This is a genomic window from Halomonas maura (genome assembly GCF_030409305.1).
GTDB classification, from domain to species: domain Bacteria; phylum Pseudomonadota; class Gammaproteobacteria; order Pseudomonadales; family Halomonadaceae; genus Halomonas; species Halomonas maura.
Window position 1 is genome coordinate 1 of the sequence record NZ_JAUFPQ010000031.1, and the last position, 57,671, is coordinate 57,671.

The 57,671-nt window shown below is 69.6% G+C and carries 46 protein-coding genes and 1 riboswitch (1 of these 47 running past the window's edge); of the genes, 24 read left to right on the forward strand and 22 right to left on the reverse strand.

Annotation, left to right across the window (positions count from 1 at the left end):
* Positions 1-312: alcohol dehydrogenase catalytic domain-containing protein (locus QWY76_RS18950; protein WP_290313084.1), on the reverse strand; the 312-nt coding region annotated here is incomplete at its 3' end.
* Positions 313-604: 292 nt separating this feature from the next.
* Positions 605-2,044 carry an APC family permease gene (locus QWY76_RS18955; protein ID WP_290313085.1) on the reverse strand — a complete coding sequence of 480 codons (1,440 nt, stop codon included), beginning with the start codon at positions 2,042-2,044 and terminating at the stop codon, positions 605-607.
* Between the two features lie 284 nt (positions 2,045-2,328).
* Here QWY76_RS18955 and QWY76_RS18960 point away from each other — a divergent pair, with 284 nt between their 5' ends.
* Positions 2,329-2,607, forward strand: a complete 279-nt coding sequence (locus tag QWY76_RS18960; RefSeq protein ID WP_183383867.1) for an XRE family transcriptional regulator — start codon at positions 2,329-2,331, stop codon at positions 2,605-2,607.
* Positions 2,608-2,718: 111 nt separating this feature from the next.
* Positions 2,719-3,390, forward strand: coding sequence for a hypothetical protein (locus QWY76_RS18965; protein WP_290313087.1), 672 nt, complete (start codon positions 2,719-2,721; stop codon positions 3,388-3,390).
* Between the two features lie 57 nt (positions 3,391-3,447).
* Here the strand turns inward: QWY76_RS18965 and QWY76_RS18970 are convergent, their stop codons facing one another.
* The 5 genes from QWY76_RS18970 to QWY76_RS18990 all read right to left on the reverse strand — a co-directional run bounded on the left by QWY76_RS18970 (position 3,448) and on the right by QWY76_RS18990 (position 10,292).
* Positions 3,448-5,004: a hypothetical protein gene (locus QWY76_RS18970; RefSeq protein ID WP_290313089.1), complete on the reverse strand. Its 1,557-nt coding sequence runs from the start codon at positions 5,002-5,004 to the stop codon at positions 3,448-3,450.
* A gap of 4 nt (positions 5,005-5,008) precedes the next feature.
* Positions 5,009-6,697, reverse strand: coding sequence for a dihydroxy-acid dehydratase (gene ilvD / locus QWY76_RS18975; protein ID WP_290313090.1), 1,689 nt, complete (start codon positions 6,695-6,697; stop codon positions 5,009-5,011).
* A 68-nt stretch (positions 6,698-6,765) separates the two neighbouring features.
* Positions 6,766-8,154 (reverse strand): SLC5/6 family protein, encoded by a 1,389-nt coding sequence (locus QWY76_RS18980; protein ID WP_290313091.1) that lies wholly within the window; start codon positions 8,152-8,154, stop codon positions 6,766-6,768.
* Positions 8,144-8,269, reverse strand: a riboswitch (TPP riboswitch). Its footprint overlaps the gene before it by 11 nt.
* A 258-nt stretch (positions 8,270-8,527) precedes the next feature.
* Positions 8,528-9,658 carry a zinc-dependent alcohol dehydrogenase family protein gene (locus QWY76_RS18985; RefSeq protein WP_290313092.1) on the reverse strand — a complete coding sequence of 377 codons (1,131 nt, stop codon included), beginning with the start codon at positions 9,656-9,658 and terminating at the stop codon, positions 8,528-8,530.
* A gap of 46 nt (positions 9,659-9,704) precedes the next feature.
* On the reverse strand, positions 9,705-10,292 hold the full coding sequence (locus tag QWY76_RS18990; RefSeq protein ID WP_290313093.1) for a peroxidase-related enzyme: 588 nt from the start codon (positions 10,290-10,292) through the stop codon (positions 9,705-9,707).
* A 413-nt stretch (positions 10,293-10,705) separates the two neighbouring features.
* On the opposite strand from QWY76_RS18990, the gene QWY76_RS18995 reads away from it, so the two are divergent.
* The 3 genes from QWY76_RS18995 (at position 10,706) to QWY76_RS19005 (ending at position 14,121) form a co-directional block, all read left to right on the forward strand.
* A complete protein-coding gene (locus QWY76_RS18995) occupies positions 10,706-11,266 on the forward strand; it encodes an FAD-binding oxidoreductase (protein WP_290313094.1) in 561 nt (186 codons plus the stop codon).
* Positions 11,263-12,135, forward strand: a complete 873-nt coding sequence (locus tag QWY76_RS19000; protein WP_290313095.1) for an FAD-binding oxidoreductase — start codon at positions 11,263-11,265, stop codon at positions 12,133-12,135. The genes QWY76_RS18995 and QWY76_RS19000 overlap by 4 nt, the downstream gene beginning before the upstream one ends.
* Positions 12,136-12,411: 276 nt before the next feature.
* Positions 12,412-14,121 (forward strand): DEAD/DEAH box helicase family protein, encoded by a 1,710-nt coding sequence (locus QWY76_RS19005; protein WP_290313097.1) that lies wholly within the window; start codon positions 12,412-12,414, stop codon positions 14,119-14,121.
* A 184-nt stretch (positions 14,122-14,305) separates the two neighbouring features.
* On the opposite strand, the gene QWY76_RS19010 is transcribed toward QWY76_RS19005, so the two are convergent.
* Positions 14,306-15,607, reverse strand: coding sequence for an SGNH/GDSL hydrolase family protein (locus tag QWY76_RS19010; protein WP_290313098.1), 1,302 nt, complete (start codon positions 15,605-15,607; stop codon positions 14,306-14,308).
* Between the two features lie 29 nt (positions 15,608-15,636).
* On the reverse strand, positions 15,637-16,857 hold the full coding sequence (locus tag QWY76_RS19015) for an MFS transporter (protein WP_290313099.1): 1,221 nt from the start codon (positions 16,855-16,857) through the stop codon (positions 15,637-15,639).
* A gap of 174 nt (positions 16,858-17,031) precedes the next feature.
* Between QWY76_RS19015 and QWY76_RS19020 the strand changes: the two genes are divergently transcribed.
* Complete coding sequence (locus QWY76_RS19020; protein ID WP_290313100.1) at positions 17,032-17,994, forward strand: LysR family transcriptional regulator; 963 nt, start codon at positions 17,032-17,034, stop codon at positions 17,992-17,994.
* Positions 17,995-18,233: 239 nt separating this feature from the next.
* Here QWY76_RS19020 and QWY76_RS19025 read toward each other — a convergent pair whose 3' ends face one another.
* A complete protein-coding gene (locus QWY76_RS19025; protein WP_290313101.1) occupies positions 18,234-19,733 on the reverse strand; it encodes a CoA-acylating methylmalonate-semialdehyde dehydrogenase in 1,500 nt (499 codons plus the stop codon).
* A gap of 175 nt (positions 19,734-19,908) precedes the next feature.
* Here QWY76_RS19025 and QWY76_RS19030 point away from each other — a divergent pair, with 175 nt between their 5' ends.
* From QWY76_RS19030 to QWY76_RS19060, 7 genes are all read left to right on the forward strand, one after another.
* Positions 19,909-20,862, forward strand: a complete 954-nt coding sequence (locus QWY76_RS19030; protein ID WP_290313102.1) for a LysR family transcriptional regulator — start codon at positions 19,909-19,911, stop codon at positions 20,860-20,862.
* A 296-nt stretch (positions 20,863-21,158) separates the two neighbouring features.
* Positions 21,159-23,333 carry a catalase/peroxidase HPI gene (gene katG, locus QWY76_RS19035; protein WP_290313103.1) on the forward strand — a complete coding sequence of 725 codons (2,175 nt, stop codon included), beginning with the start codon at positions 21,159-21,161 and terminating at the stop codon, positions 23,331-23,333.
* 298 nt (positions 23,334-23,631) lie between these two features.
* The gene (locus tag QWY76_RS19040) at positions 23,632-25,158 is read left to right on the forward strand and encodes an ABC transporter substrate-binding protein (protein ID WP_290313105.1); all 1,527 of its coding nucleotides are present in this window, start codon (positions 23,632-23,634) and stop codon (positions 25,156-25,158) included.
* Positions 25,155-26,099 (forward strand): ABC transporter permease, encoded by a 945-nt coding sequence (locus tag QWY76_RS19045; protein ID WP_353960416.1) that lies wholly within the window; start codon positions 25,155-25,157, stop codon positions 26,097-26,099. Before QWY76_RS19040 ends, QWY76_RS19045 begins: the two co-directional genes overlap by 4 nt.
* Positions 26,096-26,917 carry an ABC transporter permease gene (locus QWY76_RS19050; protein ID WP_290313106.1) on the forward strand — a complete coding sequence of 274 codons (822 nt, stop codon included), beginning with the start codon at positions 26,096-26,098 and terminating at the stop codon, positions 26,915-26,917. The genes QWY76_RS19045 and QWY76_RS19050 overlap by 4 nt, the downstream gene beginning before the upstream one ends.
* Positions 26,914-28,368 (forward strand): ABC transporter ATP-binding protein, encoded by a 1,455-nt coding sequence (locus QWY76_RS19055; RefSeq protein ID WP_290313108.1) that lies wholly within the window; start codon positions 26,914-26,916, stop codon positions 28,366-28,368. Before QWY76_RS19050 ends, QWY76_RS19055 begins: the two co-directional genes overlap by 4 nt.
* Before the next feature lie 227 nt (positions 28,369-28,595).
* Positions 28,596-28,928 carry a cupin domain-containing protein gene (locus QWY76_RS19060; RefSeq protein ID WP_290313109.1) on the forward strand — a complete coding sequence of 111 codons (333 nt, stop codon included), beginning with the start codon at positions 28,596-28,598 and terminating at the stop codon, positions 28,926-28,928.
* An 81-nt stretch (positions 28,929-29,009) separates the two neighbouring features.
* On the opposite strand, the gene QWY76_RS19065 is transcribed toward QWY76_RS19060, so the two are convergent.
* The 6 genes from QWY76_RS19065 to QWY76_RS19090 all read right to left on the reverse strand — a co-directional run bounded on the left by QWY76_RS19065 (position 29,010) and on the right by QWY76_RS19090 (position 40,083).
* Positions 29,010-30,503, reverse strand: coding sequence for a protein adenylyltransferase SelO (locus QWY76_RS19065; RefSeq protein WP_290313110.1), 1,494 nt, complete (start codon positions 30,501-30,503; stop codon positions 29,010-29,012).
* A 346-nt stretch (positions 30,504-30,849) separates the two neighbouring features.
* Positions 30,850-31,875 carry a M14 family metallopeptidase gene (locus QWY76_RS19070; protein WP_290313111.1) on the reverse strand — a complete coding sequence of 342 codons (1,026 nt, stop codon included), beginning with the start codon at positions 31,873-31,875 and terminating at the stop codon, positions 30,850-30,852.
* Positions 31,876-33,366 (reverse strand): glutamate-cysteine ligase family protein, encoded by a 1,491-nt coding sequence (locus QWY76_RS19075; protein WP_290313112.1) that lies wholly within the window; start codon positions 33,364-33,366, stop codon positions 31,876-31,878.
* 349 nt (positions 33,367-33,715) lie between these two features.
* Entirely contained in the window at positions 33,716-37,561 is a 3,846-nt protein-coding gene (locus tag QWY76_RS19080) for a response regulator (RefSeq protein ID WP_290313113.1), read from the reverse strand.
* Between the two features lie 19 nt (positions 37,562-37,580).
* A complete protein-coding gene (locus QWY76_RS19085; RefSeq protein ID WP_290313114.1) occupies positions 37,581-39,230 on the reverse strand; it encodes a Glu/Leu/Phe/Val dehydrogenase dimerization domain-containing protein in 1,650 nt (549 codons plus the stop codon).
* A gap of 166 nt (positions 39,231-39,396) precedes the next feature.
* Complete coding sequence (locus QWY76_RS19090) at positions 39,397-40,083, reverse strand: GntR family transcriptional regulator (RefSeq protein ID WP_290313115.1); 687 nt, start codon at positions 40,081-40,083, stop codon at positions 39,397-39,399.
* A gap of 157 nt (positions 40,084-40,240) precedes the next feature.
* Here QWY76_RS19090 and dctP point away from each other — a divergent pair, with 157 nt between their 5' ends.
* The 6 genes from dctP (at position 40,241) to QWY76_RS19120 (ending at position 46,843) form a co-directional block, all read left to right on the forward strand.
* Positions 40,241-41,239 carry a TRAP transporter substrate-binding protein DctP gene (dctP, locus tag QWY76_RS19095; RefSeq protein WP_290313116.1) on the forward strand — a complete coding sequence of 333 codons (999 nt, stop codon included), beginning with the start codon at positions 40,241-40,243 and terminating at the stop codon, positions 41,237-41,239.
* 67 nt (positions 41,240-41,306) lie between these two features.
* A complete protein-coding gene (locus QWY76_RS19100) occupies positions 41,307-41,828 on the forward strand; it encodes a TRAP transporter small permease (RefSeq protein WP_290313117.1) in 522 nt (173 codons plus the stop codon).
* Between the two features lie 2 nt (positions 41,829-41,830).
* Positions 41,831-43,165, forward strand: a complete 1,335-nt coding sequence (locus QWY76_RS19105) for a TRAP transporter large permease (RefSeq protein ID WP_290313118.1) — start codon at positions 41,831-41,833, stop codon at positions 43,163-43,165.
* Between the two features lie 13 nt (positions 43,166-43,178).
* Positions 43,179-44,540 carry a malonyl-CoA decarboxylase gene (locus QWY76_RS19110; protein WP_290313120.1) on the forward strand — a complete coding sequence of 454 codons (1,362 nt, stop codon included), beginning with the start codon at positions 43,179-43,181 and terminating at the stop codon, positions 44,538-44,540.
* On the forward strand, positions 44,537-46,060 hold the full coding sequence (locus QWY76_RS19115) for a malonate--CoA ligase (RefSeq protein WP_290313121.1): 1,524 nt from the start codon (positions 44,537-44,539) through the stop codon (positions 46,058-46,060). The genes QWY76_RS19110 and QWY76_RS19115 overlap by 4 nt, the downstream gene beginning before the upstream one ends.
* 24 nt (positions 46,061-46,084) lie before the next feature.
* Complete coding sequence (locus QWY76_RS19120) at positions 46,085-46,843, forward strand: maleate cis-trans isomerase family protein (RefSeq protein WP_290313123.1); 759 nt, start codon at positions 46,085-46,087, stop codon at positions 46,841-46,843.
* On the opposite strand, the gene QWY76_RS19125 is transcribed toward QWY76_RS19120, so the two are convergent.
* The 4 genes from QWY76_RS19125 to kynU form a co-directional block, all read right to left on the reverse strand.
* On the reverse strand, positions 46,840-48,177 hold the full coding sequence (locus QWY76_RS19125; protein WP_290313124.1) for a DUF2252 domain-containing protein: 1,338 nt from the start codon (positions 48,175-48,177) through the stop codon (positions 46,840-46,842). The two genes, QWY76_RS19120 and QWY76_RS19125, sit on opposite strands and share 4 nt — an antisense overlap.
* A 79-nt stretch (positions 48,178-48,256) precedes the next feature.
* Positions 48,257-49,600, reverse strand: a complete 1,344-nt coding sequence (locus QWY76_RS19130; RefSeq protein WP_290313130.1) for a sodium-dependent transporter — start codon at positions 49,598-49,600, stop codon at positions 48,257-48,259.
* 69 nt (positions 49,601-49,669) lie between these two features.
* Positions 49,670-50,431: an alpha/beta hydrolase gene (locus QWY76_RS19135; RefSeq protein ID WP_290313131.1), complete on the reverse strand. Its 762-nt coding sequence runs from the start codon at positions 50,429-50,431 to the stop codon at positions 49,670-49,672.
* Between the two features lie 29 nt (positions 50,432-50,460).
* Positions 50,461-51,690: a kynureninase gene (gene kynU / locus QWY76_RS19140; protein ID WP_290313132.1), complete on the reverse strand. Its 1,230-nt coding sequence runs from the start codon at positions 51,688-51,690 to the stop codon at positions 50,461-50,463.
* A gap of 134 nt (positions 51,691-51,824) precedes the next feature.
* Between kynU and QWY76_RS19145 the strand changes: the two genes are divergently transcribed.
* Together QWY76_RS19145 and QWY76_RS19150 are read left to right on the forward strand one after the other, a co-directional pair.
* A complete protein-coding gene (locus tag QWY76_RS19145) occupies positions 51,825-52,295 on the forward strand; it encodes an Lrp/AsnC family transcriptional regulator (protein ID WP_290313133.1) in 471 nt (156 codons plus the stop codon).
* 100 nt (positions 52,296-52,395) lie between these two features.
* Complete coding sequence (locus tag QWY76_RS19150; RefSeq protein WP_290313134.1) at positions 52,396-52,629, forward strand: metallothionein; 234 nt, start codon at positions 52,396-52,398, stop codon at positions 52,627-52,629.
* A 212-nt stretch (positions 52,630-52,841) separates the two neighbouring features.
* Here the strand turns inward: QWY76_RS19150 and QWY76_RS19155 are convergent, their stop codons facing one another.
* Entirely contained in the window at positions 52,842-53,216 is a 375-nt protein-coding gene (locus tag QWY76_RS19155; protein WP_290313135.1) for a DnaJ family domain-containing protein, read from the reverse strand.
* Between the two features lie 94 nt (positions 53,217-53,310).
* Positions 53,311-53,979, reverse strand: a complete 669-nt coding sequence (locus QWY76_RS19160) for a DUF1028 domain-containing protein (RefSeq protein ID WP_290313136.1) — start codon at positions 53,977-53,979, stop codon at positions 53,311-53,313.
* 203 nt (positions 53,980-54,182) lie between these two features.
* Between QWY76_RS19160 and QWY76_RS19165 the strand changes: the two genes are divergently transcribed.
* From QWY76_RS19165 to QWY76_RS19175, 3 genes are all read left to right on the forward strand, one after another.
* Positions 54,183-55,028, forward strand: a complete 846-nt coding sequence (locus QWY76_RS19165) for a FadR/GntR family transcriptional regulator (protein ID WP_290313137.1) — start codon at positions 54,183-54,185, stop codon at positions 55,026-55,028.
* A gap of 345 nt (positions 55,029-55,373) precedes the next feature.
* A complete protein-coding gene (locus tag QWY76_RS19170; RefSeq protein ID WP_290313138.1) occupies positions 55,374-56,636 on the forward strand; it encodes an allantoate amidohydrolase in 1,263 nt (420 codons plus the stop codon).
* 70 nt (positions 56,637-56,706) lie between these two features.
* Positions 56,707-57,671: the 5' portion of a YfcC family protein gene (locus QWY76_RS19175; RefSeq protein WP_290313139.1), read on the forward strand. It continues 454 nt past the right edge of the window; 965 of the gene's 1,419 nt are visible here — the first part of the coding sequence; its start codon is at positions 56,707-56,709; the stop codon falls past the right edge of the window.

The following is a 57,671-nucleotide window of genomic DNA, read 5'->3' on the forward strand; positions in this document are numbered from 1 at the left end:
GCAGTTGCGGCAGCGGCCGCAGGCGATGTTGAACGGCACCGAGACCAGGTCGCCCGGGCGGATGTATTCGACGTCGCGGCCGGCTTCGATGACCACGCCGGTGATCTCGTGGCCCAGCACCAGGCCGGGGGGCGCGGTGGTGCGGCCGCGCACCATGTGCTGGTCACTGCCGCAGATGTTGGTGGTGACCACCTTGAGGATCACGCCGTGCTCGCACTTGCGATTGCCGAGGGCGAGTTCCGGATAGGCGATGGATTCGACGGCGACCTCTCCCGGGCCCTTGTAGACGACGCCGCGGTTGGCTGTGCTCATGATTGACTCCTGTTGTCTGGCCGGGACATCGAGGCGTACGACGCCGGAAGCCCCAGGAGGCTTGGCCGGGTGACATTGCCGATCGCCAAGGATGTCATTGCGCCAATTATTTATTGTAGGCAATGGTCGAGTCTAAGCGGGTCAATCAGCGAGACATATCGACTTTTCTTCCGGGCTGTTGATGACGTGAAGTCATGAACCCGAGCGGCTGATGCCGGAGGGGGCGCCACGCCGGCAACAGCCCCGGCCCTGACGGGCCGGGGCTCGGAGCTGGCGGAGCCGATAGCGACGCTCAGCGTCCCGCGCCGGACTCGGCGCCGGCCAGCTCGCGCTGCATCATGGTGTCGCTGTAGGCCACGCCATAGCGGGCTCGCGACCAGCCGTACAGCGCCAGGCCGAGCAGCATCCAGCCGGCGAACATGGCCCACTCGATGGTGGAGAGCGCCGAGGGGCTGCCGGGCAGGTACATGCCGACCAGCGCCAGCGACAGGATCACCGACAGCGCGCCGACGGTCTTGCCGCGACGCACCCGGAAGGGGCGCGGCATGTCCGGCTCACGCCGGCGCAGCATCACGAAGGACAGCGACACGAAGAGGTAGGCGATGACGATGCCCAGGCCGCCGGCGACCACCAGCCAGACCAGCGCCGGCCGACCGAAGAAGGGAGCGATGCTGGAGAGCAGGCCCATCAGCAGGATGGCGTTGGTGGGCGTGCGGTGCCTGGGATGCAGCTTGGCGAGGAAGGCCGGCAGCATGCCGGAGTGCGCCAGCGCGTAGATGGCCCGAGAGCCGCCGATGTAGAAGGCGTTCCAGCTGGTGATGATGCCCGCGATGCCGGCCAGGATCATCAGGTTACCGGCCCAGGGCGCCTGGAAGGCCGCCTGCATGGCGTCCGGGACCGCCAGGGAGCTCTCGGCCAGGGCCGCGGGGTCGAGCATCAGGGCGGTGCCGAGGATGATGAAGGCATACCAGAATACCGCCAGGATCACCGAGATCATCAGCACCCGGCCGATCTCCTTGAACGGCAGGTTGATCTCCTCGGCGGCCTGGGGAATGACGTCGAAGCCCACGAACATGAACGGCACCATGATGATCACCGTCATGATGCCGCCGATCACGCCCTGCTCGACGTTGAACAGCGGATCCAGGGTGGTGGTGCTGCCCTCGAACAGCGCTCCGGTGATGAACATGACGCCCACCGCCAGGATCAGCAGGGTGACCACCTTCTGGACCAGGGCGGCGGTGCGCACGCCGAGGTAGTTGATCGCCATCATCACCACGGAGCCGGCCACGCCGACCGCCACCCAGGTGGCCTTGACGTCCCATCCGGCGATGCTCCACAGCTGACCGACCGCATAGTCCGGGAAGAGGTGCTCCACCACGGTGGGCAAGGCCACGGCCTCGAAGGCCACCACGCTGACATAGCCCAGGGTGATGGCCCAGGTGCACAGGAAGGAGGCGAAGTGCCCCATGGCGCGATAGCTGTAGACATGCTCGCCACCCACCTGGGGCATCGCCGAGGCCAGCTCGGCATAGGTCAGGCCCACCAGCACGATGACCACCCCGCCGAGCAGGAAGGCGGTGATGGCGCCGAGGCTGCCGGCGGACTGGATCCAGCTGCCGGTCAGCACGATCCAGCCCCAGCCGATCATCGCGCCGAAGGCCAGGGCCAGCACATCCTTGCGCGCCAGCACCCGCGTCAGGTGCGTCTCCGTGGACGTCGTCTCGTTCATGTCACTCCCCCTCATCGGTGAGATTGATTTTTTGTAGGAATTAATTCATTTATCGAGAGTATCGACAAAAAATAGACCACCGCCGCGCCCTCGACAAGACGACTTCTCGGGCAGGAGACCTCCACTTTGGTCTCATCAATCACCGTATCTTGATATTCAAAGCCCGTCACGCAGCGCCTTGCGGTGCCCCGGCTCCGCCACCGGCCAATCCTCCCGTCACGACACTGGCGAAACCGGCCAAAAGGCTGCATGCTGTAACCGTCGATTCTGTCCCTTGGAGCATCATGAGCACGGCAAGCCCCTCGACCGCCGCGGAACTCCTCGACCCTCCGCGAAGGTGCCCTGACCTCGATGTCAGGGATCTGGAACAACGCACTCGCCTAATGCGCATCATTACCCGGTTGATCGCCGTATCGGATCTGGGCAATCGCGACATCGCTCGCCGCGCCGGTATCCCGATGCAGAAGATCAGCGACCTCCTCTCCGGTCGTCTCGAGCAGCTCACCCTCGACGAGCTCCAGACGCTGCGCCGGACCATCGACCCCCAGCTCACTCCACCCTGAGCCCTCGGCCGCCCCGTCCGAACGGGCCAGGACCCAGGCCGGCATTCATGCGACTGCCGGCCTTCATGGATTCGAGACCTTCATGGATTCGAGACAGAGGGAGATCCCCACATGCGACACCTCGTGACCGGCCTGTTGCTGGCCGCCTCGCTGCCCGTCCTCGCCGATGGTCAGGCCACCCTGGAGACCCGCTCCGACCAGGGCAGTGCCACCATGGAGGTCAGCTGGGCAGGCGACGACCTGCGCATGGACTTTCCCCAGCAGGCCCAGGCGGGCTTCATGCTGCTCAAGGATGGCAAGGGCTACATGGTCAGCCAGATGCAGGGCCAGACGATGGTCATGGACATGGCCAGGCTCCGCGAGATGGCGGAGAGCATGGGCGGCGACCAGGCCAGCGCCGGCATCGCCAGCCAGCAGGCCAGCGCCGTCGATGCCCTGGAGGCCACCGGCGAGACGGAGACCATCGCCGGCCTCGAGGGCGAGGTCTACCGCCTGCAGTGGACCGACAAGGCCGGGACCGCCCATGACGACGACCTGGTTCTCAGCGAGAACCCCCAGGTTCGGGAGCTGATGGCTGCCTTCCACGCCTACCAGCAGTCCATGACCGGCGAGCCCGACCCCATCGCCTCCACCCTCGAGGAGCGCGGCCTCGGCATGCTGCGCTTCGGTGAGCGTTTCCGCATCGCCGAGCTGTCCGACGAGTCGCCAGAGGCATCCACCTTCACCCTGCCCGAGGACGCCATGAACCTCGAGGACATGATGCGCTCCGCTCCCTCGCAGTAGACCGTCACGCCGCCCGGCCCTGGACGCCGCGCCCCTGCCGGGGCGCGGCGTCGTCGTTCAGGGGACCGGCGTCGGCAGCACGAACGCCTCCTCGAACAGCAAGGGGTCATCGAAGTGGCGCCGGCCGACGAACACCGTGGCGTGGGTGCCCCACTGGCGCATCGCCCCGGGGCTGCGGATCCCCGCCGGCCACAGCAGGAAGCGCTCGAGGCGCTCGGTGCCCGCCACGAGGCCCTCGGGGCCGAACAGGCTGCGCCGCCCGCCATCCGGCAGCGCCAGGGAACGACGCCCGTAGTGCGGCGGTGAGCGGGTCAAGCGCAGCGCGTAGGGGACGTCGGCACTGGCGGCGTCATCGACCGTTGCCAGGCCGACCAGGTAGTGGCTGACCGCAGCCAGTTGCAGCGCCAGCCGTTCCCCCGGGGGGTGTGGCGGCGTGTACGCCGGCGTCAGCGGCGCCTCGCGCAGGTCGTGATCCGCCGGCACCACGACCCGGCGCAGCGGGGGGACCGGGAAGAACAGATGGTAGCAGCCACAGGCATGAATGCTGTCATGGATCAATGGCCGGCCGTCCGCGCCCAGGGTCACCCGCCACACCACCCCGTCCAGGCGACCGCCGAGGATGTCGAGGGCCCCCAAACGGGTGCGCGCCGGGAACCACACCGTATAGACGAGCTGCGGCAAGACCCGCCCGTCAAAGCGGGTATGGGCGAGGCGCACGTCGGCCACTGCCCGATTGGTGTCCACCGCCGGCAGTGGCCCCGCCGGCCCCCGCCGCCAGTAGGGGGCGCCGAGGCGGTCGTCGTGACCCCGGGTCTCGATGGCGAACACCGGCGCGTGGTGCGCCGCCAGGCGCCGCAGGGTCTCGTCGTCGAGGTCGACCAGGCCCAGGGGGCTGCGGGGAGCCCTGCGCACCAGCCGGGCGGCGGCCTCGGCGTCCAGCGGCGGGCCCGCGGGCGGGGCAGGCGCATAGCGCCGCACCTCGCCCCGGGTCGGGAAGGGGCCGTCGAAGCCGGCCAGGTAGGCGTCCCGCCAGCGACCATAGCCCAGCGACAGCCCCACCCGTGCCAGGGGATAGAGCCCCAGCACCCGCCAGGTGTCCACGTAGTGGTCGGGGGCCGCCACGGCCTCGCGCAGCGCCACCCGGGCCGGGCCGTCCTCCGGCCCCAGCAGTTCCGCGGCCAGCAGCCGCTCGCCGCGGGCCTTGGCCGCCGCGGCCGGCGCCTCGCCGCCGCTGCGCCGAGCCAGGCGCTGGCGTGCCGGGGTCGGCAGGTTGGCGGCCTCGATCCGCCGCGCCTCGGCATCGCCCTGCCGCATCCGCCCCAGCCAGTCGGCATAGCGCGGGGCGTCGGGATGATGGCGCAGCGTCGGCGCGAAGCTCGCCAGCAGGCGGTCGGTGCGCAGGTACGGGAAGCCGGCGACCCGGGCCCTGCCGGCATCGCCGACGCCCGCCTCGGCCACGGCCATGTCGAAGGCCGAGAGCAAGTCCCGACACTGCCGCTGGCCGGGGGGCGGCGTCTCGCGCCAGCTCGGGGTGCCGGCACAGCCCGCGAACAGCAGCAGCGCCAGCAGTAGCACCGCCCAGGTCGCCCCGCGGGCGGCGCTCGCCACGGCCATCGGACTATACCGGCCGGTCGGTCACCGCCCCCGTCGAGGCGGAGCTGACCGTCCGGGCGTACTTGGCCAGCACCCCGCGGGTATAGCGTGGCGCCGGCGGCTGCCAGGCGGCCCGGCGACGCGCGAGTTCGGCGTCGTCGAGGGCCACCTCGAGGGTATCGGCCTCGGCATCGATGGTGATGGTGTCACCGTCCTCGACCAGTGCCAGGGGGCCACCGTCGAAGGCCTCGGGGGTGACATGGCCGACCACGAAGCCATGGCTGCCGCCGGAGAAGCGACCATCGGTGATCAGGGCCACCTCGCTGCCGAGCCCGCGGCCCATGATCGCCGAGGTCGGGGTGAGCATCTCGCGCATGCCGGGCCCGCCGCGGGGCCCCTCGTAGCGGATCACCACCACCTCACCGGCCACCACGCTGCCGTCGTTGATGCGCGCCTGGGCCTCCTCCTCGGAACCGAACACCCGGGCCGTGCCGGAGAAGCGGACGCCCTCCTTGCCGGTGATCTTGGCCACCGCCCCCTGCGGGGCCAGGTTGCCATGCAGGATGCGCAGGTGGCTCTCGGCCTTCAGCGGCGCCTCGAGGGGGGCGATGATCGTCTGGCCCTCGGGATAGGGCGCGACGTCCGCCAGGTTCTCGGCAAGCGTCCGGCCGGTCACGGTCAGGCAGTCGCCGTGCAGCAGCCCCGCCTCGAGCAGGGTCTTCATCAGTGGCTGGATGCCGCCGATCTCGACCAGCTCGCTCATCATGTACTGGCCGCTGGGCCGCAGGTCGGCGAGCACCGGCACCCGCCGGCCGATCTCGGTGAAGTCGCCGAGGGCGAGCGGCACGCCCACCGCATCGGCCATGGCGATCAGGTGCAGCACCGCGTTGGTGGAACCGCCCAGGGCGATGACCACGGTGATGGCGTTCTCGAAGGCCTGGCGGGTCATGATGTCCGAGGGCTTGATGTCCCGCTCGAGCAGCGTCAGCACCGCCTCCCCCGCCGCCCGGCTGTCATCGTGCTTGGCTTGGGACACGGCATTCTGCGCCGAGCTGCCGGGCAGGCTCATGCCCAGGGCCTCGATGGCCGAGGCCATGGTGTTGGCGGTGTACATGCCGCCGCAGGCACCGGGGCCGGGGATCGCCGTCTCCTCGATCTGCTTGACCTCGATCAGGTCGAGATCGCCGCGACTGTGGGCGCCCATGGCCTCGAACACCGAGACGATGTCGGTGTGCCCCTCGCCGGGCAGGATGGTGCCGCCATAGACGAAGACGCTGGGCCGGTCGAGCCGCGCCAGGCCGATCAGGCAGCCGGGCATGTTCTTGTCGCAGCCGCCGATGGCCACCAGGCCGTCGAAGCCCTCGCAGCCGGCCACCGTCTCGATGGAATCGGCGATCACCTCCCGGGACACCAGCGAGTACTTCATGCCCTCGGTGCCGTTGGCGATGCCGTCGGAGATGGTGATGGTATTGAAGATCACGCCCTTGCCGCCGGCCGCATCGGCCCCGGTGCTGGCCTGCTCCGCCAGTTCATGGATATGGCTGTTGCAGGGGGTGACGCGGCTCCAGGTGGAGGCGATGCCCACCTGGGGCTTAGCGAAGTCGGCATCGTTGAAGCCCACCGCGCGCAGCATGGCGCGGCTGGCCGACTTGCCGACGCCATCCACCACCGGGGCGGAATGGCGGCGGCGCGGATCCTGGGGCGTATCGCTCATGGCGCGGTTCCTCTGTTCGATCGGGGTGACCTTCAGAGGGTGGCCGTCATCCCCCGGCCTGGCAACCGTCAGGCGACATGCGGCGCCCTGGCCGGTCGCCACCAGGCCACCAGCAGGCCCACCAGGGTGGAGGCGAGCAGCGCCCCGAGGAAGGGGGCGAGCGTCGGCACGCCGGATGGGAAGCTCGCCGCGAGCAGGCCCGCCACGAGGCTGCCGCTGGCCAGCCAGCCCGGCAACACGGCTCCCGCGAGGCCGGCCACGCCGCCGGCCAGCGCCGCGGCGGCACTCATCCGCGGCCACAGGCCCAGCAGCACCGGCACCACGATGGCGGCGCACAGCAGGTCGGCGATCAGGAACAGCCGCAGCACCGAGAGCCCCTGCAGGGCGATGACCACCACCGGCAGCATCAGCGCCACCGTGACCCAGCGTGCCACCGGCAGGGACAGGCCCCGCCGCCCGCTGCCGGCCACCACCAGCGAGGCGATACCGTTCTGCAGGGTATCCACGCTGGAGGCGACCAGGGTCACCGCCAGCACCAGCGCCGGCAGCGCCAGCCAGTCCGGCGCCCCGGCCAGCAGCGCGAAGAAGGGAATCGGCGGCTCGCCCAGCGCGAGCCCGCTCATGGCGGCGAGGATGCCGAGGCCGCCGACCACCGCCACCACCAGCACGGTCACGGCGCCGCCCAGCCAGGCGCCCCGCCCGAGCGCCCGGGCGTCCCGGGCCGCCCAGACGCGTTGCCAGTAGCCCTGGTGGAAGAGGTTGGCCGCGGTGACGGCGATCACCAGGGTCAGCGCCACGGACAGCGCATCGCCGACGGGGATCGCCGGCATCGCGGCCCCCGGCGGCAGCGCCGGGAGGCGGACCAGGGCCACGCCCCCGACCACGGCCAGCAGCGCCAGCAATAGCCAGGCCTGCCAGCGGTCGGTGGCGAGGCTCGCCCGCAGGCCGCCCAGTGCCGTGTAGAGCAACGTGGCCAGGGCCACCCCGACTATCACCAGCGCGGGCGGCACCGCCGAGAGCAGCCCGGTGATGGCGCCGATGGCGGTGAGCTCGGCGGCCAGGAAGCAGGCCATGTAGAGGATCGAGACCAGCGATACCCAGCGCCGTACGCCGGCGCCGAAACAGGCCTCGGCATATTCACCGATGCTGCGGCCCTCGGGGAGGCGACGGCGGATGGCCGGCCCGAACAGGCCCAGCACGATGAACGGCAGTGCCGAGCCGATGGCATAGCCGGCCAGGGCCACGGGGCCCACGAAGGCGCCGATCTCCGGCGGGGCGAAGAGGATCCAGGCGCCCATGCCGGAGGCCAGGAAGGACAGGCCCAGGGTCGAGGCCGTCTGGGAGTTGCGAGCGGTGACGTAGTCGTCGAGGGGCCCGTCGGCGCGCCGTGCCCGCAGGCCCAGCACGGTGAAACACAGCAGCGCCGCGCCAAGCACGGCTGACGTCAGGTAAGGCATGTCGCGCTTCCTCCGCCGGCATGAACCGGATCAGGTTCCAGGGTCAGCGCCGAGCGCCCTCTCAGCCCCCGCCGGATGCAATATCCGGGCGAGCGGGACTCCCCTGGCGACAGTGAATGAATGGTGTTGGATGAACCTCAAGGACCGGCCGACGCGGCCGATATCGCAGTCACGCATCAGCATGACACAACGGCGTCCGATGTCGAACGCTCGCTCGCCGGGCGCCCGCCATGCCCTCCTCCACAGCCAAGACGCACGCACCTCGGGCGCCTGCCTCGGCGCTGCGCCGAGCCCTACTCCGCCTTCGGCGCCATCGCCACCGCCGAGGCCCGGGCCAGCCGCGGGACGCAGAGACCCGCGAAAGCTCGGCCCACTAGTCGAACGTCACTACCTGGCGGATGGCCCGGCCGGCGGCCAACGCCTCGAAGCCGTCGTTGATCTCGTCGAGGGTCAGCACCCGGGAGAGCAGACGGTCCACGGGCAGCTTGCCCTGCTGGAACAGGGCGACATAGCGGCCCACGTCGCGTACCGGCACGCAACTGCCCACATAGCTGCCACGCAGGGTGCGCTCCTCGGCCACCAGGCTGACCTGCTGGATGGCGACCCTGCGCTCGGGATGGGCGAGCCCCCCGGTCACCGTCAGCCCGCCGCGGCGGGTGATCCGGTAGGCGAACTCCAGGGCCTGCTCCGAGCCGGCCATCTCGATGGCGCAGTCCACGCCGCCGCCGGTGGCCTCGCGCACCCGCTCCACGGCATCCGGGGCGGCGCTGTTGATGGCGCGGGTCGCGCCCAGCGACTCGGCCAGCGCCAGCTTGTCGTCGTCCAGGTCGAGCGCGACGACCTCGCCGGCCCCGGCCACCAGGGCGCCGAGCACCGCGTTGAGCCCTACCCCGCCCAGCCCCACCACGGCCACCGACTGGCCGGCGCGAATGCCGGCCGAGTTTATGGCGGCCCCCACGCCGGTGAGCACGGCACAGCCGAACAGCGCCGCATGCTCGAAGGGCAGGCGCGGATCGATGCGGACCAGCGAGTGCCGCGACACCACCGCATGGTCGGCGAAGGCGGAGACCCCCAGATGGTGGTTCACGGGGGTGCCGTCGGCACGCTGCAGCCGATGCTCGCCGCTGACCAGGGTGCCGACGTTGTTGGCGGCGTTGCCCGGCTCGCAGAGCGCCGGGCGCCCCTCGGCACAGGGCGGGCAATGGCCGCAGCTGGGCACGAAGACGGCCACCACATGATCGCCCTCGGCCAGGTCGGTCACGCCGCGGCCCACCGCCCTGACCACCCCGGCGGCCTCGTGGCCCAGCGCCATGGGCACCGGGCGGGGCCGGTTGCCGTCGATGACCGAGAGGTCCGAGTGGCAGAGCCCCGCGGCCTTGATCTGCACCAGCACCTCGTTGTCGCCGGGCGGGGCCAGCTCCAGTTCCTCGATCTCCAGGGGCCGGCTCTGCGTGTAGGGCCTCTCCAGCCCGATGGCCTGCAGGACGGCGGCGCGGATCTTCATGGGGATGACTCCTTTCTCGAGAACCGGGGAAGAACGAAATGGTGGCTCAGCCCTCGCGGGGCACCCGGCCCATCAGGTAGAACTCGGGATTGGGTGGGGTCGCGGTGAGGGTGACCAGGCGGTTGGACAGGGCGAAGAAGGCGGCGATGGCGCCGATGTCCCAGATGTCCTCCCGAGTGAAGCCGACGGCCTGGAGCCTGGCCTCCCAGGCCTCGGTCAGCTCGCCCACCTCCAGCCCGCAGTACAGCGCGAAATCGAGCATCACCCGGTGCCGTTCGCTTAGCGGCGCGGTATGGTGATTGACCGCCACCTGATCGGCGAGCAGCGGGTCCTTGCTGTAGATGCGCACCAGGGCCCCGTGGGCCACCACGCAGTATAGGCAGCGATTGCGGGCGCTGGTGGCGACCACGATCATTTCCTTCTCGGCCTTGGTGAGGGTGTCGGAGTCGCGCTCCATCAGCGCATCGTGGTAGGCGAAGAAGGCCCGGAACTCGTCGGGCCGATGGGCCAGCATCAGGAAGACATTGGGCACGAAGCCGGCCTTCTCCTGCACCGCCAGGATGGCGTCGCGGATGTCGGCGGGCAGGTCCTCGAGGCGTTCGGGGACGGGAAAGCGGCTGATGGGCTGGGTCATGGGGGCGCTCCTGAGGGGTGATGACGAGCCAGTCATGACAGTTAACGTCAACGTCAACATGTTGTCCATGCGCCTTGTGGCGGACGCTGGCGCCCTCGTTGCGCCTGCGCTCTCCTGAAAGGCGCCATCGCCCGCTTCCGGGCTTTCCCGGCGCTATACTGAACTCAGCCCCTCCCCCGAGACTGGACCAGGTCCATCGAAATACCGTCATGAGCGCTGGGGTGCCCTGAGGCTCGACAGCGCACTGCCACGATACCTGCCTTAGCTGCCTGGCCCTGATCACATCGGGATGGCCGGTACCGATTGCCTGACGCCGGAACGACCATCAGGGCGAGGGGATATGGCGTCAGGCAGGGCAAGGCAAAGCACAGGATCGCGAGTCCCCTGTGCCTCGCCCTCCCGAGGAGGGTGTCATGACGACCCATATCGACAACGCGGCACTCCAGGAGTTACGCCAGGGCTTCTCCGGGGAGATCCTGCTCCCCGAAGCAGCCGGCTATGACGAGGCCCGCAAGCTATTCAACGCGATGATCGATCGCCGGCCGGCGATCATTGCTCAATGCGATGACGTGGAGGATGTGCTCGCTGCCGTGACATACGGCCGTCGGCTCGAACTGGAGATCGCCGTGCGTGGCGGTGGCCATGGAGTCGCCGGCAAGGCACTGACGGAAGGCGGCCTGGTGATCGACCTGCGACGGATGAATGGCGTGTCGGTCGATCCCGACGCCCGCACCGCCACCGTCGCCGGCGGTGCGACCATGAGCCATCTCGATCGCGCCACCCAGCCCCATGACCTGGCAACGACGGGCGGCCGCGTCTCGACCACCGGCGTCGGTGGCTTTACGCTGGGCGGTGGCGACGGCTGGCTGGCCCGCAAGTTCGGGCTGGCCTGCGACAACCTGCTGGCCGCCAAGCTGGTGACCGCCGACAGTTCGGGCTGGCCTGCGACAACCTGCTGGCCGCCGAGCTGGTGACCGCCGACGGCAGCATCGTGCACGCCAGCGAGCGGGAAAACCCCGAGCTGTTCTGGGCGCTGCACGGCGGCGGCGGCAACTTCGGGGTGGCCACCTCGCTGACCTTTCGGCTGCATGAACTGAAGCAGGTCACCGCCCTGCTGCTGCTGTGGTCGCCCGAGAGGGCGCCGGAGGTCCTGCGTGTCTACCGTGATTTCCTGGAGACGGCACCCGACGAGGTAGGCGGTGGCGCCCTCTATATCACGGCCCCTCCGGAAGCCTTCGTTCCCGAGCATCTGATCGACAAGCTCACCTTCGCCATGCTGGTTGTCTACGCCGGGCCGGAAGCCGAGGCACGGGAGGTCGCGGCTCCGCTGCTGGCACTCGGGCACGAGGGCGAGATGATCGACGAGATGCCCTACGCCGACCTGCAGTGCATGCTCGACGACCCGCCCGGCTATCGTAACTACTGGTCGGCCGAATACCTGACGTCCTTTCCCGACGAGGCGCTCGCGCTGTTCTGTGAACGGGCGGGCGACATGATCGTGCCCTCACCCTCCCAGCACGTGCTGTTTCCCCAGGGAGGTGCCGTGGCGAGAGGCGCCGACTTGCCGATTTCCTGGCGCCATGCCCCCTGGGTCGTGCACCCCTTCGGTCTATGGGATGACCCGGCCGACGACGAGCGCGGCCGGCAGTGGACACACCGCCTGCGCCAGGACCTGCGCCCCTGGGCCAGCGGTAATGTCTATCTGAACTTCATCGGCGACGAGGGCAAGGAGCGCATCATCGCCGGTTACGGCCGGGAGAATTACCAACGGCTGGCCAGGATCAAGGCGCAGTACGACCCGCAGAACCTCTTCCATCTGAACCAGAATATCGCCCCGGCCTGACCCGCTGACGATCGAGGCCATCAGCGACCGGCGCCAAGAGGCGGCCCCGTCTCTCTCGAGACGGGGATGCCTCGGCTCCCCACGGGGATTGCCCCACGAGGCCGGCTCGGTCATTATTTTTCCACAGGGGCGGCCCGCCTTCCCGACCGGAGTGACGGGGCCCTCCTGACGGACCTTGCGCATTTCCCGCATCCCCGTGGGTCGCCAGGATCACCAAGCGGTGCCGTCGAGTCCCTCATCGAGCCCCGCCACACTGCTGCCTGCAGGACTTTCAGTATGCCCGAGCAAGCCGGTCTCGAGTTTTCAGCGTGGAACCCCGGCCTGGAAGCCGACCTGCCCAGCCGTTACCAGGCCCTGGAGACGATTCATCACCCGGCCAATGTCGACTCCCGCCTCGCCGACATCCCCGAGCTGAGTGCCCTCACCGGGCTCACGGAGGAGCAACTGGTCGCGTTCAAGGCGGAGCGCCTGGTGCTGCACGAGGTGATCGTGCAGGTGACCGCCGATATCGTGGTCCTGGAGGGTGAAGAAGAAGAGCTGCTGGGACAGCACTTCCGCGACATCGCCATCAAGATCCTGTCCGACTACCTGGCCCCCCATCTGCCGGCGCTTCGCCAGGAACATGCCCGGCTGTATGACGAGATCCACGGCCGGGTCGGCGACATCCTCGCCGCGGCCTTCGCTCCCGAACCGACGGCGGTCGAGCCCGAGCCTGTCTCCTGGCTATCCCGCTGGCTGGGCAAACGCCCCGCCCCGCGGCAGCAGACGGACCACCGCTCCATCGAGGAACGCCACCATGAGGTGATCCGGGGCATCAAGGACACGGGGCTGGCCGCCCGTGGCGAACTGGAGCGGGCCATCTACAAGAGCACCTACCGTGTCCTGAACTCGATCGCCAGCCGCCAGGGCCATATCGGCGTGGACCGGGAGCTGTTGGCGCGGTTGATCACCCAGCAGGTGTGCAACGACTTCGGCAGCCGCCACCTCGGCGAGAAGATCGCCCCTTATGTCGCGCGCGCCATGGAGGTCGAGGGCTACAGCCGGCTGCCCTGTGCCAGCGAGCCGATCCTGATCAGCCTCAAGGGGGCCTCGGCGGCCGGCAAGAGCTCCCTGCGCCCGCTGCTGAAGGACACCCTGCGCGACCTGGGCATCCAGGCGGACCACTACGGCACCGTCTCCCCCGACATCTGGCGCCGCCTGCTGCTCGACTACGACGCCCTGGGCGAGGCCTACAAGTATGCCGGCCGCCTGTCCGGCAAGGAGGTCAAGCTCATCGATGCCAAGCTCGACCGCTACATCCGCGACAAGGCCCAGCGGGACCGCTCCATCCCGAACCTGCTGATCGACCGCTTCCGTTTCGACAGTTTCTCCCAGGAACGGGTACCGCGGCTGCTGGATGCCACCTATGCGAAACATGTCGCCACCATGTACTTCTATTTCATCGTCACCCCACCGGAGGCGACGGTGGAGCGGGGCTGGGAGCGCGGCCTGACCCGGGGACGCTACAAGGCGGTGGAGGACTTCCTGGGGCATTGCGTGGAGGCCTACGACGGCATGCCCAGGCTGCTCTTCAAGTGGCTGGACAGCCGCTATCCCCGGCTCGAGTACTTCTTCCTGGACAACAGTGTCCCCAAGCACACCCCGCCGACGACCATCGCCTATGGCAATCGCGAGGTCCTGCACATCCTGGCGCCCCTGGGCCTGGTCAACATCGACCGCTACAAGCGGATCAACACCCGGGCGACCTGCCCGGCGGAGGTCTATCCCGACGATGACAGCCTGGCGATCGGCAGGAACTGTACCTTCCTCAAGCAGTGCCTCGCCAAGGTGCCGGAGGTCCGCTTCGTCGACGAAACGACCGGCGAGGAGTACCTGCGAGCCTCGGCAGGCCGTTTCGCGGTCGTGGATCCCGCCATCCTGCAGGCGCGGCGAGAGACCCCGGAACTCGCGGAGCTGTTCGCCACCCTCGGGGTGCCCGAGCGTTAGCGGCAATCTCTCGGTAGATCGCGCATCCTGAAGGGCCTGCTGGTGGGCTGCCCAAGCCATGAGGGCAGTTCGGCAGGAGGGCACTCCAATGACTCCCGTCCGGCGTGGCACAGGAGTCATTTCGGTCCAGAGATGGGCGTTCACGCACGGCGGGCACTTGTCCCTGCCCCGCCATCGGACGGGATCATCGTTGCTGAGCGTCGAGCCGGGCGTCGATAGCGATGGCGTCGGCCATGGCTTCATAGCCCCGGTCACTGGGATGGAGATGGTCCCCCGAGTCGAAAGCGGGGAGCATGCGCGTCGGTCGAGCGGGATCCCGGAGCACGGCATCGAAGTCGATGACGGCATCGAACTCGCCACTGTTGCGAATCCACTCATTGACCCGCTGGCGAAGCCGCTCCTTGTCCGCACTGTAATAGTCCCCCATCGGTGTCCCCTCCAGGGCGCCCGCGAAGGGCGTCAGGGTCGCGCCTATGATGCGGACACCACGGACATGCGCCCGTGCGATCAGTTGCCGGTAGGCGGCGATCAGGTCATCCACGCTCGGCAAGGCAGCATCACCGGGCTGCAGGGGGGTCCGCGGCCAGCCGATGTCGTTGATGCCCATCAACAGGATCACATCGGTGACCCCGGGCTGGCCCAGCACGTCCCGCCCGAAACGCGCCAGGGCATTCTCCCCCATCTGGCTGCGCAACAGGCGAGCGCCGGAGATCCCCGCATTGAGCACGGCGACATTGTCGGCGGCCAGACGCCGAGCGAGAAAGTCCGGCCAGCGATGGTTGGCGTCCGGCGTGGAGGCATTGCCGTCGGTGATCGAGTCGCCGAAGGCCACCAGGACGCGGCTGTCGTCGCCTGTCTCGACCAGAACGCCGCTCAGCAGCACACGGATGTCGTGGGTCATCTCCGTGTCCAGTGTCGTGGCCGCGACCTGATTGCCCGCGCCGACATAGGCGGTCTGCCGGCCATCCCAGTGGAAGGTGGCGGGCGGTGTCGGCTCGGGCAGGTACAGGCTGATGGCGACCTCGTCCAGTGCGGCAACGGCGAGGTCCACCGGGTCGCTGAGCACCTGGGCCCCCGGGGGAATCGCGATCCGGCGTTGGCCGGAGAAGGTGAGAGCTGCCGCCGACTCCGCCTCGATGGCCGAGTCGACACCGGCAGTGGCCAGATGCGCGTCGCCGATGACCACCGGCCGGTTACCGTAGGCATTGGACAGGACCACACGGACTCGCTCGCCACCGATACTCAGACGCGCCACCTGACGGATGGTCTGATCCCAGAGCTGGAAGGGGGTATGCGTCGGTAGCGGGAAGTCCCCTTCCCAGCGCGGCTGCGGGCTCGCGCTCCAGCTGGCGAGCCATTGGTCATCGCCGCCGCTGCCGGCCTTGGCCATCGACATGGTGAGCAATGTCGACATGGCGAGTGCGGCGAGGCGCCAAGTCACCGATCGATGGAAGGGGCGCCGCCCCGGGTGGGTGTTATCAGGCATGATGCGGGTCTCCCTGCAAGTATCCGGACTCAGCACTCGGACGGGTGAGCGACGGTAGCGAGCGCTGTGGTGGTGGGCGCGTGCCGGCGTGCCAGGCGCAGGCCCAGCAGTGCCGTGAGCGTGGCGGCCAAGGGCACCAGGGCCGCGATCCAGGGCAGGTCGCCCAACCGCAGGCCATGCTCGAGCGCAAGGCCGCCCAGCCAGGCACCCATGGCGTTACCCAGGTTGAAGGCGCCGATGTTGAAGCTGGCCGCCAGGCTCTGGCCAGCGCCCTCGGCCCTCGCCAGCACCCACATCTGCAAGGGGGGCACGGTAGCGAAAGCGGCAGCGCCGAACAGGCCGATGAAGACGATGGCGAGGATGCGGTCGTGAATGGCGAAGGCCATCAGTCCCAACACGGCGGCGAGCAACAGCAGGCTACCCAGCAACGCTCGCGTCAGGTGCCGGTCGGCAAGGCGACCACCGACCAGGTTGCCAACCACCAGGCCGCCACCGAAGACCAGCAGGATGGGCGACACCGCGGTCTCGGCGAAGCCACTGACCCGGGTCAGGAGGGGGGCAATATAGGTGAAGACGGTGAAGGTGCCACCGAAGCCGAGCACCGTGGTCAAGAGCCCGATCAGCACCGGGCCACGCGCCAGTACACGCAGGTCGCGGCGCCAGTCGCTGGCCTCGGGCGGCGCCGAATCGCGCGGAACATAGCGGCCCAGGATGACCAGTGCCAGTACGCCGACGAGCGTCACCGCCCAGAAGGTGGCGCGCCACCCCATCGCCTGACCGAGCCAGGTGCCGAATGGTACACCGAGGATGTTGGCCACGGTCAGGCCGGTGAACATGATGGCGATGGCCGAGGCCTTCCTGTCGGGCACGACCAGGCCGGTGGCGACGATCGAGCCGACGCCGAAGAAGGTACCATGGGCGAAGGCGGTGATGATGCGTGCCACCATCAGGGATTCATAGGTCGGCGCCAGGGCGCAGGCGGCGTTGCCGAGGGTGAAGATCACCATCAGGGCGAGCAGCGCCGTCTTGCGTGGCCAGCGCCCGGTCAGCACCGTCATGAGCGGTGCGCCGACGACCACGCCCAGCGCATAGCCCGAGATCAGCAGCCCGGCCGTCGGGATCGTGACGCCGAGGTCCAGGCTCAGCTCGAGCAGAATGCCCATGATGACGAACTCGGTGACGCCGATGCCGAAGGCGCCGGCGGTCAGGGCATACAGGCCGGCCGGTATCGAAGTGAAGGATCCTTTCATGGCTTCGCCTCGCTTGGCTCGTGAGCCCTGGCCAGTGGGAGGTGCGCGCCGGTGTCGATGCTTGCGGTCATTGGAAGGCTCCTGTTCCCGTACCTGAATGGCCGCATTGTGGCGTCTGGCAACGCCATGGATAATGCCCTTATGCTGTAAATCTCTTTCAATGAAAATTTGAAAATGACCAGCCTCAACGACCTGCATGTCTTTGTCGAAGCCGCGCGTCTCGGCTCCCTGAGCGCCGCGGCGCGTCGTCTCGGGCGCACACCGGCGGCGGCCAGCGCCAGTCTGAAACGGCTGGAGGCGGAGCTGGGCATCCGCCTGGTCGAACGCAATACCCGCACCCTGCGCCTGACGCCGGAAGGCATGTTGTATCGTGACCAGGTGGAGCCCGGTCTGGCGCTGCTGGACGAGGCGCGACATGCCATCCACGGTGAGTGCGACGATGTCGGCGGAGAAATCCGCCTGACCGCCCCCATCGACTTCGCGCGGCAGGTGCTGCGCCCGGTGCTCAATGACTTTCAGCGCCAGCATCCACAGGTTCGGTTCACCCTGCTGGCCGGCGACGAGGTGCGTGACCTGGTCTCGGAGCCGCTGGACCTGGCGATCCGCTTTGGCGAGCTCCCCGATTCGGCCCTGGTCGCCCGCAAGCTGCTCGACAACCGTCGCGTGGTGGTGGGAACGCCGGACTATTTCGAACGGCACGGTCGGCCCCGGCGCCCGGAGGACCTGCTGACCCACAACTGCCTGATTTACATGAGTGGTGGCATGGCCTATCGACGCTGGCCCTTCCAGCGGGGCCGGCAGACCGTGGTGGTAGAGGTCCATGGCGACCGCATCAGCAACGACGGCAGCCTGGTGCGCGAATGGGCCCTGGATGGCGCCGGTCTTGCCTTCAAGAGCGAGCTCGATGTCCGTGCCGACCTGGCTGCGGGGCGCCTCGCGGAGGCCTGCAAGGAATGGCGGGGCCTGTCCCTGCCATTGCATGTGGTGTTTCCGGGCGGCGGCCCGCGACCGGTGCGGGTGCGACGCTTCGTCGAATTCCTGCGCGCCCGGTTGCAGCAGGGGGAGGCGGCTAGCCGCTGTCTGCCAGGCCCCTCACCCGGCCAACGCCAGGCCGAGTCGGGCCCCGGTCCTGGCTGACCGGCAACGGGGCGCAGTCGCGCTTCCGGCAACGTCCATCATCACCGCCAGGGGCTCGCCCAGGGCCATCGGGTCCTCCCGATGGCGGCACACTCGCCTGTGCCGCCCTGGAGGGCGCACTTCACCGCTGGCCAGCGGCTGGGGGCCTGCCGTGAACCACCCGGTGCGTCCATGCCCCGTGCCCCGTAAAACGGCCCCGCCTCTGTCGAGACGGGGCCGTCTTCGTCGCGCGCCAGGGATCAGTGCAGCGAGATGGTGCTGTTGATGCCGCTGGAGACGTTCTCCGGCTCGAACCAGCGCGCGGTGACGGTCTTGGTCTGGGTCCAGAAGGCGATCGCCTGCTTGCCGTTGGGCCCCAGGTCGCCGAGCTTGGAGCCGCGCGAGCCGGTGAAGCTGAAGTAGGCCACCGGCACCGGGATCGGCACGTTGATGCCCACCTGGCCGACGTCGATGTCGGTCTCGAAGCGGCGCGCCACCCAGCCGGAGTTGGTGAAGATGGCGGTGCCGTTGCCGTTGGGGTTGGCGTTGATCAACTCGATGGCCTCGTCCAGGGTCTCGACGCTGACCACGCAGAGCACCGGGCCGAAGATCTCCTCCCGGTAGATGGTCATCTCGGCGCTGACGTCGGCGAACACGGTGGGCCCGACGAAGTTGCCGTGGGGATAGCCCTCCACCTCGCAGCCGCGGCCATCGACCAGCAGGCTGGCACCCTCCTGCTCGCCGGCATCGATCAGGCGGATGACGCGATCACGGGCCGCCGGGGAGACCAGCGGGCCCAGGTCGGCATCCTTCTGGATACCGGGTCCCACCTTCATCTTGCGGGCGCCGTCGACGATGTCGTCGAGCCAGGCCCGGGCCTCACCCACCAGCACCACCACCGAGTTGGCCATGCAGCGCTGGCCGGCGGCGCCGAAGGCCGAGCCCAGCAGGTTGTTGATCGCCTGGCTGCGGTTGGCGTCGGGCATGATCACGCAGTGGTTCTTGGCGCCCATCATCGACTGCATGCGCTTGCCGGCCTCGCTGGCGCGACGGTAGAGCTGGGTGCCCACATGGGTGGAACCGATGAAGGACAGCGCCTTGATGTCCGGGTGGTCGGCGATCTGGTTGGCCACGTCGGGGCCGCCGTGCACCACGTTGAGCACGCCGGCCGGCACGCCGGCCTCATGGGCCAGTTCCACCAGGCGCATGGTCGAGCTCGGGTCCTGCTCGGAGGGCTTGAGCACGAAGGTGTTGCCGGTGGCGATGGCCAGCGGGAACATGAAGCAGGGCAGCATGATCGGGAAGTTGAAGGCGGTGATGCCGGCGCCCACGCCCAGCGGCTGGTTGAGGGTGTAGACGTCCACCTCGCTGGCGGCGTTCTCGGCCAGCTCGCCGAGCTGCAGCGAGGTGATCGAGCAGGCATGCTCCACCACCTCCAGGCCCCGGCCCACCTCGCCGGCGGCGTCCGGCAGGGTCTTGCCGTGTTCCTCGGTGATCAGTGCGGCCAGCTCCTCGGTGTGCTCGCGGATCAGCGCCTGCAGCTTGAGCATGATGCGCATGCGCTTGGCCAGCGGGACCTTGCGCCAGGTCGTGAAGGCCGCCTGGGCGCTGGCCACGGCCCGGTCGACTTCTTCGGCGCTGCAGAACGGCACCCGGGCGACCACTTCCTGGGTGGCCGGGTTGACCACGTCACGCCACTCCTGGCTCTGGGACGGGACCGCCTGACCATCGATGTAGAGGGGAATCTCGCGAACGGACATGGGCATGCTCCTGAAGAGGATGTGGTTGTAGGATCGCCGTGCTCGACGTTATGTGCATACCGGCACGAAACCTGATGCTTTCGAGTCTATACAGTCGGTGGATGACACGACAACGGGCACTCAGGCACATTGTTTGTGCATGTATACACAACCGATGCGACGGCGAGGGGAAGCGATGCTCGACTGGCAGGATATCCAGATCTTTCTCGAGGTGGCCCGCAGCGAGCGCCTCACCGACGCCGCACGACGGCTGGGGGTCGACCACTCCACCCTGTCGCGGCGCACCCGGCGCTTCGAGCAGGCGCTGAATACCCAGCTCTTCGAGCGTAGCACCCACGGCTACCAGCTCACCGAGGCCGGCCAGCGGCTGCTCGCCCATGCCGAGGAGATGGCCCGCCATGCCTTCGAGGCCGGCGAGAGCCTCGCCGACCAGGACCACCAGATCGGTGGCCAGATCCGCCTGGGGGTCACCGAGGGCTTCGGCACCTGGGTCATCGCGCCGCTGCTCTCGGCCTTCTGTGCCCGTCATCCCGGCGTCACCCTGGACCTGCTGGCCCTGCCCCGGGTGGTCAACCTGAGCCGCCACGAGGCGGATCTCGCCATCACCATCGAGCGCCCGGTCAGCCCGGGCCTGGTGATCTCGCGGCTCTGCGACTACCGGCTGCGCCTCTACGCCAGCCGCGACTACCTGGACCGGCACGGCACGCCACGCCGGCTCGCCGAGCTCGGCCGGCATCGGCTGATCGGCTATGTGGACGACCTGATCTTCAGCGAGCAGCTCAGCTACCTGGACCCGCTGCTGGACCCGGCGGTGGTGGGCCAGCCCGGCCCGCACTTCGCCATGCGCAGCACCAGCGTGACCACCCAGCATGCCGCCGCCCTCGCCGGCGCCGGTCTGGCGGTGCTGCCCAGCTTCATGGCGAGCACCTCGGAGGCCTTGATCAACGTTCTGGAAGACGAGGTGGAGGTGGTGCGCCAGTTCTGGATCACCGCCCGCCAGGAGCAGCGACGCCTGGCCCGGGTGCGGCTGCTGTGGGATTTCCTGCGCGAGGCGCTGGAGGCCAACCGCGACTTCCTGATGGGCGAGTCACGCCAGCTGGTGATCCCCGAGGCCGGCCCCCGGGCCTGACCGACGGCCCGCCCTCTCGACCGCGGCCCGCACCGGCCATGCCGCTCTTCCGCCTACGGACAGCGACGCCTGGTGTATGCACGATTGATGATAAAGATTGGCTATCGAGGCCTTCGACAAAGAAAAATGGAAGCCGTGGGGCCCGGCACTAAGCTTGGGGGAGAGGGATGAGTGACGCCCCCTATCACTGACGCCGTGAGCCCCCGGGTTCGGTCAGTGCATCGCCCTGGCAGGGAGCCTTGCGCTGTTGCTGGGGGATCCGCACCACCCGACATCGTGACGACTGGAGAGTAGAGATGGGCAACGAACAACACAGCACCGCCGGCAAGTGTCCAGTGATGCACGGAGGCCAGACCGCCAGCGGTCACTCCAACACCGACTGGTGGCCGGAATCGCTGAACCTGGACATCCTTCATCAGCACGACCGCAAGACCGATCCGATGGGCGAGGACTTCGACTATCGCGAGGAGGTCAAGAAGCTCGACTTCGACGCGCTCAAGAAGGACATGCACGCCCTGATGACCGAGAGCCAGGCGTGGTGGCCGGCCGACTGGGGCCACTACGGCGGCCTGATGATCCGCATGGCCTGGCACGCTGCCGGCACCTATCGCATCGCCGACGGACGTGGCGGCGGCGGAACCGGCAACCAGCGCTTCGCTCCCATCAATTCCTGGCCGGACAACGGCAACCTCGACAAGGCGCGGCGCCTGCTGTGGCCGATCAAGAAGAAGTACGGCAACAAGCTCAGCTGGGCCGACCTGTTCATCCTGGCCGGCAACGTGGCCTACGAGTCCATGGGCTTCAAGACCTTCGGCTTCTCCTTCGGCCGCGAGGACATCTGGCATCCCGAGAAGGACATCTACTGGGGCGCCGAGAAGGAGTGGCTGGCCCCCTCCGACACTCGCTACGGCGACGTCGACCAGCCCGACACCATGGAAAACCCGCTGGCCGCGGTGCAGATGGGCCTGATCTACGTCAACCCGGAAGGCGTGAACGGCCAGCCCGACCCGCTCAAGAGCGCCGAGCAGGTCCGCGAGACCTTCGCGCGCATGGCCATGAACGACGAGGAAACCGCCGCCCTGACCGCCGGCGGCCACACGGTCGGCAAGACCCACGGCAACGGCGACGCCGAGGCCCTGGGGCCGGAGCCGGAAGGCGCCGACGTCGAGGCGCAAGGCTTCGGCTGGCTCAACCCCCACATGCAGGGCAAGGCCGCCAACGCCGTCACCTCCGGCCTGGAAGGGGCCTGGACCCAGAATCCCACCCAGTTCGACATGGGCTACTTCGACATGCTGTTCGGCCATGAGTGGGAGCTCAGGAAGAGCCCCGCCGGCGCCAACCAGTGGGAGCCCGTCGACATCCGGGAGGAGGACAAGCCGGTCGACCCCAGCGACCCGTCCATTCGCCATAACCCGATGATGACCGATGCGGACATGGCGATGAAGATGGACCCGTCGTACCGGGCCTACTGCGAGAAGTTCATGAAGGATCCGGACTACTTCAAGGACTGCTTCGCCCGCGCCTGGTTCAAGCTGACCCACCGCGACATGGGGCCGAAGTCGCGCTATATCGGCCCGGAAGTGCCGGACGAGGACCTGATCTGGCAGGACCCGGTGCCGGCCGGCAACACCGACTACTCGGTCGAGGCGGCCAAGCAGCGCATCGCCGAGAGCGGGCTCTCCGTCGCCGAGCTGGTCGCCACCGCCTGGGACAGCGCCCGCACCTTCCGCGGCTCCGACATGCGCGGCGGCGCCAACGGCGCGCATATCCGCCTGGCCCCGCAGAAGGACTGGCAGGGCAACGAGCCCGAGCGCCTGCACCGGGTGCTGAAGGTCTACGAGGGGATCGCCGCCGACACCGGCGCCAGCCTGGCTGACCTCATCGTGCTGGGCGGCAGCGTGGGCATCGAGCAGGCGGCCCGGGCCGCCGGCCACGACATCCTGGTGCCCTTCTCGCCGGGCCGCGGCGACGCCAGCGACGAGATGACCGACGCCGATTCCTTCGAACCGCTGGAACCGCTGGCCGATGGCTTCCGCAACTGGCTGAAGAAGGATTACCTGGTCAAGCCCGAGGAGCTGCTGCTCGACCGCGCCCAGCTGTTGGGCCTCACCGCCCCCGAGATGACCGTGCTGGTCGGCGGCATGCGGGCGCTGGGCACCAACCACGGCGGCAACAAGCACGGCGTGCTCACCAGCCGTGAAGGGCAGTTGACCAACGACTTCTTCGTCAACCTGACCGACATGGCCAACACCTGGAAGCCCACCGGCAGCGGTCTCTACGAGATTCGCGACCGCAAGAGCGACCAGGTGAAGTGGACCGCCACCCGCCTCGACCTGGTGTTCGGCTCCAACTCCATCCTGCGCTCCTACGCGGAGGTGTACGCCCAGGACGACAACCAGGAGAAGTTCGTGAAGGACTTCGTGACGGCCTGGACCAAGGTGATGAACGCCGACCGCTTCGATCTGGCCTGATGCCGTGCGGCGTCGCCGGCCACGGCGGCGCACCACGGTTCCCTTCGCGCCGCGCCGGCCTGCGGGTCGGCGCGGCCCCGTCATGGCCCCGGGTCTGCCCCTGGCACCGCCGCCGCGCCCTTGGCGTCTCTCACCCGCCAGGCCTCACCCGCCAGGCCTCATCCGCCGGACCAAGGTGACCCCGTGACGTCGGCAGGCCTCGAAGCGGTGTCCTCCCGGGGCTGGACTTGTTACGTTATATCATTTAAAAAGCGACTCCTTGAAATGTTATCTCATAACGAGAAAGGAGTCTCCATCCATGTCCCCCTGGCTACTCGCCGCGGCACTGACCGCCGGGCTGATCACCGGCCCCGTCCAGGCAGCGAACGTCGATGATCGCCTGGACGTCGTCGCCCCCTGGGAGATCAACAGCCCCGATCCCGCTCGCGCCGGCCATGTCTTCCTGCGCATGCAGGTCGCCGAGACCCTGGTCGACACCGACCACGACGGCCGCCTGGTTCCCGGCCTGGCCGAGCACTGGGAGACCTCGCAAGACGGCCTCGAGTGGCGCTTCACGCTGCGCGACGGGGTGCGCTTCCACGACGGCTCGCTGCTCACCGCCGACAGCGTCGTGGCGGCCCTCGAGCGTGCCGCCGCCCGCCCCGGCATGCTCGCCCAGGCGCCGATCGAGGCGATCGAGGCCGAGGGGCCCGCGGTGGTGCTGCGCCTCGCGCGCCCCTACGCCCTGCTGCCGGCCCTGCTGGCCCACAGCTCGACCCAGATCCTCGCCCCGGGCTCCTTCGATGACGATGGCCGGGCCGTCGAGGTCATCGGCACCGGCCCCTATGCCGTCACCTCCCTGCAGACGCCCCAGCGACTGAGGGTGGCGCGCTTCGACGACTACTGGGGGGAGCCGGCGAGCATCGCGGCGGCCAGCTACCTGGCCGCGCCTCGCGGCGAGACCCGCGCGCTGATGGCGCAGAGCGGCGATGCCGACATCGTCTTCACCCTCGACCCGGCCAGCCGCCTGCGCCTGGCGCGCCAGCCGAACCTGGCACTGGCCTCCACGCCGCTGCCGCGCACCGTGGTGGTGAAACTTAACGCCGCCCACCCGGCCCTGGCGGAGGCGCCGACGCGCCGCGCGCTGAGCCTGGCCGTGAACCGCCAGGGCATCGCCCGGGGCGTGATGCGCACCCCGCAGGCCGCCGCCAACCAGCTCTTCCCCCCCGCCCTGGCGGGCTGGCATCGCGACGACCTCGGTGCGCCCGAGCGCGACCTCGACACCGCCCGGACGCTGCTCGACGACCAGGGCTGGACCCTCGGCGATGACGGCATCCGCACCCGCGACGGCCGGCGCCTGGCACTGACCCTGACCACCTTCGCCGACCGCCCGGAGCTGCCGATCATCGCCACCGCCCTGCAGGACCAGTGGCGCGAACTGGGCGTCGATGTCGCGGTCAACGTCGGCAACGCCAGCGAGATTCCCGCCGGCCACCACGACGGCTCCCTGGAGATGGGCCTGATGGCGCGCAACTACGGCCTGGTACCGGATCCGCTGGCCACCCTGCGCGAGGACTTCTCCCCCGACGGTGGCGACTGGGGCGCCATGAACTGGTCCGACCCGCGGCTGACCGACCTGCTCGCCTCGCTGACCGAGACCCCGCCGGGCGAGGCGCGTCGCGAGCAGGCCGGCGCCGCCGCCGATCTGCTCAACGCGGCGCTGCCGGTCATTCCCGTGGCCTGGTACCAGCAGAGCGCGGCGGTGAATGCGCGGCTCGACGGCTTCAGCCTCGATCCCCTGGAGCGCAGCTACCGCCTCACCGACCTCAGCTGGAGCGAGACATGAGCCGCCTGACCTCGCTGTTGCTCGGCCGGCTGCTGCAGGCGGGGCTGGTGGCCTGGGGCGTCGGCACCCTGACCTTCCTGCTGACCCGGGCGCTGCCCGGCGACATGGCCTATCGCATCGCCGCCGGCCGCTACGGCTACGAGAACGTCGACCGCGACGCCGCCGAGGCCGTATCCCGGGAACTCGCCCTGGGCGGCTCGCCGCTCGGCGACTACCTGCACTGGCTGGGCGACCTGGCGCGCCTCGACCTCGGCCACTCGCTGGTCAGCGGCGAGGCGGTCTGGAGCGAGGTGCGCCACCAGCTCGGCCACTCCCTGGACCTGGCGATCGTCGCCGTGCTGCTGGCGCTGCTGATCGGCCCGCCGCTGGGCATGCTCGCCGGGCTGCGCCGCGACGGCTGGCTCGATCGCGCCAACCTGCTCGGCGCGGTGCTGCTGCGCTCGCTGCCCTCCTTCGTGATCGGGCTGCTGTTGATCATGGCCTTCTCGGTCGGCCTCGGCTGGTTCCCCGCCGCCGGTCACGGCGGCGCGAGCCACGCCTGGCTGCCGGCGCTGGCGCTGGCCCTGGGGCTCGCCGCCGTCTCGACCCGGGTGGCGCGCAACGCCATGGCCGGGGTCGCCGGTTCGCCTTTCCATGCCTTCGCCCTGACCAAGGGCCTGTCACCGTCGCGCGTCTTCTGGCGCCACGGCCTGCGCAACGCCGGTGTCCCCGTGGTGGCCTACCTCGGCGTGCAGCTGGTCTATCTCATCGAGGGTGTGGTGGTGGTGGAGTCGCTGTTCGCCTGGCCCGGCATCGGCCATGCCCTGGTGCACGCCCTGGTCGCCCGCGACGTGCCCATGGTCCAGGGCACCGCGCTGGCCATGGGGCTGCTGTTCGTGGCCCTCAACACCCTGGTCGACCTGACCTGCCTGCTCATCGATCCCCGGAGGCGCCAGGCATGATCGCGACACTTTCCCTGCTTCCCTCCCGCTGGCTGTCCCTGCCCCGCGCGCGGCGCTGGGGCGCCGGCCTGTTGCTCGCGTTGCTGGCCGTGGCCTGGCTGCTGCCGCTGGTCACGGCGCTGGACCCGGCGCGCCAGGACCTGATGAACACCCTGGCCGCCCCCAGCCTGGCCGAGCCCCTGGGTACCGACCACCTGGGGCGCAGCCAGCTCGCCCGCATGGCCGCGGCCATCCGCCTCTCCACCGGCATGGCGCTGGTGAGCGTGCTGAGCGCCGCGCTGCCCGGCGTGCTGCTGGGCGTGCTCGCCGGCTGGCGCGGCGGCTGGACGGACCGCGCCCTGGGGCTGGTCGCCGACTGCGTGCTGGCCCTGCCCGGCCTGCTGCTGGTGCTGCTGCTGGCCGCCATCGCCCCGGGTCAGTTCTGGGCGCTGTACCTCGGCATTGCCCTGGTGCTGTGGGTCGAATACTTCCGCGTGGTGCGCGCCACCACCCGTAGCCTGGCCGCCTCGCCTCAGCTCCAGGCCTCACGGCTGCTGGGCTTCGGCCCCGGCTACCTGCTGCGACGCCACCTGTGGCCGGCGCTGGCGCCGGCGATCTCGACGCTGGCCGCCTTCGGCGCCGCCAACGCCATCCTGGCGATCGCCGCCCTGGGCTTCGTCAGCATCGGCCTGAAACCGCCCACCGCGGAGCTGGGGCTGATGATGACCGACCTGCTGCCCTACTACCGCGAGGCGCCGTGGATCATCCTGCAACCCATCGCCGTGCTCTTCCTGCTGGTGCTGGGCTGCCAACTGCTGGCCGGGAGGGAGCCCCAATGACACTTCACGCCATCGACCTCGGCGTCTGGGCCGGCGACGACTGCCTGGTCGCCCCCTGCAGCTTCCGCCTGTCCGCCGGCGAGAACCTGACCCTGCTCGGCGAGACCGGCGCGGGCAAGAGCCTGCTGGCCCAGGCGATCATGGGCACCCTGCCTGCCGGCCTCGAGGCGCGCGGTGAGGTCCGCCTCGATGGCCGGCAGCTGCTCGACCTGCGACGGGGCGAACGCCGCCGGCTGTGGGGCCGCGAGCTGGTGCTGCTGCCCCAGGAGCCCTGGCATGCCCTGGACCCGCTGATGCGCGCCGGCGAGCAGGTCCGCGAGACCTACCGTTTCGTCGCCGGCGACGACGCCGGCCGGGCCCGCGAGCGCACGCGGCGGGCGCTGGCCCGGCTGGGCCTCGGCCAGGCCGCACGCCGCCTGCCGAGCGAGCTGTCCGGGGGCATGGCGCAGCGGCTGGCCTTCGCCGCCGCCACCGCGGCGGGCGGGCGGCTGGTGATCGCCGACGAGCCCACCAAGGGCCTGGACAGCGACCGCCGCGACGAGGTGGTCGCGCTGCTGCAGGAGGCCCAGCGCGACGGCGGCATGCTGCTCACCATCACCCACGATATCCAGGTCGCCCGGCGACTGGGCGGCCGGGTGATGATCCTGCGCGACGGGCGCTGTCTGGAGGAAGGCGAGGCCGCCGAGCTGCTGCGCCGGCCGCGGAGCGACTTCGGCCGCCGGTTGCTGGCCGCCGATCCGGCCGAATGGACGGCCCGCGCCACGCCGCCGCGTGCGGCCGGCGAGCCGGTGCTGCGGGCCCATGGGCTCGGCAAGACGCTGGGCGGCCGGCGGCTCTTCGAGGCGCTGTCGCTCTCGCTGTCGCCCGGCGAGGTGGTCGGCCTTGCCGGGCCCTCGGGCTGCGGCAAGAGCACCCTGGGCAACCTGCTACTCGGCCTGGGCACCCCGGATCGCGGTCGGGTGGAGCGCGCCACCGGCCTCGCGCCGCATCGCTTCCAGAAGCTCTACCAGGACCCACCGGCGGCCTTCGCGCCGCACTGGACGCTCGGCACCCTGCTCGACGACCTGCTCCGGCGCCACCGCCTGGACCGCGACCGGGTGCCGCCGCTGCTGGAACGCCTCCGGCTGTCGTCGGCGCTGCTCGCGCGCCGGCCCGGCGAGGTCTCGGGCGGCGAGCTGCAACGCTTCTCGCTGCTGCGGGTGCTGCTGCTCGACCCGGTGCTGCTGTTCGCCGACGAGCCCACCTCGCGGCTGGACCCGCTCACCCAGCGCGAGATCCTGCCGCTGATGACCGAGCTCGCCCGCGAGCGCGGCTGCGCCCTGCTGCTGGTCAGTCACGACCGTGACCTGGTGCGCCACAGCTGCGACCGCACCCTCGAGCTCGGCACGCCGCTCAACCAGGGGAGCGCCTTGACCGCCCGGGAGGAGCGGGCTATGCCAGAAAGTGGGTGACAGACGGCTGTCACCCCGGCATACCGGCCTGGCCCATGGTCCGGGCGTCCGTCGCTCGGATGGGTTCCATCTGCCCTTCGGCTGCGCTGAGGTCATGGCGCAGGCCGGTGGTCCGCACTCCCACTTCACCCGACCGCCCGCGTGGCGGCGGGGAGGTCATCATGAATCGATGCATGCCAAGCGCAGTTACTGCCGGGGCATTCGCCGTCGCTCTGGGTGGAATTCCCATGTCGGCATCCGGCGACCCGACAACCTTGCTGACGACGGAGCTGCAAGGCATTGAGGGCATGGAGGTGAACATCGTGCTGTTCGAGGAGGAGCCGGGTAAGGTCTTCGGGCGACACATCCACCCGGGAAATCTTTTCGTCTATGTGCTCGATGGCAGCCTCCGAGTAGAGATCGAAGGCCAGGAGCCCCGAGAGGCCAAGGCCGGCGAGGTGATTCATGAAGTCCCCGACAAGCCGATGGTCGCAAGCGTGACGGGTGAGGAAGGCGTCAGGTTCGTCGTCTTCCAGATCGGTCCCATCGGCGAGCCCATCATGGTCTCCCAGCCCGAGTGACATCGCGTCCGCGTGCGTCGCTCGCGAGGCGCGACGGCCGACCCTGTCGGCCGTCGTTTCGTGTCAGCGCGCGGTGATGGCTCAGGTACCGCAGAAGGTCCGCAGCACCTTCTCGCTGTCATGGGGCGGGCGGGTGTAGTCGACCTCGCCGTGCGGTGGTGCCTCGAAGGGCCGGGTGATCACCGCCAGCAGCGCCTCGAAGGGCGCGAAGTCGTCCTCCTCGGCCGCCGCGGCCAGAGCCTGCTCCACCCGGTGGTTGCGCGGTATCACCGCGGGGTTGGTGCCACGCAGCCGACGGGCGATCTGCGCCTCGTCGACGTCCTCACGGGCGAGGCGCTCCCGCCAGCGCGGCAGCCAGTCCGCCAGCGCCTCGCGGTCGTCGAACAGCTCGGCCAGGTGGGCCTCGCCCTCCGGGCCGTCGAGGGCATCGGCCAGCCGGCGAAAGGCCAGGGTGAAGTCGGCCTTGCCCGCCTGCATGGCGTCCAGCAGCTCCTGGGCCAGGGCGCCATCGCCCTCCTCCTGCACCACCAGTCCCAGCTTGGCGCGCAGCACCGCCTGCCAGCAGGCATCAAAGCGCTCGGTGAAGGCCTCGATGACCGATGTCGCCCGGGCGATGGCGCGATCGCTGTCGTCATCGATCAGCGGCAGCAGCGTCTCGGCGAAGCGCGCCAGGTTCCACTGGGCGATGACCGGCTGGTTGAGGTAGGCGTAGCGGCCGCGCTCGTCGATGGAGCTGAACACGGTGCGCGGGTCGTAGCTGTCCATGAAGGCGCAGGGGCCGTAGTCGATGGTCTCGCCGGAGATCGAGGTGTTGTCGGTGTTCATCACGCCATGGATGAAGCCGATGCCCATCCAGCGGGCCACCAGCTCGGCCTGGCGTCCCACCATGGCCTCGAGCAGCGCCAGGTAGCGCTCGCCCGCCGGCCCGTCGGCCAGCTCTCCCGGCAGGTCGGGATAGTGGCGGTCGATCGCCTCGTCGGCGAGCAGTTGCACCGCCTCGGTGTCGCGCCGCGCCGCGAAGTACTGGAAGGTGCCCACCCGCAGGTGGCTGGCGGCGACCCGGGTCAGCACCGCTCCGGGCTCGGGGATGCGCCGGAAGACCCGTTCGCCGGTGGTCACGGCGGCCAGCGCCCGGGTGGTGGGAAGGCCCAGGGCGTGCATGGCCTCGCTGACCAGGTACTCGCGCAGCACCGGTCCCAGGGGGGCGCGACCGTCGCCGCCCCGGGAGAAGGGGGTGCGGCCCGCGCCCTTGAGCTGCAGGTCCCGCAGGCGTCCGCGACGGTCGACCACCTCGCCCAGCAGCAGCGCCCGACCGTCGCCGAGCTGGGGCACGAAGTTGCCGAACTGGTGGCCGGCGTAGGCCATGGCCAGTGGCTCGGCCCCCTCGGGGACGGCATTGCCGGCGAACACCTCGGCGGCGCGCTGGGCGTCGAAGGCCGCGAGGTCGAAGCCGAGCTCGTCGGCCAGCTCGCGGTTGAAGGCCACCAGGCGAGGCTCGGCCACCGGCGTCGGCAGGCAATCGGCGCGCAGCCGCGCCGGCAGCCGGGCATAGCGAAGGGAGAAACTCGGGAACATGACGCCTCCTCGGTTGAGCGCTCGCCTACCCTACAGGGACAGGCGATGGCGGCCAACATTCCCCGGTCGATGACCAGGGCCATCTCAGTTGGGGCTGATGAGGGGCTCCGGGGACAAGCCGAAGAGGAGGTCCTACGCCAGGGGTGAGGAGCACGGCTCCGAACGGGCTGGCCATGGATGGCCAGCACCGGACCTGCAAGCGGAGCGGGACGCGAGAGCGCCGCAGGGCGTCGGTAGCGTACAGGGAGGTATTCACAGCGCCTCCTCGATGGTCCGGCACCCCGGGGCTTGTCGACGGTTCAGCCCCGCGCGATACCGCTGAGGTAATGCCACGGCGGGCCGCGGCTTACAGCGGCACGATATAGAACAGGCAGTCGCTGCGGGCGATCTCGACGTTGGTGGTGGCCATGAACAGGCGCATCGGGCCACGGGGATAGAGCCGTCCCTGGCGCTCGCAGAGCAGCTCCGGCAGGCGGTCCCGCCCCCGGGCATCGCAGGCCTGCAGCCCGGCCAGCCCGCCTGCCCCCAGCCAGCCCAGGAAGGTGTCCGGCAGCGTCAGGCCATGATTGTGCTCGTCGATGCGCGCCCACAGCGTCACGTCCACCCCGGGCTGGGGCTCGCGGGCATAGGCGATGCTCACCCCGGGACGGAGCTCCACGCGCAGGGGGTGCACCAGGATATCGAGGTCGGGGTTGGCGCCCAGCTCGCTCAGCTCCGCCCACTCGGCCAGGCGGCGATAGACGCGGCCGGCCACCGCCAGCGCCTCCGGCTGCAGGGCGCCCCCGCACTCCAGGGTGAGCATCGGGCAGCGAGCGAGCCCCGGCACCAGGAGGGGCAGCTCCATCAGGCTGCCCAGCCGGAAGTCGGTGACGATCAGCCGCTCGCAGAACTGTCCCGCCAGCCGCTCGAGACGCGGGTCGCGCTGGGTGGCCACGGCGAAGGAGGGACCATTGCCCGAGGTGTTGTGCAGGTCGATGACACACTCCGGAGCCCAGGCCTGGAGATCCTCGACGATGGCCCGGGCCAGCGCCCCGCCGGTACCCTCGTGGGGGGGCCGGAAGCAGCGATTGAGGTCGTGCCCGCCGGGCACGCTGCGGTGGGTGAAGTGCGGCGGTGTCAGGGCCGCCTCGACGTTGGCCACCAGCACCGCCAGCCGCGTTCGCGGCCGGGGGCGCTCGACCAGCCAGCGGTGCAGGGCCAGGACCCCGGAGGGCTCGTTGCCGTGCAGCAGGGTGGTGATCACCCGGCAGCGCCGGTCGTCGGCCCCGGACAGGACGATCCAGGTGGCCTCGCCCAGGGCCTCCACCCAGGCACCCACGTCGGCGTGGTCGACGGGCGGGTCGCGAAGGATGGGCAGGCGCAGCGCGACCATTCACGCCTCCCTCGACCAGCTGGCCACCGGCCGGTTGGCCTGCGACGCCTCGCCATAGCGCGCCAGCATCCGGTGGCAGGCGTCGAGGCGCTCGAGGCCCTGCCGCTCGAGGCCCTGCATCACCTCGCGCTGCCAGACGGCGCCGTTGAGGCGCGCGGCCAGGCGATGCTCGATCGTCGACAGGTAGGGCGCGCTGTCGGCCGTCGCCACGCCGAGCGAGCGCAGGCCCCGGCTGGCATGGGGCAGCAGGCGCTCGAGCAGGGTGACGACCGCCACTTCCTCGAGCCGGTGGTGGCGGCGGTGGGGCCACAGCAGCCGCGCCGCCAGGCCGTGCTGGGCGACGCGATAGAAGTTGTACTCGGCAAAGCGGAACGGCATGGCACTCAGCCAGTCGTCGATATCCTCGCGCAGCCCGGCCACCAGCCCGAGCATCAGGGCGGTGTTGGCCACCATGTCCACGGCACTGGGGCCCGACGGCAGGGCGCGCATCTCCACCCGCAGGTGGCCACCGTAGGCGGGATCGTAGACGGCCCGGTTCCAGGGCCAGACGGTGCCCATGTGCAGGCGCAGCTCCGGCAGGGCCGGAGCCCCGGTGCCGGGCTGCCAGCCCTCCAGCGGCCCCTCGCCGTTGACGGGCATGATCGGCCGGTGCAGGGCGACCGTCTCGGCGAACAGCTCCCAGGCGCCGCGGCGTACCCAGCCCTGGCCGAAGGCCACCCGGGACGGCTGGCGCCAGCGCCCGCTGCCGCGCATGCGACAGTCCACCGCCTGCTTGAACAGGGCAATGCGGGTTTCCTCCCACAGGCAGTGCTGCAGGAACAGCGGCGAGTTGGCGCCCAGCGCCAGCACCAGCGGGGTCACCAGCTGGATGGTGTTGAAGGTGTCGGCATAGTCCTCGGGCGCCACGCGCAGGTGCAGCTGGTAGGAGGTGTTGGCCCCCTCCAGCACCACATGGGAACTGCTGACGCGGATGGTGTCGTCGCCATGGATCTCGACGCTGAAGTCCTCGCCGCGCAGGCGCTTGAGCTCCCGCTCGAGGGCCCGATAGCGCGGCAGGTCGGTCATGGCGTGCTCACCGAGGTCCTCGGCGCGCAGGGTGGGCAGGATGCCGATGGGGACGATGCGCCCCTGGTGGACCGCGGCGGCCGACTGCAGCCGGGCCAGCACCTGCAGCAGCTGTTGTTCCAGGGCATGCAGGGGCCAGTCCTGGAGCTCCAGGGGGGCCAGGTTGTACTCGATGTTGTAGCGATTCAGTTCGAGCTGCAGCTGGGGATCCTTGAGCTCGTCGACGAGGGTCTGGTTGATGTTCAGCACCCGGCCGTCGACATCGGTGATGTAGGCCTCCAGCTCCGCGCCGATCGTCGCGGGCCCGACGCCGAACCCGGGCTGGGCCAGCACGTCGCGCAGGATGCCGAGGCTGGCCCTCAGGCGCCTGCCGAACAGCCGGAAATCGGCTGCCGTGAAGGCATCGCGCTCGATGATCGAACCCATATACCGCCCCCGTGGACAACGGCCGATGACAGCTTCAGTTTAGGCAATGTCCGAAAAGGCCTGCGCTCGGCGATACGGCGTTAACAATCGGCTCGTGCGCGAGCCCGGTCAAAGTGCTCATTTACTAGCTGTAAACTGCGCCTTCTGACTCGCGACATCCATGTCGCTCGCTCTGAGAGCAGCGAAGCTGCCCAAATCGGCAGTCCTTGCCGATTTGTCACCGATGTTTGCCTTGTGACCCACATGGATGTGGGAAATGCGTTGGCCCGCCGGGAGCGGGCCTAGCCCTAGCCTTCGCTCGTCGACTTTTCCGACAAAGCCTTGGAGACAACCCGGTGGGTTTACACAACTAGCCGCGCCGTGCCGCCTCGAGCAGCGGGGTCAGCGCCGCCACGGCCTGGCGCAGCGCCTCGAGGGCCGGCCCGGCGCGCTCCAACTCGCCGGCCTTGGCCAGGGTCTCGAGACGCAGCGCGGCCTGCCCCGCGGCCTGCCCGCCCAACACCCGGGCCGAGCCCTTGAGGGTATGGGCATGGCGGCGCAGCGTCCGGGCATCGCCCTCGCCCAGGGCGGTCTCCATCGCCTGCAGCAACTGGGGGCACTCCTCGAGGAAGATCTCGACCATCTCGGCCAGCAGCGCCCGATTGCCGTCGAGGTTGTCCAGGGCCGTCTGCCAGTCCAGGCAGGCCGACGAGTCCGATTCAGGCGTCGGCGGGGGGCTGGCGGGCGCCGTCCCCCGGCTCGCGACGTCCTCCACGGCGGCGTAGAGCTCGGCGGCGCGGAAGGGCTTGGTCACGAAATCATCCATGCCCGCCGCCAGGCAGCGCTGGCGATCCTCCTTGGTGGCGCTCGCCGTCATCGCCACGATCGGCACATGCCCGCCGCGGTCCCGCTCGAGCTCGCGGATCGCCCGGGAGGCCGCCAGGCCATCCATCACCGGCATATGGATATCCATCAGCACCACGTCGAAGGCATGACGCCGCACGGCATCCAGCGCCTCGCGACCGTTCTCGGCCAGCTCGACCCGGTGGCCACGCTGGAGCAGCAGGTCCGTCGCCACCCGCTGGTTGGTGATCCCGTCCTCCACCAGCAGCACCCGGCGTCCGCCCCCGCCCATCGGCCGTGTCTCGCGCCCGACGTCGGGCCGGCGGCGGACGCTGCCGATCTCCAGCACCTCGCCGACCGCATCGAGCAGCTCCGACTGCTTGACCGGCTTGAGCAGCAAACGGGCGATGCGCAGCCGGCGGCGCTGCTCGGCGTCACCGGAACGACCGCCCGAGGAGAGCATCAGGATCGGAATGCCGGCGTGGGTCGGGTGCTCGCGAATGCGCGCGGCCAGTTCCAGGCCGTTCATCCTCGGCATCATCACGTCGAGCAGCGCCAGCGGGAAGCTCTCGCCGCGAGCCTCCCTTTCGTCGATGGCGGCGAGGGCCTCGGCGCCGCTCGCCACCACGGTGGGACGCATGCCCCAGCTGAGCAGGATCTCCTCGAGGATGCGGCGGTTGGTGGCATTGTCGTCGACCACCAGCACCGGCCGGCCGTGCAGCTCGCTGGGATGCGAGGGCCGCGTCGGACGCTGGCCGGGCAGGCCGAGATCGATGGCGAACACGAAGCGGCTGCCGCGCCCCTCGGGACCGCTGTCGACCTCGATGCGTCCGCCCATCATGCCGACCAGCTGGGCGGCGATGGACAGGCCCAGCCCGGTGCCGCCGCTCTGCCGGGTGGTGGAGGTATCGGCCTGACTGAAGGCCTCGAAGATCTGGCGGCGCTTGGCCTCGGGGATGCCCACCCCGGTATCGAGGATCTCGAAAGCGAGCCGCAGCCGGCTGCCGTCGAGAGATTCGATGGCCAGGTCGACCACGATCTCGCCGGCCTCGGTGAACTTGATGGCGTTGCCGACCAGGTTGACCACCACCTGCCTCAGGCGCACCGGGTCGCCGCGTACCCGGTCGGGCACCTCCGGCGGGATGTGCACCGCCAGCTCCAGGCCCTTCTCGTCGGCCTGCAGGGACAGGGTCTGCAGGGTGTCACCGAGGGTGTCGCGCAGCACGAAGTCGGTCGTTTCCAGCTCGAGCCGCCCCGCCTCGATCTTCGAGAAGTCGAGGATGTTGTTGATCAGCCCCAGCAGGGTGTCGGCGGACTTCTGGATGATCGCCACGTAATCGGCCTGTTGCTCGGTGAGCGCGGTGCGCTCGAGCAGCTCGGCGATGCCGATCACCCCGTTCATCGGCGTGCGGATCTCGTGGCTCATGTTGGCCAGGAACTCGCTCTTGGCCAGGCTGGCCTGCTGCGCCTCGTCCCGGGCCCGGCGCAGCTCGACCTGGGAGGCACGCAGCTGCTCGGTGGTCGCCTGCAGGGCCGCGGTGCGCTCGGCGACCATCTCCTCCAGGCGCTGGCGGTGGTGCTCCAGCTCGGTGATATCCGAGTAGACCCCGACATGGGCCCCCTCGGCGGTGCGGTGCTCGCTGATCTGCACGCACACGCCGTCGCTGCGGGTGAACTGAAAGGGCCCGACGGGATGGCGGTGCTGCGCCAGGCGCGCGCGGATGTAGGCCTCCCCGGAGGGATAGTCCCGCGGGGTATAGCCGCTGTCGACCACGGCCTGCAGCAGTTCCTCGAAGCCCAGGCCCGGCCGGACCACCTCCCCCGGGGTGACGAAATGCTCCTTGAAGCGGGAATTGAACAGCACCAGCCGATCCTCGGCGTCGAACAGCGCGAAGCCCTCGGCGATCGACTCCAGGGCCTCGGTCAGCTGGGCATGCGCCGCCTCGGCGCGGGCCTGGGCGGCCTCGGTCATCGCCACCTGCGCCTCGAGGCTCTCGCGCTGTTCCTCCAGCTGGGTGATGTCGGTGTAGATGGCCACGACCCCGCCATCGCGGGTGCGGCGTTCGCTCACCTGCAGTTGCTTGCCATCGGTGCGGCGGAAGATGAAGGGCGTTCCCGGATTGCGCCGCCGCTTCAGCCGCCGCGCGATCCAGGCTTCCGGATCCATGCCGCCGAGATCGATGACACCGGTATCGACGGCGGTACGGATCAGGGTCTCGAAGCACACGCCCTGCTCCACGACCTGCGCCACGCCCGAGTAGTCATCACGGAAGCGGCTGTTGAACACCACCAGCCGATCCTCGGCATCGTAGAGGGTGAAGCCCTCGGAGATCGCCTCGAGGGCCTCGCTGAGCTGGTGGTGGGTGGCCTCCGCCCGGCTCCGCTCGACCTCGGTCTCCTCCACCTGGGCGGCCAGCACCTGACGGCTCAGGCGCTGCTCGGTGATGTCGGTCATGAAGCCTTCCAGCGCCTGGAGCTCGCCGGCCTCGCCGAAGACCCCACAGCCCTGTTCCCAGACCCATTTCACGGTGCCATCCCGCGCCTGGATGCGATACTCGACCTGGAAGGGACGCCGCTCGCCCAGCGCGGCCTGGACCGCCTCCCACAGGTCCTCGCGCTCCTCGGGATGGATCAGGTCGGCATAGCTCGGTTGCCCCTGGATCAGGGCCTCGGGCGCATGGCCGGTCAGCTCGCGGCTGCCCTCGCTGACGAATTCCATGCTCCAGCCGCGATCGTTCAGGCCGCGATAGGCCATGCCGGGCAGGTTGGCCATCAGCGTCGCCAGGCGGCGCTCGCTCTCGCGCAGGGCCCGGTCGGCCCGCTCGCGCTCGATCACCCGGCCCAGTTGGGTGCCGGTCTGGGCCATCACCTCCATCAGGGCGTCATCCGGCGCCATGGTGCACTCGGCGAAGAACTCCAGCACCGCCACCACCTCGTCGCCCACCAGCACCGGGAAGGCGGCCCCGGCCCGCACCTCGATGTCGCGAGCCTGTTGCGCGCGCTGGAAGTCGGGATCCTGGGTGACATCGCGGATCCAGACCGGCGCGCCACGGCGCTGGACGCGCTCCACCAGCCCCCCGCTGGCCCCCCAGCGGGCCGCCTCGGTGAGGCGACGGAAGACCGCGAAGGCCCGGTCGTCGTCGGGATACCACAGCCGGGTCGAGACCAGTTCTCCGGTGGCGGGGTCGGCCAGCAACCAGGCATGGCCGATGGCCCAGCCGGTGTGCCGGCAGACCTCCTGGAGGGCATGGCGCAGCGCGTCATCGACCCGCATGGCCTCGTTGGCCGCCCGGGTGATGGCCTGGATCAGGCTCAGGAAGGCCGCCGGATCGCGGAGTCCCCGGCGGTCGCCTGTCCCGGTCTCCCCGTTCATCGCCTCTCCTCCCGGGCGCTCACGGGAAGACGCCGCGCAGCAGCTTGGCCTCGGTGACCCGCGTGACGCCCTCGATCAGGGCCGCCGTGCGCATGTCGAGGTGACTCTCCTCGGCCCGTTCCAGGGTGCGCTCGAAGGCGTCCAGCAGGATCGCCTGCTGTCGGCGGTTGATCTCCTCGTGGGTCCACATCAGGTTCTGCATGCCCTGCACCCACTCGAAGTAGGACACCGTCACCCCCCCGGCATTGCCGAGGATATCCGGCAGCACGAAGACGTCGTGATCGGCGAGGATATCGTCCGCCTCGAGGGTGGTGGGCCCGTTGGCCCCCTCGGCCAGCAGCCGGCAATTCAGGCGGGCGGCGTTCTCGACCGTCACCTGGTTCTGCAGGGCCGCCAGCACCAGCACATCGCAGGGCAGCTCGAGCAGTTCGGCGTTGCCGATCACCTCCGCATCCGGGTAGCCCGCCAGCACCCGGTGCCCGGCCACATAGGCGAGCAGCGCCTCCACCGAGAGGCCATCGCGGCAATACAGCGCGGTGGAGGCATCGCCGACGCCGATGATCCGCACCCCGAGAGCGGCGAGGAAGATGGCGGTGTGGCTGCCGACGTTGCCGAAGCCCTGGATCACCGCCGTGGCGCCGGCGAGCTCGATGCCCAGGTGCGACGCCGAGGCCTCGATCAGGTACACCAGGCCGCGCCCGGTGGCTTCCTTGCGCCCCAGGGAGCCGCCCAGCACCACCGGTTTGCCGGTGACCACGGCCGGCACCGCATGGCCGATCTGCTGGCTGTAGGTGTCCATCAGCCAGGCCATGACGCGCTCGTCGGTGCCCATGTCCGGCGCCGGGATGTCCTTGTCGGGGCCGATGGTCTCGATGATCTCGGTGGTGTAGCGGCGCGTCAGGCGCTGCAGCTCGCGATCGCTGAGGGTGGTGGGGTCGACCCGCACCCCGCCCTTGGCGCCGCCGAAGGGCAGCCGCATCAGCGCACACTTCCAGGTCATCCACATCGCCAGGGCGGCGACCTCGCCGAGGTCCACGTCCTCGTGATAGCGGATGCCACCCTTGGTCGGTCCCATGGAGAGCACGTGCTGCACCCGGTAGCCGAAGACGGTCTCCACCTGGGCGCGATCGTCGCGAAAGAAGGGGAAGCTGACCATCTGGGTGCGCTGGGGGAACAGCAGCCGCTGGCGGATATTGTCGTCCAGGCCCATGTACTGGGCGGCCTTGAGAAACTGCTGCTGGGCCAGGCGGAACATCGGCGAGTCCCATTCGCCGCCCCGGGCCCGGGCACGGGACAGGGTGTAGCGGATCGCCCGCCCCAGGGCCACACCCTTGAGGTGCGTCTTGACCAGGTAGTCGTAGGCGCCGGACTCCACCGCCCGGGCGGCCAGCTTGAGGTCGTCGAGACTGGTCAGCACCACCACCGGCACCTGGGGCGCCACCAGGCGCACGCGGAACAGCGTCTCCAGCTCCTCGCTGTCGGGCAGCACCAGGTCGAGCAGCACCAGGTCCAGCCCGCCCTTGACCAGCCGCGTGAGCCCGTCGGCCAGGTTGTCCACGGCCTCGACATCGCAGTCGAGCTGGGTATCGGCGGCGAGCAGCCGCTGGATCAGCTTGCTGTGAAGCGGATTGTCCTCGACCAGCAAGAGGTGAATGGGGGAATCCTGCATGACGGCGGCCCTCACCCGGATCGCGATGCGAAGGCGGTCTGCCCTCGCCGCCGGCCCGCTAGCGCCTGAGTTGGCCCCGCCGACCGGCTTTACCTCTCAGCGTAGGCCAAGCGCCCAGTCCGGAACATAGCGGCCTCTCGCCGCCACGGACCGGCCGCGGGGCCGCTCACGGCGCCAGGGACGCCCCCTGCCGCTCGAGGGCCCTGACGCTGGAGACGAAGTCGCTGAAACGCTCGCCCTGGATCAGCACGTGCTCGCGCAGGACATGCTCGGCCTGCTCCGCCTCCCCGGCCTCGATGGCGGCGAGGATCCGCCGATGCTCGTCCAGCGAGGTGCCCATGCGGTGGCGCACCTGCAGCTGCATGCGACGGTAGGGCTTGAGCCGCTGCTTCAGCTGGCGGGCCTCCTCGGCCAGGAAGCCATTGTGGCTCGCCGCGTAGATGGCGTGGTGGAACCCCTCGTTCTCGTAGTAGTACTCGTCCGGGTCACCACCCCGGGCGGCGGCCTCGCAGCGCCCCAGGGCCTCGCGCAGCTCGGCGAGTTCGCCCGCGGTGATCCGCCGCGCCGCCAGGCGACCGCACATGCCCTCCAGCTCCGCCATGACCTCGAACATCTCGATCAGCTGGTCGATGCCGATCTTCGCCACGAAGGTGCCCTTCTTGGGCGTCACCGTGACCAGGCCGCTGGCCACCAGCTGCTGGATCGCCTCGCGCACCGGGGTGCGCGAGACCTGATATTCCCGGCCCAGGGCCTCGGGATCGAGCCGCTCGCCGGGCAGGCGTCGCCCGTTGATGATGTCGTCCTCCAGCGAATCCTTGAGTCGCTGGGCGTTCGATCGTTTCGCGCCGCTCACAGGCCACCTCCCTTGCAATGGAACGCCGATACGCCGGGGTCATTGCCACTATGGTCTAGTCCCGCGGCGTTTGACACTAGTATATGTCAAGCCTATAAGAAGTATACATCAGCCATGCTGATATATATCACACAACAACAATCTCTCAGGAGACGCCATGAAAACCCCGATCGCATCCGCCGTTGCCTGCCTCTCGCTGGCCCTCGCCTTCAGCAGTGCCGCCGCGGCGGACACCGTGCTGCGTGCCTCCCACCAGTTCCCCGGCGGCCAGGGCGACGTGCGTGACGAGATGGTGCAGCTGATCGCCGACGAGGTCGCCGCCGCGGACGTCGACCTGCAGATCCAGGTCCACCCCGGACAGTCGCTGTTCAAGGCCAAGGAGCAATGGCCGGCGCTGGTGCGGGGCCGACTCGACATGACCTCGCTGCCCCTCGACTACGCCAGCGGCCGACATCCGGAGTTCTCGGCCACCCTGATGCCCGGCCTGGTGCGCAGCCACGAGCGCGCCCAGCGGCTCAACGACTCCGAGTTCATGGACATGATCAAGCAGGTGATAAACGACGCCGGGGCCCGGGTGCTGTCCGACGCCTGGCTGGCGGGCGGCTTCGCCTCGAACATGCGCTGCATCACCGCCCCGGACACCGTCGACGGGCAGACCATGCGTGCCGCCGGCCCGGCCTTCGACGAGATGCTGGCCACCGCCGGCGCGTCGATCGCCTCGATGCCGTCCTCCGAGATCTACACCGCCATGCAGACCGGCGTGCTCGACGGCGCCAACACCTCCTCCGGTTCGTTCGTCTCCTACCGCATCTACGAGCAGGTCGACTGCCTGACCGCCCCGGGCGAGAACGCCCTGTGGTTCATGTACGAGCCGATCCTGATCTCCGAGCAGAGCTGGGACAGGCTCAACGAGGCACAGCAGCAGGCCCTCAGCGAGGCGGGCCAGAAGGCCGAGGAGTACTTCGCCGGCGAGGCCGCGGCCCTCGACCAGAAGCTGGTGGACGTCTACGAGGAAAATGGCGTCGAGGTCGTGACCATGAGCGAGGAGAACTACGATGCCTGGCTGGAGATCGCCAAGCAGAGCTCCTACAAGACCTTCGCCGAGAACGTCCCCAACGGTCAGGCACTGATCGACGCGGCCCTGGCCGTCGAGTGATCCCGTGCGCCAATCCCCGGCTGCCTCGCCCGAGGCAGCCCCCCACTCACTTACGCCGGGGTGTCCCATGGATCACAGTCCCAGTCGCGCGGTTACGCCCAGCCGTGGCGTGATCGGCGCCTATATCCGTGTGCTCGACCGCCTGTCGACCGCGGTCGCCGTCCTCGCCGGCGCCCTGCTGCTGGCGGGCGTGCTGGCGGTCTGCCACATGATCTTCATGCGCTACGTGCTGGGGGAGAGCACCACCTGGCAGACCGAGTTCGCCGTCTTCTCCATCACCGGCGCCATGCTGTTCGGCGCCCCCTATGTGCTGATGACCGGCGGCCATGTCGCGGTCACGGTCCTTCCCGATGCCCTCGGCGGCTGGCCCCGCAAGGCCATGCAGCTGGTCGCGTCACTGGTCGGGCTGGGCTTCTGCGCCGCCCTGACCTACGGCGGCTGGCACTACCTCCTCGAGGCCTACCACGGTGGCTGGACCACCGGCACGGTGTGGAACCCCCCGCTGTGGCCGGCCCTGCTGCCCCTGGCCCTCGGCATCAGCCTGCTCACGCTGCAGTACCTGGCGGAAATCCTACGCGGAGAATCCTGATTATGGATCCAGTCACCAGCGGTATCCTGGTCATCCTCGCGCTGTTCGTGCTGATGGCGATCGGCACCCCCATCGCCTTCGCCCTGGGCGGCGTCGCGCTCGGCGCCCTGGTGCTCGACCGCGGCATGAGCGAGCTGACCTACTTCGGCGAGACCTTCTTCAGCAGCATCGCCTCCTTCGGCTTCGTGGCGATCCCGATGTTCATCCTGATGGGCGCGGCGGTGGCCTCCTCGCCCACCGGGCGCGACCTGTATCGCTCCCTCGACCTGTGGCTGGGCAGGATGCCCGGCGGCCTGGCGATCTCCAACATCGGCGCCTGCTCGATCTTCGCCGCCCTGTCGGGCTCCTCGCCGGCCACCAGCGCGGCGATCGGCAAGCTGGGCATTCCCGAGATGCGCAAGCGCGGCTATCCCGACGGCGTCGCCGCCGGCTGCATCGCCGCCGGTGGCACCCTGGGCATCCTGATCCCGCCCTCGGTGACCATGATCGTCTACGGCATCTCCACCGAGACCTCCATCGGCCGGCTGTTCATCGCCGGCGCCCTGCCCGGGCTGATGCTCGCCGGGCTGTTCATGGCCTGGACGCTGCTCGCCTGCAAGCTGGCCGGCGGCTATGGCACCCCGAGCCCGCTGGCGGCGGCGGCCCACCAGGTCAAGCAGAACGTCGAGGGCAACCTCAAGGCGCTGGTGCGGGTGGTGCCCTTCCTGGTGGTGGTCACCGGCATCCTGTTCGCCCTCTACGGCGGCGTCGCCACCCCCTCGGAGGCGGCCGGGGCCGGCGCCTTCCTGTGCCTGGCGCTGGCGATCCTGGTCTACCGCATGTGGCAGGCGAAGCCGCTCACGCTGATCATGCGCGATGCCCTGCGCGAGAGCGTGATGATCATGCTGATCATCGCCGCCGCCGAGATCTTCGCCTTCGCCCTGTCGTCGCTGTTCATCACCCAGACGGTGGCCGGGGCGATCGCCGACCTCGAGGTCAACCGCTGGGTGCTGATGGCGATCATCAACCTCTTCCTGCTGGTGGCCGGCTTCTTCCTGCCCCCGGTGGCGGTGATCGTGATGACCGCGCCGATCCTGCTGCCGATCATCCTGGCGGCCAACTTCGACCCCTACTGGTTCGCGGTGGTGCTGACCATCAACCTGGAGATCGGCCTGATCACCCCGCCGGTGGGCCTCAACCTGTTCATCATCAAGGGCATCGCCCCGGACATCGAGCTGCGCGACATCCTGATGGGGAGCCTCCCCTATGCGCTGTGCATGGTGCTGGGCATCGTCCTGCTGTGCTTCTTCCCGGGCATCGCCACCTGGCTGCCCGACCTGATCATGAGCCACTCATAAGAGGCGACCCGCCATGAACATGAGCTTCCTCCAGGAAATGTTCAGCACCATCACCCAGCGCGATGCCCTGCGCCGGCGGCGTAGCGACGAGCGGCTGCCCGCCAGCCATGGTCGCCTGGTCGAGTCCTGCAGGGCGCTGCTGGAAAGCGATGGCGAGGCGTCGAGCATCACCCTCGCCGGCCGTTGCCTGGAGCTCTACTCGAGGCTCGACGCCCCGGAGAAGCAGCGCTTCTTCGAGCGCCTCACCGAGGACTTCTCCGCGGACCCCGGGCACATCGACCAGGCCTATGCCCGCTACCGCGACTCGCGGGACACCCTCGCCCTGCAGGCGCTGTTCGATGCCTGCGAGCCGAGCCGCCAGGAGGTGCTGCGCCGGCTCAACCTGACCAGCGGCGGCACCCACGAACTGGTGCGCATGCGCGAGGACCTGCTGCCGCTGCTGCCCGAGCATCCCGAGCTGGGCGCGCTGAACGCCGACTTCGCGCACCTGTTCGCCTCCTGGTTCAACCGCGGCTTCCTGGTGCTCAAGCGCATCGACTGGAACACCCCGGCCGCCATCCTCGAGCGCATCATCCACTACGAGGCGGTCCACGAGATCCAGGACTGGAACGACCTGCGGCGTCGCCTGGACGCCCGCGACCGCCGCTGCTTCGCGTTCTTCCATCCGGCGATCGGCGACGAGCCGCTGATCTTCGTCGAGGTGGCCCTGAACAAGGGCCTGCCCGACCAGATCCAGGCGATCCTCCACGGCCACGACAACGACGTCGAGGCCTCGGACGCCGCCGACACCGCGGCCTTCTTCGGCATCAGCAACTGCCAGACCGGACTGCGCGGCATCTCCTTCGGCAACTTCCTGATCAAGCAGGTCGTCCAGGAGCTGAAGCAGGAGCTGCCCGGGCTGCGCCACTTCGTCACCCTGTCACCGGTGCCCGGCTTCCGGCAGTGGCTCGAGACCACCTGTCTGGGCGACGATGCCCCGCTCGCCGGCGAGGCCCGCCAGGTCCTCGAGGCCCTCGAGACCGACGACTGGCACCGGGACCCGCAACGGGCCGCCGCGCTCGAGGAGGTCGTCAAGCCGCTGGCCGCCCACTACCTGCTGCGCGAGAAGAACCGCCGCGGCCTGCCGCTCAACCCGGTGGCGCGCTTCCACCTCGGCAACGGCGCGGAGCTGCATCGCATCAACTGGCTGGGCGACGTGTCCACGAAGGGCCTGCGCCAGGCCGCCGGGCTGATGGTCAACTACCTCTACGTGCTCGACGACATCGAACGCAATCACGAGCAATACAGCACCGACGGCACCATCGCCCACTCCTCGGGCATCCGCGACCTCGACCGGCGCGCCCGCAAACTGCTCAAGGGAGAGACTGCAAAATGAGCCACAACCTCTTCGACACCCTGGCCCGCCGCATGCAGGACCGGGGGGATGCCGAGTTCATCATCACTCGCGAGGGGCGCGGCTATACCTATGCCCAGGCCCTGGCGGCGACGAGCCGAGTGGCGGGCGCCCTGACCGCGCTGGGCGTAAGCCCCGGCGATCGCGTCGCCGTGCAGGTGGACAAGAGCCCCGAGACCGTCCTGCTGTACCTGGCCTGCCTGCGCATCGGTGGCGTCTATTTGCCGCTCAACACCGGCTACACCGGCGAGGAGATCCGCTACTTCCTGGGCGACGCCGAGCCCGCGCTGTTCGTGTGCCGTCCCCAGGACCTCGACAGCGCCCGGCAGATCGCCGGGGAATGCGGCTGCCCGGCGGTCGAGAGCCTCGGCACCCGGGGCGACGGCAGCCTGATGGCCCAGGGCGAGACGGCCACGCCGCGCGACGACATCGTGCCCCGCGGCGAGCGCGACCTGGCGGCGATCCTCTATACCTCGGGCACCACCGGGCGCTCCAAGGGCGCCATGCTGACCCATGACAACCTGCGCTCCAACGCCGAGGCGCTGGTGGCGAGCTGGCGCTTCACCGACGCCGACCGGCTGATCCATGCCCTGCCGATCTTCCATACCCACGGCCTGTTCGTGGCCTGCAACGTGGTGATGATGTCCGGCGCCAGCATGCTGTTCCTGCCGCGCTTCGATGCCGACGTGATCGTCGAGGAGCTGCCGCGGGCCACCGCCATGATGGGGGTGCCGACCTTCTATACGCGCCTGCTGCAGGACGAGCGGCTGAGCGCGGCACTGACCGCCAGCATGCGCCTGTTCGTCTCCGGTTCGGCGCCGCTGACCGCCGAGACCCACCAGGCCTTCGAGCAGCGCACCGGCCACGCCATCCTCGAGCGCTATGGCATGACCGAGACCAACATGAACCTCTCCAACCCCTACGACGGACGGCGCATCGCCGGCACCGTGGGCCGCCCGCTGCCCGGCGTCGAGATCCGCATCACCGACCTCGAGACCGGCGAGCCCGTCGCCGACGGCGAGATCGGCATGCTCCAGGTGCGCGGGCCCAACGTGTTCATCGGCTACTGGCGGATGCCCGAGAAGACCCGAGAGGAACTGCTCGAGGACGGCTTCTTCATCACCGGCGACCTGGCCCGGGTGGAGGAGCACGGGTACGTACAGATCGTCGGCCGCGACAAGGACCTGGTGATCTCCGGCGGCTACAACGTCTACCCCAAGGAGATCGAGCAGGTCATCGACGAACTCGACGAGGTGGACGAGTCCGCGGTGATCGGCGTGCCGCATCCCGACTTCGGCGAGGGGGTGACCGCCGTGGTGGTGCCGCGCCCCGGCGCCCGGATCGACGAGACCCGGGTCATCGAATCACTGGCGGGACGGCTGGCCAAGTACAAGCAACCCAAGCGGGTGTTCTTCGTCGACGCGCTGCCGCGCAACACCATGGGCAAGGTGCAGAAGAACCAGCTGCGACAGCAGTTCCGGGATACCTACGCCGCCTCCTGATCACGCCGTCCGAGAGGAACCGCCATGCCTGCCACGGCCTATCGCATCGGCCAGATCGTGCCGAGCTCCAACACCACCATGGAGACCGAGATCCCGGCGCTGCTGCGCGCCCGGGAGGCGGTGGCGCCGGAGCGCTTCACCTTCCATTCCAGCCGCATGCGCATGAAGCAGGTGACCCGCGAGGAACTCGCGGCCATGGACGATGCGTCCGAGCGCTGCGCCCTGGAGCTCTCCGACGCCGCGGTCGACGTGATGGGCTATGCCTGCCTGGTGGCGATCATGAGCCGTGGCCGGGGCTATCACCGCGACTCCCAGCGGCGCCTGCACGAGGTGTCCGTCGCCAACGGCCAGCCGACCCCGGTGGTCAGCAGCGCCGGGGCCCTCACCGAGGGCCTGGCGACGCTGGGCGCCCGGCGCGTGGCCATCATCACGCCCTACATGCCGGCGCTGACGCGGATGGTGGTGAACTACATCGAGGCCGAGGGCATCCGGGTGGTCGACAGCATCGCCCTGGAGATCCCCGACAACCTGGAGGTCGGTCGCCGCGACCCGATGGCCCTGGTCGACATCGTGCGTCGCCTGGACCTTCGCGAGGCGGACGCCATGGTGCTGTCGGCCTGCGTGCAGATGCCGTCGCTGGCGGCGATCCAGACGGTGGAGGACGGCCTGGGACTGCCGGTGGTCTCCGCCGCCACCTGTACCGTCTTCCAGATGCTCAGGGCCCTCGACCTGGAGCCCCGGGTGCCGGGAGCCGGCCGGCTGCTGAGCGGCGATTACCGCTAGCCGGCCGTGACCTCTTCCTCGACCGTCGCCTCGGCCTCCACGAAGGTGCGATAGTCCTGGCCGACGCAGTCGGCATAGCTCAGCGCCAGGGTCGCCACCATGGCGACGAAGTGGTCCAGCCGCCCCTCGATCCGCGCGCAGACGCTGCGCGCGAAGCGCGCCGGGTCGTCCGGGTGCAATGCCCGGGCGCCGCGCAGGTGCTCGCGGGCGAGGATCCGGCCCCACTGCCGGGCCAGCTTGCGGTAGGGCTTGGCGCCGTCGAGCTTGTGGGTCGGGAAGTCGTCCTTGAAGGGCGAGCGCTCGCGTACCGAAAACACCGTCTCGCCCAGGTGCAGCCAGCCCAGGTAGAGGTCCGGGTGCTCGGCGATGGCGCTGAAGGCCGCGGCGTGGCGCGCCCCCTCGTGGGGGAAGGCGCGGCGCCAGGCGCGCTTCTCGGCGGCGTTCATCAGCCGCCAGCCCTCCGGGGGCGTCTGCTGCTTGATGTCGAGGATGACGTCGTCGTGCTCGTGGTCCCGGCCGCCCTCGATCAGCACGTAGAAGCGCTCGAGCCCCAGCGACCCGGTCCCGGCGTCGAGCCGCCGGGCCATATCCTTGATCCGGAAGTGGTCCCCCTCGGCCTCGGCACGCGCGCCGCGCAGGGTCTGGCGGTACTCCTCCTCGATGGCCTTGCGCAGCTGGCTGGCCTGGTGGGCCGGCAGCCGGGCCAGCTTGTCCGGGCGGTCCTCGACGGCGAAGCGCCTGCCGTCCTCGCCGAGCGTGGTCCACTTGTCGAGCATCTTCGCCCGGCTGCGCTTGGCGGCCACCTTCTCCAGGAAGGGGGCGAGCGGCCCCTTGGCGGTCTCCCGGGTCACGGCCAGGGGCTCCTCGCCGCGGACATGCCCGGCGAGCTCGTCGACATAGGCCTCGACCAGGGCATCGAGGGCCTTGTGGGCGCCCTTGCCGGAGAGCTCGGCGTTCTCCCGGGCGTCGAGCACCAGGCTGATGGCCAGGCGCCAGAGGTCGTACTGGTAGTCGCCGATCAGCGCATCGTCGAAGTCGTCCATGCCGTAGCGCACGGCATCGTCGTGATGGCCGTAGGCGCCGAAGTTGTAGGCGTGGGCGTCGCCCTGCAGCCAGGTCTGGGTCTCCGGCAGGCCGCCGTAGAGGGCGAAGCGCCAGTCGTGCCAGACGTCGGCCCAGTACAGGTGGTTGGTGCCGCGAAAGAAGCGGTACGGCGACTCGGCCAGCTTGGCGTACTTGGCGGCGCGATCCTCGGCGGAGAGGCCGGCATTGACGGCGGTGATGGCGTCGAGGACCTGGCGGGGACGGTTGTGACGGGTGAGCGGTTGCGACATGCGTGGACTCCCAATGGCAGACGGGGCCGCAGTCCCGCGGCCCCCGTCAGTCAAGCAAGCCAGCCGAGCGCCGGCAAGCCTAGAGCCCGTTGACCAGCACGACGATGGGCAACACCGGGCAGACGAAGCGGATATACCAGGGCCACAGCTTCCAGAACAGGGTGTCCTCGATCTCCGGCGCCCCGCGCCGCAGCTCCTGCAGCTTGGCGTTGCGCGACAGCAGCCAGCCGACGTAGAGGCACACCAGGGCGCCGATCAGCGGCATGTTGTAGTTGATGGTAACGGTGATCGCCCAGCCGAACAGCGTCTCGAAGTGCGCCAGGATCAGCGTGGAGATCGCGAAGATCACCCCGCCCATCAGCAGGGTCGCCCAGCGCCGCGAGACCCGCCCGGTCTCGACGATGGTCGCCACCGGCACCTCCAGCACCGGGAACATCGAGGTCAGGGCGGCGATCGCCAGCAGGGCGAAGAACAGCACCTCGAGCCCGGCGCCGAGGCCCCCCAGCTGGGCAAACATCGCCGGCATGACGTCGAACAGCAGGGTCGAGGAGCTCTGCAGCTGCCCGCCGGCATCGAAGATGTCCACCCCCAGCTCGTCGGCCACGAACATCGAGGGCACGATCAGCAGGCCCCCGATGAAGGCCACGCCCATGTCGATGAACATCACCTGGGCACCGGTCTTCGGCAGGCTGGCCTCACGGCTCAGGTAGGAGCCGTAGATCACCATGGCGCCGACGCCGATGGACAGCGAGAAGAAGGCCTGGCCCATGGCATCCATCACCAGCTGGCCGGTGACCCGCGAGAAGTCCGGCACCAGGTAGGCGGCGAGCCCGCCGGTGGCCCCGGGCAGGGTCATGACCACCACGATCAGCACCAGCATCAGCACGATCAGCATCGGCATCAGGCGCTTGGACCAGCGCTCGATGCCCTTGTTGACGCCGGCCAGCACTACGCCGACCGTCACCAGCATGGCCAGGCTGGCCAGCCCCCAGTCCTTCCAGAACCCGGCGGCGTCGAGCCGCGCGGCCCAGGCCTCGAGGCCCAGCAGGTCGAACAGCGGCGTCAGGGTGTCACCGATCAGCCAGCCGGTGACGATGGCATAGAAGGCCTGGCCGAGGCAGGCGGTGAGGATCGCCAGCACGCCGATGCCGGCGCCCAGGCGGCCGGCACCGCCGTCACCGCCGACCCGAGACATGGCGGTGATGATGCCGCTCTGGGCATGGCGGCCCAGGGTCAGCTCGGCCATCAGCGCCGGGTAGGCCAGCACGAAGGCCATCACCAGGTACAGCAGCAGGAAGGCGCCGCCGCCGTTGTTGGCGGCCATGGACGGGAAGCTCCAGACGTTGCCGAGGCCCACGGCGGCACCGGCTGCAGCCATCAGGAAGCCGAAGCGAGAGGAAAATTGCGCTCTTGTGTTGTTCATGACGAAAGGATCCATGGGGAGTCGCTTCACGACTCCACTGTCGTTGTTGTGGTGGCCGCCTGCGGCGGCCTATAGGTGGTCGAGAATGTCGAAGTGATCGCAGCCCGGCAGGTCGACGAGCGCCGCCTCGCGGCCGGCCGCACGCAGCGCGGTCACGAAGTCGGCGCCCTGGCGGCGGAAGGCCGGGGTATCGTGCTCGGCGATCGCCACCCGGGCGGGCGGCAGCGCCGAAAGATCGTCGAACAGCGGGCTCAACGATCGGGCCCGGGCCCGATCGAGGCCCAGAGGCGCGTTGACATAGGTGTCCACCAATGGGGTCAGGTCGTAGACGCCGCTGACCAGCAGCAGGGCATCGACGCGTACCCCGCCCGCGGCGGCCACCCGGCAGGCCAGCTGGGCGCCGGCGCTGTGGCCGCCGAGGGTCACCGGCCCGGCGCCGCCGCGCTCATCGAGGGCCACGAGGGCCATCTCGAGGCCGCGGGCACACTGCCCGACCATGACCTCGATCGACGTCGCCGGCGCCAGGCCATAGCCCAGCGAGGCGAAGGCCATGCCGCGGGCCAGATAGCGCTCGGCCAGGAAGTCGGTGGCGGTGTGATCCAGCTCCTGCCAGTAGCCGCCGTGGATGAACGCCATCAGCGGCCAGGGGCCCGCGCCCTCGGGGACGAACAGGTCCAGGCGGGCCGCCGGATCGTCGCCGTCGACCAGTTCTAGGGGGCACAGGCGCGTCGCCAGTGCCTGCCCGGCCGCCGCCTGGCGCGCCAGGGTGGCCTCGACGTCGCGGGCGAAGCGGCTCGGCGAGTAGGCGTGGTCCAGGGCCTCGTCGGTCATGACATGCGCTCTCCTTGCTTTCCCTGACGTCAGGTCACCGCGCTGCGCACCTGGAAGCGCGGCTCCCGGTACTCGCCGCTCTCGACCACCTCGCGGAAATGCCGCGCCGCCTGCCAGACGTCCTCGAAGCTCAGGTAGAGCGGCGTGAAGCCGAAGCGCATCAGCCCCGGCTCGCGGTAGTCGCCGATCACCCCGCGGGTGATCAGCGCCTGGACGATGGCGTAGCCATGCTCGGTGTCCACCAGCGAGACCTGGCTGCCCCGCACCTCGGCGGGCGGGGTGAGGTCCTCGATGCCGTGGACATCGAGCAGGTCGGCCAGGCACTCGCGGAACAGCTCGCTCATCGCCAGGCTCTTGTCGCGCAGGGCCGGCATGTCGACCTCGGCCCACATCGCCAGCGAGGCCTCCAGGGCGCTGTAGATCAGCGCCGAGTGGGTCCCGGTGCGGAAACGCGTGATGTCGCCGGCCGGGGCATAGTCGGCGTCGAAGGCGAAGGGCGCGGCGTGGCCGTGCCAGCCGGAGAGCGGCTGCCAGCCGCCGGCCTGGTGGTCGCGGTGGACGTACAGGAAGGCCGGCGCCCCGGGCCCGCCGTTGAGGTACTTGTAGGTGCAGCCCACCGCATAGCGCGCGCCGCAGCCGTTCAGATCCACCGGCAGCGCCCCCGCCGAGTGGGCCAGGTCCCAGATCACCTCGGCGCCGTGGTCATGCACCAGCCGAGTGGTGGCCGCCATGTCGCGCAGCCGCCCGGTGCGGTAGTTGACCTGGCTCAGCACCACCACGGCCACGCCATCCAGATGCTCGGCGAGCGCGGCGCCCTCGGGCAGGAAACGGTGCTCATGGCCGCTGATCCGACAGAAACCCTGGGCAATATAGCCGTCGGTGGGGAAGTTGCCGCCCTCGCTGAGCACCGCGCGGCGGCCGTCGCTGCATCGTCCGGTGATGTAGCCCAGCAGCTTGAAGAGATTGAGCGTGATGTTGTCGGTGACCACCACCTCACCGTCGCGGGCGCCGATGATGGGCGCCATCAGGTCGCCGAGGCGCTCGGGAGCATCGAACCAGCCCTGGTTCCAGCCCTTGATCAGCTCGTCGCGCCACTGGTCCAGGGTGCCGTCCACCGCCTCGCGGGCCGCCCTCGGCTGGGCGCCGAGGGAGTTGCCGTCGAGGTAGAGGACGCCCTCGGGCAGGGCGAAGCGGCGCTTGAAGTCGGCCAGGGGATCCTGGCGGTCGAGGTCGCGGACGCGATCCAGGCTCACGCTCATGTCGGGTCTCCGGAAAGGAAAGGGAATCGCCTGAGGGCATTCTAGGGGGAGACGGATGACGCGGGGTTGCGTTTTGATGCGCCTGGCACCACCTTGTGTGCAAGACTTTTGCATCAAGGATCGAAAAACGAGAAATGACGTCACTCGATCGCTTCGACCTGAAGCTCCTCCAGGCCCTGCAGCGCGACGCCCGCCTCACCCTCGGCGCCCTCTCCGAGGCGGTCAGCCTCTCCCCCAGCCAGTGTTCGCGACGCCTGGCGCGGCTCGAGCGGGAGGGCGTGATCCAGGGCTATTCGCTGCGGCTGGACCCGCCCTCCCTGGGACTGGCGGTGACGGCCTTCATCTTCATCTCGGTGGACAAGCAGCGCATGCACACGCCCCGGGAAGCCGTGGCGGCCCTGCTGGCCCGGGAGGAGGTCATCGAGTGCCATACCGTCACCGGCAACCACGACTTCCTCCTCAAGGTGATGGTGGAAAGCCTGGGGGCGCTGTCGCACTTCCTCGCCGAGGCCGTGAGCCCGATGGAGGGCCTCCGTGACGTCGCCACCCAGGTGGCCATGGAGTCGCTCAAGACCAATGGCCCGCTGAGGGTCGAGGCCGGCTAGCACCCCATCGGCGGGCAATGGCGGGCCGGTTGGCCGTGACCCATACTCCAGGCAGCCTGGGCACCATACACCGCATGGGGATAACCGAGAGGACAAGGCCATGGGCACCTGTGATACCTGCGGCAACGGCTATGACGACTCCTTCCAGGTGATCAAGGACGGCACCGAATACACCTTCGACTGCTTCGAGTGTGCGATCCACAAGCTGGCGCCCGAATGCGCCAGCTGCGGCATCCGGATCATCGGCCACGGGGTCCAGCACGGCCAGGCCGTCTACTGCTGCGGCCACTGCGCCCACGGAGACGGCGCCAGCAACATCGTGGATCACTACTGATCCCGTCCCATCCGCCGGTCGGCGCCAGCAACGAGGGCAAGCCGATGACGCTCGGTGACGCCTGCAGCCGGGACCTGGTCATCGCCGCATCGCCGACGGAGATCCGCGATGCGGCGAAGCTGATAAGCACGCAGCACGATTGTTCACCGAGACCCTGGGCAGGAAACGGCGCCCGGGCGAGAGGCCCTGGGGCAGCGCCGAACGTGGCCGCCTCAGTCCTGCTTGTCCAGGCGCCGGATCAGGCTGTCCCGGTACTCGCCGCGCTCGAGCAGCAGGCTAGGCTCACGGCCACGCGATCCCAGCCGGCTTCGCAACAGGGCGAGCCGGGCGCACGCCCGCCTGTGCTCCTCGCCATGGTCGAGTCGGGCGATCAGGCTCTCCACCTCGCGGATCTCGCGCACCAGCTCCAGTTCCGGCGGCAGGAAGCCGGCGTTCTTGAGCAGCCGGTAGCCGGCGCGCAGCGCCGGCGGGACCAGGCTGTCGTCGTCCAGGTGCAGCGGCTGGCCGCGACCCGGCAGGCGGTCCAGCGCGCCGCCGTCGAGCGCCTGCTGGATATGGGCTTCCGCCAGCTGATCGACCAGGGTCATGCCCTTCCCTCCCAGGGGACGGCCTGGAGTAGACCTCTTTGTTGAGCGTAACAGCGATCACGCGGGCCGAGGACGCCTGGTGGCAGGCCTCGGCTCAGTGGCGATGCGGTGCCTCGCCGGTGGGCAGGCGTGCCAGGAAGGCCTGGAAGGCCTGGTCTTGGCGAATCCGCCGATGCAGCTCGCCCAGCGCCGTCACGGCGTCCGACGAGTGGTCGATGCGCAGGTCGAGGGGCAGGCCCCCGGGGGCGCGCACCTTGAGTGCCGCCGACACCAGCCCCCGGCGGTCGCCGCCGGCTCGCTGGCCAGCGATGAGGGCGGCCAGCAACGCCTCGGCCAGCGCCTCGCCGGAGGCCATCGCCTGCCGGTAGGCCGCGATCATGGCGGGCACCACCTCGTGGCTGCCCAGCATGTTCCCCGCGACCACCAGGCCGGGCTCCAGGTGCAGATCGCAGACCGGCACGTTGCTCGCCCCGGTCCAGCCCGCCACCTCGCCGCGACGATCCATCAGCGCCAACTGCCGCCAGGCCTCACCCCGGTCGGCGCGACGCAGTTCGGCCACCGCCGCGGTCACCGCCTCGCCGGCCGCGAGCCTCGTCAGGCCGCGCTCGGCCGCCATCACGCTGGTGCTGTAGCCCTGGGTGATGGCGGCCCCGACGCCGGCCAGCAGGTGCGGCACGAAGCCGCCCAGGGCGGGCCCCCCGGTGGCACAGGCGATACCCAGGGTCCGTCGGTCGCGATCCAGGGCGATCAGGCTGAAGGTCATGGGACACTCCTGTGAGAGGCATCGGCGGCATTGGCGCCAAACGCCGCGAATATTTATCATGACAAATATCATGACATCAGGATCGGCGACAATCGCCCCGCCGAGCGAGGGACCCACCCGTCTGGACAGCGTACCGGAGAATACGGATCATCGGGCCCGTCGCCACCGGCCATGCCATCCCGGCCCGCCCATGAAGGAGAGTGATGAGCCAGCCCCCACGACACACCGCGCGCCGTACCCGTCCCGAGATCATCGGCGAGGCGATCAAGGAGTACATCGCGCGTCACGGCCTCGCCCCCGGCGATCGCCTGCCCCAGGAATCCCACCTGGTCGAGGCGCTCGACGCCTCGAAGGGCACCATCCGCGAGGCGCTGCGCGGCCTGACGGCCCAGGGACTGATCCAGACCCGTACCGGCCCCGGCGGCGGCGCCTTTATCTGCGAGGTCAGCGACGACCGTGCCATGGAGCTGCTGGGCAACTACTTCTTCTTCCGCCCGCCGACCATCCATGACATCTACGAGGTCCGCAAGCAGCTCCAGCCGGCCATGGTGGCCAGCCTCGAGGGCGTGCTGGACGACGATGCCTTCCGGCGCCTGGAAGCGGTCATGGCCTACTACACCCATCCTCCCGCCTCGCTGGAGGAGGAGCGCACCCAGCGCATCAAGGAACTGGAGTTCCACCTGGTGCTGGTGGATTACTGCCCCAACCCCCTGCTGGCGCTGATGTGTCGCTTCATGATCCGCCTGCTGATGAGCCTGACGACCTGCCAGCGGATCTACGACCGGCCCTACCCGGAGCTGCGCCAGCGCGGCTACGACTTCCAGCGCCGACTGCTCGACGCCCTGCGCGACGACGACATGGAGCAGGCGCGCCGCATCATGAGCGAGCACATGCAGGCCGCCCAGGCGCTGATGGAGGCGCGGGAAGCCACCCTCGACAAGGCCTTCTTCCGCGCCGACGACACCGCCGGCGAGGCCCCGAGCCGCGAGTACCTGGCGCTGCGCGACCTGTCCGACGCCATCGATCCCTTCACCGCGCCCTCGAGCTAGACCCCACCGAGTCTCCCCTCCCCCGGCGGGCCCGCCCGGCAGGCATCCGGGGGCGTCGCCCTGCGCGCCGTCGGCTCGACGAGCCGAGAGGCCCCCTCCCCTCGACCCGGCCATGCCAGGCGACTAGACCATCGTCGCATCCCGGGCAAGCGCCCCCCCGCAAGGAATTTATCATAACAAATTGTTTTCCCCCGACTTCGCCCGGCCGTCGGCCGAAATGGCGCGCCTGTGTGGCAAGCGGCAGCGATTGACAGCGCTCGTCGGGCGCCACTAGCCTCTATTTATCATGATAAATTAACGACGCCATGGCGGTGCCGATTTCGGCCGCCTCGGCAAGGGGAATCCATGAATCATTCGTACGAACCGGCCGCCCGACAGGCCTGGCAGTGGCTGGAAACGGCGGCCCGCTTCAGTGAGACCCGGGACCCGGACCGCGAGGGCGTCAGCCGGCGCTGCGCCACGCCGGAACACCGCGCCACCCTGGAGGCGCTGGGCGGCTGGATGCGCGAGCTGGGCATGTCGGTACGGCTGGACAACGGCGCCAACCTGATCGGCCGTCATGCCAGCGCGACCCCGGGGGCCCGCACGCTGCTGCTCGGCTCGCACCAGGACACCGTGCCCAACGGCGGGAAGTACGACGGCATCCTGGGCGTGATCCTGCCGCTGGCGCTGGTCAAGTACCTGAAGGACAACGCCATCGCGCTGCCCTTCCATATCGACGTGGTGGCCTTCAGCGACGAGGAGGGCACGCGCTTCAGCTCGACGCTGCTGGGCTCCAAGGTGCTCGCCGGCACCTTCGACGACGCCATGCTGGAGGCCACCGACGATGCCGGCGTGACGCTGCGCGAGGCCCTCGAGGCCTTCGGCTGCCACCCCGAGCGCATCGCCGGGGATCGCTATGCCCCCGAGCGGGTCCTGGCCTTCCTCGAGGTGCATATCGAGCAGGGCCCCCAGCTCGAGCTCGAGGACCTGCCGGTCGGCGTGGTGAGTGCCATCACCGGCATCGAACGCCACCGGCTAACCATCCGCGGCCAGGCCGGCCATGCCGGCACGGTGCCCATGCACGTGCGCCAGGACGCCCTGGTCGGCGCCGCCGAGGTGATCCGCCTGGTGGATGCCCTGTGCCGGGAGACCGAGGAGCTGGTCGGCGTGGTGGGCAAGATCGAGAACGCCCCCAACGGGGTGAACGTCATTCCCCAGACCACCACCCTGTCCATCGAGCTGCGCTCGCCGCGCGACGCGATCCGCCACCAGGCCCGGGACACGCTGCTCGAGCGCATCGATGCCGCGCTGACCGCCTCCCGCCTGGGCATCGACCATGCCCTGACCTACGAGCAGTCCGCCGTGCAGTGCTCCGCGTGGCTGTCCGAGGAACTGCAGGGCGCGGTACGCGACAGCGGCCTCCCGTCGAGGGTGCTGTTCAGCGGGGCGGGCCATGACGGCCTGGCCATGCGCTCGCTGTGCGATATCGGCATGCTCTTCCTGCGCTGCGAGGGGGGCGTCAGCCACCATCCCGGCGAGGCCATCGATCCCGAGGACCTGACGGCCGCCGTCGAGGTCCTGGTCCGCGTCTGCCGCCGCCTGGCCCAGCGCCACGACGCGGCATGACACCACTCCCCGACTCGCTTCACCCCCCACGACTACACCTACAACACCGACAACGCTGCGAGGGTTGACCATGAGCCAATCTCAACAACAGACCCAGACCTCGGCACCATCGGCATCCACGGCGCCGAAGTGGTACCAGCGCGTGCCGGACCCGATGGTCCTGATCTTCCTGATCCTGGTGGCCGCCTACCTGATGACCTTCATCGTGCCGGCCGGCGAGTTCCAGCGCGAGATGGTCAATGGCAGGACGACGGTCATTCCCGACTCCTTCCGCTACCTGGCGGACGTGGCCAATCTCCACGTCTTCAACATCTTCGTGGCCATCCCCGAGGGGCTGATCGCCGCCTCGCAGTACCTGTTCATCGTCTTCATCGCCGGTGGGCTCTTCCACATCCTGCAGCGCACCGGGGCCCTGGAGAACGCCATCGGCGTCGCCGTCCACCGGGTCGGTGCCGAGCATAGTACCCGCAGCCGCAACCTGATCATCGTCGCCGGGACCTTCATCTACGGGTTCTTCGGCGTCGCCGTCGGCTTCGAGAACAACATCGCCCTGGTGCCCATCGGCGTGCTGATCGCCACGGCCATCGGCTGCTCGCGGCTGGTCGGCGTGACCATGGCCGTGGGCGGCATCGGGGTCGGGTTCGCCCTCTCGCCGATCAACCCCTATACCGTCGGCGTGGCACAGGGCATCGGCGAGCTGCCGACCTTCTCCGGCTGGGGGCTGAGGACCCTGATGGTGATCGGCTGCCTGGCCACCCTGAGCGCCTTCATCTGCCGCTACGTGACCCGCATCGACTATCGCGACGACCAGCCCGCCGAGCTCACCAAGCGACTCGAGGACTACACCCTGACGCGCCGCGACCTGATGACCCTGGGCATCTTCGTGGCCGGCCTGGTGGTCATGCTGGTCGGCGTGTTCACCAACGACTGGTACATCAACGAGATCGCCGGGATGTTCCTGTTGATGGCGATCGTGATCGGCTTCGCCAACGGGCTGGGGGCCAACGAGCTGGTCAAGCAGATGATGGAGGGCGC

Bases quoted from the DNA above. Each gene is read 5' to 3' on its own strand.
- QWY76_RS19100 (WP_290313117.1), top strand. From the start codon at position 41,307: ATGGATCACAGTCCCAGTCGCGCGGTTACGCCCAGCCGTGGCGTGATC.
- dctP (WP_290313116.1), top strand. From the start codon at position 40,241: ATGAAAACCCCGATCGCATCCGCCGTTGCCTGCCTCTCGCTGGCCCTC.
- QWY76_RS19015 (WP_290313099.1), bottom strand. From the start codon at position 16,857: ATGAAAGGATCCTTCACTTCGATACCGGCCGGCCTGTATGCCCTGACC.
- QWY76_RS19050 (WP_290313106.1), top strand. From the start codon at position 26,096: ATGATCGCGACACTTTCCCTGCTTCCCTCCCGCTGGCTGTCCCTGCCC.
- QWY76_RS19040 (WP_290313105.1), top strand. From the start codon at position 23,632: ATGTCCCCCTGGCTACTCGCCGCGGCACTGACCGCCGGGCTGATCACC.
- QWY76_RS19155 (WP_290313135.1), bottom strand. From the start codon at position 53,216: ATGACCCTGGTCGATCAGCTGGCGGAAGCCCATATCCAGCAGGCGCTC.
- QWY76_RS19030 (WP_290313102.1), top strand. From the start codon at position 19,909: ATGCTCGACTGGCAGGATATCCAGATCTTTCTCGAGGTGGCCCGCAGC.
- QWY76_RS18955 (WP_290313085.1), bottom strand. From the start codon at position 2,044: ATGAACGAGACGACGTCCACGGAGACGCACCTGACGCGGGTGCTGGCG.
- QWY76_RS19025 (WP_290313101.1), bottom strand. From the start codon at position 19,733: ATGTCCGTTCGCGAGATTCCCCTCTACATCGATGGTCAGGCGGTCCCG.
- QWY76_RS19130 (WP_290313130.1), bottom strand. From the start codon at position 49,600: ATGAACAACACAAGAGCGCAATTTTCCTCTCGCTTCGGCTTCCTGATG.
- QWY76_RS18960 (WP_183383867.1), top strand. From the start codon at position 2,329: ATGAGCACGGCAAGCCCCTCGACCGCCGCGGAACTCCTCGACCCTCCG.
- QWY76_RS19005 (WP_290313097.1), top strand. From the start codon at position 12,412: ATGCCCGAGCAAGCCGGTCTCGAGTTTTCAGCGTGGAACCCCGGCCTG.
- QWY76_RS19070 (WP_290313111.1), bottom strand. From the start codon at position 31,875: ATGGTCGCGCTGCGCCTGCCCATCCTTCGCGACCCGCCCGTCGACCAC.
- QWY76_RS19080 (WP_290313113.1), bottom strand. From the start codon at position 37,561: ATGAACGGGGAGACCGGGACAGGCGACCGCCGGGGACTCCGCGATCCG.
- QWY76_RS18980 (WP_290313091.1), bottom strand. From the start codon at position 8,154: ATGCCTTACCTGACGTCAGCCGTGCTTGGCGCGGCGCTGCTGTGTTTC.
- QWY76_RS19065 (WP_290313110.1), bottom strand. From the start codon at position 30,503: ATGTTCCCGAGTTTCTCCCTTCGCTATGCCCGGCTGCCGGCGCGGCTG.
- QWY76_RS19020 (WP_290313100.1), top strand. From the start codon at position 17,032: ATGACCAGCCTCAACGACCTGCATGTCTTTGTCGAAGCCGCGCGTCTC.
- QWY76_RS19010 (WP_290313098.1), bottom strand. From the start codon at position 15,607: ATGCCTGATAACACCCACCCGGGGCGGCGCCCCTTCCATCGATCGGTG.
- QWY76_RS18990 (WP_290313093.1), bottom strand. From the start codon at position 10,292: ATGACCCAGCCCATCAGCCGCTTTCCCGTCCCCGAACGCCTCGAGGAC.
- QWY76_RS19075 (WP_290313112.1), bottom strand. From the start codon at position 33,366: ATGGGTTCGATCATCGAGCGCGATGCCTTCACGGCAGCCGATTTCCGG.
- QWY76_RS19110 (WP_290313120.1), top strand. From the start codon at position 43,179: ATGAACATGAGCTTCCTCCAGGAAATGTTCAGCACCATCACCCAGCGC.
- katG (WP_290313103.1), top strand. From the start codon at position 21,159: ATGGGCAACGAACAACACAGCACCGCCGGCAAGTGTCCAGTGATGCAC.
- ilvD (WP_290313090.1), bottom strand. From the start codon at position 6,697: ATGAGCGATACGCCCCAGGATCCGCGCCGCCGCCATTCCGCCCCGGTG.
- QWY76_RS18995 (WP_290313094.1), top strand. From the start codon at position 10,706: ATGACGACCCATATCGACAACGCGGCACTCCAGGAGTTACGCCAGGGC.
- QWY76_RS19055 (WP_290313108.1), top strand. From the start codon at position 26,914: ATGACACTTCACGCCATCGACCTCGGCGTCTGGGCCGGCGACGACTGC.
- QWY76_RS19170 (WP_290313138.1), top strand. From the start codon at position 55,374: ATGAATCATTCGTACGAACCGGCCGCCCGACAGGCCTGGCAGTGGCTG.
- QWY76_RS18985 (WP_290313092.1), bottom strand. From the start codon at position 9,658: ATGAAGATCCGCGCCGCCGTCCTGCAGGCCATCGGGCTGGAGAGGCCC.
- QWY76_RS19125 (WP_290313124.1), bottom strand. From the start codon at position 48,177: ATGTCGCAACCGCTCACCCGTCACAACCGTCCCCGCCAGGTCCTCGAC.
- QWY76_RS19165 (WP_290313137.1), top strand. From the start codon at position 54,183: ATGAGCCAGCCCCCACGACACACCGCGCGCCGTACCCGTCCCGAGATC.
- QWY76_RS19045 (WP_353960416.1), top strand. From the start codon at position 25,155: ATGAGCCGCCTGACCTCGCTGTTGCTCGGCCGGCTGCTGCAGGCGGGG.
- QWY76_RS19120 (WP_290313123.1), top strand. From the start codon at position 46,085: ATGCCTGCCACGGCCTATCGCATCGGCCAGATCGTGCCGAGCTCCAAC.
- QWY76_RS19085 (WP_290313114.1), bottom strand. From the start codon at position 39,230: ATGCAGGATTCCCCCATTCACCTCTTGCTGGTCGAGGACAATCCGCTT.
- QWY76_RS19160 (WP_290313136.1), bottom strand. From the start codon at position 53,979: ATGACCTTCAGCCTGATCGCCCTGGATCGCGACCGACGGACCCTGGGT.
- QWY76_RS19115 (WP_290313121.1), top strand. From the start codon at position 44,537: ATGAGCCACAACCTCTTCGACACCCTGGCCCGCCGCATGCAGGACCGG.
- QWY76_RS19150 (WP_290313134.1), top strand. From the start codon at position 52,396: ATGGGCACCTGTGATACCTGCGGCAACGGCTATGACGACTCCTTCCAG.
- QWY76_RS19105 (WP_290313118.1), top strand. From the start codon at position 41,831: ATGGATCCAGTCACCAGCGGTATCCTGGTCATCCTCGCGCTGTTCGTG.
- QWY76_RS18970 (WP_290313089.1), bottom strand. From the start codon at position 5,004: ATGGCCGTGGCGAGCGCCGCCCGCGGGGCGACCTGGGCGGTGCTACTG.
- QWY76_RS19135 (WP_290313131.1), bottom strand. From the start codon at position 50,431: ATGACCGACGAGGCCCTGGACCACGCCTACTCGCCGAGCCGCTTCGCC.
- QWY76_RS18965 (WP_290313087.1), top strand. From the start codon at position 2,719: ATGCGACACCTCGTGACCGGCCTGTTGCTGGCCGCCTCGCTGCCCGTC.
- QWY76_RS19145 (WP_290313133.1), top strand. From the start codon at position 51,825: ATGACGTCACTCGATCGCTTCGACCTGAAGCTCCTCCAGGCCCTGCAG.
- kynU (WP_290313132.1), bottom strand. From the start codon at position 51,690: ATGAGCGTGAGCCTGGATCGCGTCCGCGACCTCGACCGCCAGGATCCC.
- QWY76_RS19060 (WP_290313109.1), top strand. From the start codon at position 28,596: ATGTCGGCATCCGGCGACCCGACAACCTTGCTGACGACGGAGCTGCAA.